Consider the following 57671-nt stretch of genomic DNA (forward strand, 5'->3'; position numbering starts at 1 on the left):
TGCTCGATACTTTCAGTAAGGGTACGTTCGGATACATTGGCATTTTGAGAACGGGTCAGCTCACTCAAAAGCGCTTCACGCCATTGGTAGAACTCAAATTGTATTTTGAGATCTCCAGGATAAAGTTCAATAAGTAAGCTTTCCCACGCTTCAATTTGTTGCATCAGGATTTGTTGTGCCTCATCAATGGCCTGGGTATATATCCTCTCTACGGTAGCTTGTAATTTGATTTTATTTTTTAATTCTTCAACCGATTGTTCATTAATACTTTGACGTGTCCATGGAAAAACGTAATAAAGAAATTTGTTAAGCGTGTCTTCAGGCGCTTTTACTTGATAAATAGGAAGCCATTCGCCAGGTTTACCATTACGTGCGGCACGGCCTGCGATTTGTGTACTCATTCGCTCAGTATCTGGATAACTTTGTATTACAAATAAACCTTTAGGATGATCACCAGGATTGATGTCTATTCCTTTTGCAAGCATTGCTGTCCCTACAGTAATCGTGTTCACTTGACCTGCTTGCTTGATGAGCTTATCCAGTTCGGCAGGGGATTCCTTACCGGTAATAATCTGAATTTTGAACCCTTGCTCTTCATAGGTTTTTAAACTGTTACCAATTGCTTGTGCCTCATCAAAATCTTCGCTCACAATAAGCATTGGTTGCGTTTGGTCACGACTCCATTCTTCAATCGCTTTATTTCTCTGCGCAACTAAATGTTCATGCTCTTCATAGGTTTGAATGTCTTCATCAGGATTAATATCCATTCTCGTTTTTGTAACTGGGCGTCTAATCTTATCAAAGGTCTCATGTATGGCTTTGATTGTTCCTTCCCGATCTAAAGTAAAAATCGGGTCATGATTGATGCGCTTGTCTCCGGCATGTGGTGCTACACTGACTGCCTGGATTCCGATAGACGTATCTAAGCTTTTGAGCTCAAGCTTATCCCCTGGCGTTGCTGAAATTCCAAGTAAGCGTCCTAAGGTCTTTTTGAAAAACTTAATTAATCCTTGCGCCGATTGGCTTGCAAGTACAGAGGGAACGGAGTCAATAAAAATATGCTGGGCTTGATCTTTATTTTCCGCTTTGAGTCGAGCTTGTAACGCCTGTTGTACTTCCTCAGTAAAAATCGAACCGTGCTTTGGTGTACTGCGAATTAACGGAACACAGGCAATTTTTTTAATAATTTCGTGACCGCTCTCATCCTTTTCTTTGACTGGTTGCACTATAAAATGCTTGTTTTCCACTAAAGTGGCGGCGACACCGCTTGCATGGATCCATTGTTTGAGTTGGGTGTTACTTGCTGCCATCAAATAATTTTGTTTTTCAATGTCCCCATTAAATTGTTCGTTAATTTGTTTGTTGAGAAATAATCGAAATTGATCGAGATCCTCATCTTCATCCCAAACTTTACCTTGAGATGCTTTAACATTACGAAATGCTTGCCAATTGATGAATTGATAGGCGAGGGGATAAATCCATTGAGCGGGGTTATTAGCCTGTACTGCCTCAGCTTCTGTAACCAGTTTATAAAGTGCCTGTTGATCTAAAAGCGTATCGTCACATTCATCTAAAACAATATGCACAGGGCCATTAGTTTGGAGTAGCTTTTCTTTTTTAGTTATTTTTGCAGCCAAATGGAAACTTGCCATATCCTCAACTGTGGAACAGTTGATTCCATCAGGTACAAATGCTTCAGTTGGGGTATTACTTTGGATGAGTGCTGATTCAATTCCCAAGAATTTAAAAAATGGTTCGCAGTTGTTCTCATAATCTCGAACCAGAAGTGTTGGGTTAGCAGTCCATTGTAGAACAGTACCCCCTTGCGCCCATTGAAGCGCCGAAAGCATCGGTGTATTAATACTTTTTCCTTCTCCAGTTTTGATACGCATTAATATATCGGAAGATGGATCTTCTAGAGCAAGTAACAATACAAGCATTTGCGTGGTGTTTGGGAATAAGCCTGTAGTTCGGAAATAGATTTCTCTTAAATAGGCTAAAAGCTCCAGATTGATGACTTCTATTTGTTCGGGTGCTACTGATTTCGCGCGCAGATCTAGAAGTATTTGACTGGCACGGTTTTTTAATTCTTCACGTGACTTAGCAGTTAAGTTTCTTAAGCTTGTAAAATCACCAGGATTTAGGGGATCGGTATAGCCTAATGTTTCTATATAGGTTAATTGTCGTGCAAGCTTCATTAGCAATGCGTGAGGAAAATCTTCTTCATGAAGCAAATCTTGTAGGTTAACTAGAGCTTCTTTGATGCGATCTGTTGCAAAATGCTTGGCTAAATCCCTTTTTTCATTGTTTTTAGCAAAAGGATTTGTATCGAAGTTTAAACAATAGGCATGTAATTTACTTTGGTCGGGCGCAAGTAACGCTGCGTTTAGATTTTTTGCATCGGGGTAGGGGGGCGTTGCAAATAATTTTAAAACTTTATCTATATCATCATCAGAATGACATCGCTTTAAGCCGTTGACGACATCCAATAATGCACTTAGATTGACTGTGGTGTCTTTTTTATTACTGGCCAAACGCGTTAAAATTGTAGCAATTTTTATTCTATTATTATCACTAAATCCCTTCATTTCTCGAAGAATTTGAGGATAAGCTTCGAGATCTTGGTTGAGCTTTTTTTGTGAGATTTTTTTGAGTAATGAAATGCAGAGTTCAGCTTGTTCCGGCCTCTCAGTTAAGAATAATTGAGTTTCCTCGATCAATGACTTAATCAGTTTCGAATCTACGCCAGATAGTCCTAAAATTTCAATAATTTTTTTGATAATTAATGGCTTAGTTTCTTCTGGAAGGGCTGATTTTTTGAATTGATTTAATGCGGCAAGAGGGAAAGGACTTGCACTTCTCAAATTATGAGCCATGCTCATTTTGAAGAACATGGTTTGTGTTTCTTGCTCAAGGTCAGCAATATTAAAGAGGTCGACTAAGCCATTGATGGCTCGTTCAATTGCTTCATCATTTGCAGTAGGACACTCCTCTAAAGCTTGAGTGGTAAGCTTTAGATAAAGATCTAATTTTTCCGAGCTGTCTTTAACTAATTTACCCGCTAGAATTTGCTTTTGCTTATAATTTAAGCGCGCTAGAGTTCCTGTACTCAGTTGCTTGTATATCTTATTAAATTGTTCTGGTAGTCGGGTGTTGATATCAATAAGCAAGTTGAGGTAATTTGCAATGGATTCAATTTTGTTTTTATAACTTTGTAGCGCTTGGTCTGAAGGAGCGTTTTCATCGATTAAAGCAGCCTCATCAAGAATACTTTTTTCAAACTCTGGATCTTGAGTCTTGAGCTGCTGTAAGGTTTTTTTCAAAGCGGGCAATACTTTTTTCTGAATCAACTCTTCTTTGAAAAAGAAAGTTAAAGAGTGTGTCTCGTTAAATGTTGCCATCCAACCAAGACACGTATTTAAATCCAAGTCTTTGACAATTTGCTTATTCTGAGGATTTTCAAAGAAAGCTCTCATTTGAGAAAGAAGTAAGGAGTGAACTGGACCTAAAACTCCAGCAAATGCTTTTCCCGTAGTTTGATCGTTTGCCTTTCTTTTCCCTGTGAGCAGGAAACTTAAAATATATTCCCCTTTAGTTTCCCCTATAATGAGACTATAGGTTCCGTTGAGTAATGTAGGTTTTGTTTCTTCGAAAAAGCGAAATTTTGCAAGGACTTCTGAGAATTGAGGATTAGGTTGTTGCAACAAAGTAACTAATTCATCCAGTGCGTCAAAAAGTGGCATCAGTTCTCGATCCAGTTGATCGCGTAATTGTTGAGGAACCATGAAGTTTTGCAAATTCTTTTTTAGTTCTTTCTTTAAGAGGTCAACTTTAAAGACAGCACTTCGTTTTTTTATGGCATCAACTAAAGCATCAACAATTAAATCATCGAGCTTGGAGATATCCCCATTACCTAATACACAATCTTTTAAAAGATTTATGTCAATAATCAGGGTTTTTAGCCATTCTTCTTGTTGTTCTGGGCTTCTACATTCATCGGGAATAACAATGTCTGCTGCATGTAGCAGTGTATTCAGAAGCGTATTCACTTTATCGGCTTTAGGTAATTCTTGCGACTTTGAGATATTGATTTGACTTAATACGCTCAGTACCGCTCTATGAAATTCTATACCTTTCGTATCTCTTATGTTTTGAAGGGCTAATAATATATTAGCAACTTGATCTTGATCTAAATTGGCTTCATTGAGTTTTGCTAATAATTTAATATGCTCTGCTGTTAAATTCTGACGATTTTTTTGTAATACAGAGGTAAACGATGCGATAGCTGATAGAGAAAATTGGCTTACTTCAGGTGCTGGATCTGTTTTTTGAATACGTTCTTGCAGTGTGTTTAATATTTCAATGCCTTCATTTTCCAAACAAGAAACCAGTGGCGTAACGAAATCATCTTTGAGTTTCTTATCAGGAAACGCGACTTTGAACTCAATACATTGCTTCATTAATGTATTGATTTGTGCAAGCGAAAGGTTAGGCTTAAATTTAAATGAGCGAGAAAATGCTTGCAGTAAATCACTACGATCAGTTTGCTCCAATGTCTGTAATGCATGAATACAATTGTTTAAAGTTTCTTTCCATTGAGAAGCGTTTAGAGCGTCTTTATTTGAAAAAGCACAGGTTAAAATAAAGGTTAATTGATTTTTTTGCTCTTGAGTCCAGGAGGCGAGCTTTTCGATTTCCAGAAGCTGCTCTTGGATGTCTGCTAATCTTATTTCTGCTTTCCAATGCTGCCCAAAATATCGAAATAGCCAAGGCTTAAGTTCACGTCCCTCAGTATAAATAAGTTCGGGATCAGTAATAGAATCTTCTGGATTTTCGATTTTCATACATGCAGCAACATGCTTAAATTGTGCAGCAGATGGTTTTTGCGACATGGCGTAATGTACGCCTGTTGGTCCCCAATTGAGTTCTTCTAAAGAAAGACATTGCTCTTGTGGATTTTGAGCATGGTCTATAACATCCAATACCCTATTTAAGGTAATGAGAAAATGGCCTTTATGTTTAATTGGGCAGGGGACAGGTAGTGTAAGATTTTTTTCTGCAATTCGTGGGAGAACGATTTGTGTGTAGGCCTCAAAAAAAGTATTAAAATCAAAACTGTTCTTATCATAGTCTAGATGCGCTGCAACCAGTGTATTCCACCATTCTTTCTGTTCTGCAGGAAGTTGCACTAATTTTTGAAGATTTTTAATTCCTCGTGTGCTCAAAAGATCATTTTGAACTTCGGGGTTTTTGAGAAACTCGAGATTAATTTTTTTATTCAAACACGCACTAAGTAATCTGACTAAAACAATAGCATGAGCTTCACCTCCCAACGCATATTGTTTACAAAGCAACGGAATGATGAATTCGTCATGTTGCAGTAATTGCAGAAAGGCTTTGATTTCATTTTCATAGGCAGGAAGCAAGGCTATGAAGGTATTTTTTTGGTTAGGTGAGTACCTAGAGTCCAAAAGCAAAGAAATAGTTGTTTGCGGAAGGTGAGGTAATAGTGCTGTTGCTTCTTCAATTGTAGGTAAAACTAAAGCTTCTTGTTTTTTAAGTGCGGGTGCTAACGCAGAAGGAAGTTTTCTTGGGTTATTAGTATAACAAAACGCTTTTTTGTCTTTGTTTATATAAAACCCTTTGGGCAAATTCTGTGGAATAATGCCATCTTTAAAGGCAGAACTGTATTCTTTTATGATAGGAATGGCTGACTCTTCTAGATTGTCAATGCCTAATGCCCTGAGTTGTTTGACTAATTCAGGTAGTTCAGGAAGATCAATAGGTACTAGTTGTAAATCCGGACTAGCAATATGTTCACTCTGCTCGAGGCGAGCCTCTTTTTGTACGCTTGGAGGTTTGGGTAAAACAATGCTTTTTTGAATTTGGATACGTGCTCGGACTGCAGGTGACTTAGTGTTTAGCGCATATTTTAATGGATTAATCTTAGGGGTGTTAGACGTAGTTTTAAGAATTGTTTCTGCAGATTTATTTAATACTGAGCGACGTGCAAGAAATGCGAGTTGTTTTGATGCTTGCTCGCTCTCTGGAATTTTAAAAATAAAAAGACGCTTACGTTCATCACTAATAAACTTTGATAGATCTTCAATATCTTTTGCAGAGTAGGGTTGTGCATCAAGTGGAATTTCTAAGGGAGTATAATTGACTTCAGTTTCATAAGAAGCTATCAAATTTTCGAGTAATGATTGAAGGTACTTATTTTCTGAGAATTGAGGCACAGCAAAACTCCTAGAATCAAAAGAAATAGATAATACATCTTTATTATTAACAGGAGATTAAGAGTTAAAAATGAATGTATTCTTATTTCACTCAGGTAAAATTGTAGTATGCAGTATAATGAAAAAAAGAGAAGCGATACAGCTCAATATGTAAATAAGCCACTCATTTAAAGAGTGATTTTTATAGCGAATTACAAAGGCAAAATAAGTGCATCCATTTTCTGTAAGTTGAGCGTTTAAAAGTCGATTACCCCTTTTTTTAATTCCAAAACACGCTTCTTTATCGAAAATGAAAAATTTACTTGACAGATCTTGGGTAGCTCATTAAACTGCGAACCTAATTTTGGGGTTATAGCTCAGCTGGGAGAGCGCTTGCATGGCATGCAAGAGGTCGGCGGTTCGATCCCGCCTAGCTCCACCATCAACATCTTTGATGTTGATGGAAAAATGCCTAAGGTCCCCATCGTCTAGCGGCCTAGGACACTGCCCTTTCACGGCGGTAACAGGGGTTCGAACCCCCTTGGGGACGCCATTTTTTTATGGCAATGTCTTTGAATACCAAAGTTGACACTTTAGTCAAACGCGTAAAAATTACCCTAAGTAGCAATACAACTCGAATAATTTTATCATACCTTAATGCAACGTATTAATGTTTCTACTGGGTTAGGTCGCTTGTGATTTATTTTTTTGTATAAAAGGTAACTTACATTAAGTAAGTTACCTGAATTAGACTGTCTATTTACTACCAGAAACATTACCAACGTTGGACACGAGAATATTAGATGGTACGGTGAGTAAAAGTGGTGAACTCCAGCTACTTCCCCCATCAGTACTAACATATGAGAAGGGAAAGATGTTTGACGGATCAGTTTGCCCAGAGCCAACTGTAGTACAAAAAATTCCATCATTGCTACAGAACACTCCATTTAAGGAGTTGCCATCAAACCCTTGTGGTATATTGGGTAGAATAGGGGCACTCCAAGTATTGCCACTATTATTACTCGTATAAACAAGATTGTTGAACACACCACCAATAGTTACATATCCAGTAGCAGTACAAAGTCCGGAGTTGCTGCAAGACACTGCATATAACTCGCTATCCTCATTAGAAGCTGGAGCGGGTAAAATAGGAGCACTCCAAGTTGCTCCCCCATTAATTGTTGTATAAGTAACGGGGACGGGAATTGCTGTGGTCTCATCAAATGAGGAACCTACCGCGCTGCATGTTAATCCGGAGCTATCGCAGGAGACTGATGATAGAGTATTGGTAAAACCAGGCTGTGTCGTTAGAATGTTTGCTGTACTCCAACTAGCACCTCCAGAAGTACTACTATAGCTTATTGGCGCTCCTGCATGAGTACCGACAGCGACGCACTGGAGACCAGAGCTGCTGCAAGCGACACCAGACAAAGTTGAGTTTCCTGACAGGGGCGTGGGCAATATAGGGCTACTCCAGGTTGCCCCACTATCCATGCTTGTATAAGTCACTGCATAAGTTTTAGGTGGGACTCGCGAATTGCCAACAGCAACACAATTGACTCCGGTATTATCACAAGCAATACCATTGAGGTATGATTGTGTAGCACCCGCCAGTACTGATGGAAATACTGGAGAAGACCATGAATTTCCACCATCCGTACTGTTATAACTTATGAGTTGGAAGAGGCTTGTTCGTCCAACCGCAACGCAATTAAGGCCTGAATCATCGCAAGTAACATCTGCTAATTGGCTTGCAGTCGTGCTTTGTAGTTGAATTAGTGGGCCCCATGATCTGCCACCGTCAGTACTGGTGAATGCTATTGGCGTGTTTTGACCATTAATGGTGGTATAGCCAACAGTGACTCTTCTTATAAGTGAAGCAGGCGATAAAGTAACTTTTAATTTATCTTCTTCACTGGGTTGAGAGCAGAGGAACTGATCTGGGTTATTATTTCCAGGTCCTATAGTTTTACATATTTCAGGTCCGCCATTTATTCCATTGGATGGAATCGAATTACCGTGAATGACTAAGCTTAATTGGCAATCTTGACCTGGTTTCAGGGTAAATGGACTAGAACAAGGTTTAGTAGCTCCAGTTCCTTGGCTGACCCCTTGTATTGCTTTAAAAGTTAAAGTTCGTTCATATTTGGTATTATTAATGATTGTATAACTCAGAGTAATAGTACCCTTGGGATAAACTTGATGTTCCCCTTTTGCTGTTGCAAGAATGGAAAATTTGGGTTGAGGTTTCGGTGCTGCATGTAGGATGACTGGCGTAAAAACAGCGCTACTTAGTAAAAAATAAATCCATTTTTTATTCATTTTCAATCCTTAGATTAGATAACTTAAGCTAAATTGCAATTGATTCGTATACAAATGATTCATACCAGGGCCATTGTTCAGTGTTTGCCCAGGCGCTCGTCCAAGATAGCTTTTTCCCCAATCTGCAAATTCATATCCAATACCGACCTGCCACCTAGAATAGAACTCTTTTTGGATCCCTGCACCTACTGTATAAGTAAATGCAGTATGAGTATGAGAAGTAAATCCCGGCGCAGGAATTTCTTCAACTATTTTAGGGGTAATGGTGAAGTTGTGCGCACGGTTAAAACCCACTCCTAAGCTTCCACTAATATATGGATTTACAGGAGCATTGAAATGACCAATCAACTTTCCTTTGGCAGCGACATGAGTATGATTGATTTTATAGGTGTAGAAAAAAGTATCGAAATCTGGATCAGCATCTTCCCATACATCACCTTTCAATTTTGCATTAGATGTTACCGCGGCAGCTAAACCCAATTGACCGGTAAATGTAGCATTTAATGCGTGTTGCAAACCATAGAAAATCTCTCCATCAAAAAGGGTGCTTGTATTTTCATTTGCAGTGTATGTTTTTTCAACATCTGATTGTAAGAAGAAGGTATTTGTTTCGCCAGTATCAGTCCAGGCTGGGCCTAGGCTTAAGGTGATAACTTGTGTCCAGGGCGAACTAACTGGTCCCATAGTACCTGAAAAGCTATTTTGAGCAAGCGTTGTCGCAATAAGTACCGTAAGAGTCTTTGTTATATCCATTTTATTCTTAGTTCTCCATGAATTAAAAAAAGATGATAATCTATTTTGGGAAGACATCCCAGCTTGGAATAATAAAAATCGAAAACTCAATAAGGTAATGATGTACTCTCAAAGTCTTTCGAAAATTGTTCGTGTATTAAATCCAAACAATCGCTCATGCATTCTATAGGCATACTCATCAGTCATGTTAGCCAGGTAATCACAAACAATTCGGTAGGCAACAGTTTCATCTTCTGCTTGTTTAAATAAAACTCGATTTTTGTTGTCTAATAAACTACCAGGATTTGAGCTGATGGCATCGAAAAGCCTAAGAACTACTGTTTGGCCACCATATTCAAAAGTACGGGCTTCTTGGGAGTCAATGACATTATTGAAGATGCATTGTTTTAAATAATTCAGCAGAGCATCTGCTTCAGGAACAAGTGCTAAATTATATTTAAGTAAATTATTCTCGAATTGTTCATTGGTCGTTATGATTTGAGTCGAGGTAATAAAATAATTGACCATTTCTCCTATGGTCTGCTTTCTTGAATAATGATCCTGAGAAAATAGTGAGTCTATCAACTGGTTTTTTCGATTACCTAAAATGGTATTACTTAATAACTGTCTAAACTCTTGGGTATCCAGATGTGCGGCATTGATAAGACGTAAATGAATGGCGTCTTCAAGATCATGAACTCCATACGCAATATCATCAGCAATGTCCATAATGGAGCAATCAAAGCTATGGTAGGCTGATTTTCCTGCTTTTGTACCATGCGGTGCTTGCGACAACGATTGAAATAACTCTTTGTCCCTATCAGAAAAAGGTGACAACAACCAATCAATCTCTGGCTGCTCACAATCAAAATAAGCTTTAGGTGGTAACCAGTCATTAATTTTGATGGTTTTATGAATGGACTCATGTACTGGAGGGTGTTTGGGGGCGACGACATTAGAGCGCTTCACAGGGTATTTTAAAATACCAAGCAATGCACGTCGGGTTAAATCAAGACCATAGGTTCCATAACTACTTTCAACCTTAGTGAGTAGGCGCAATGTTTGTCCGTTTGCTTCAAACCCACCATAATTTCGCATCATATAATTGAGGGCTACTTCACCGCCATGTCCGAAAGGTGGATGGCCAATGTCATGCAGTAAGCAAATCACAGAGATCAGGTCATCATTAGGTAGTAAACCCGCTAAAACAATTTGTTTTTCTTGGTTCATTAAGAGGTTGTGTACAATACTGCGCCCGATTGAATCGACCTCTAAAGAGTGGGTCAGACGAGTACGGTGAAAATCACCTTCATCTGTTCCTAAAATTTGTGTTTTTCTTTGTAATCTTCTGAAGGCGGGGCAGTGAATTACGCGGGTGCGGTCTCGCTCATAAGGATCTCGATGATCCTGATTTCCCCTTTGATTCGTTTGTCCTGAACGTCGATGTGTCCACATAAGTTTTTATCGTCGAAATAAAAAAATAATTACTGTAAGACATAATTTGTTCTTTAACAATACAAATTTCTAAAGTTTTTTCTAATTATGTAGATATAGTAGGCAGGGAGCTAATAAAAAGAACTATAACTAGGGGAATGACAATGAATAAGAAAATAAACTTAGCGCTCACAGTAATTTGTGCGTTTGCTATGTCTTCCTGTACGAAAGATAGTGATACCATCTCATATCCAGCATTTTCATATGTTGATATCACACAACAACCTTATAATATAAATAGTTACAATATGACGAATTATGATTATAGATATCAACAAAAACGGGAAGTAAGCGTTCCTAATTCATATCATGTTGGAGAGCTGCATTCTCCTGTTTCTTTTAAAGACAGAGATCAGACTTGGGTAAATAGTCAAAATCCTCAAGCTTATACAATTGAATTGACTGAAGGGGATAAAGCATCTCACGTGGCGCAAGTCCTGTATAAAGCACCCAAAAAAAATCGGATGGCCCAGGTGAAATATGATCAAGATGGGAAAACCCGATATAAAGGGGTATATGGAACCTACAGTACCTCCGAAGAAGCACAAAAAGCGTTAAATTCGTTACCTCCTGAACTAAAAGGTGGTGCTTCAGTGGTTAATTGGAGCAGCGTACAACAATAATATGAATAAAAAATTAATCGAGTGAAGACATCAGCATCGGCTTCACTCAGACACCTTCTCGGGGATTGTATATGCTAGCTAATGTCAAAATACCTTAATCTACGTCTGCTAAATTGTAGCCTTCACCCAGGCTACTTTTTGACTACCAGCAAGCATAAAGCCTTTTTGACGTCTGTTGTAAATATGGCCATATTTCTGCAATTTAAGCGGTGACTACGATTTTACCTACTTGTTCATTGGACTCCATATACCTATGTGCGTCGACTATATGTCCCAAAGAGAACATTTGAGCAATTTGAGGATGAAATGATTCATCTTGTAAGCGGTCAAAAATATATTTTTCTGCTTTTTTACGCACATCGGCTTGGGATACAATTTCAAAAAGCGTATAACCTCTCAAGGAAATGCCTTTATTTAACGCAGCGAAAAGTGGAAATGGAGTAATCTCTTCTAAAGACAAGTTACCATAAACAAAAAGTATTCCGCCTGGAGAGAGTGCTTCTGCTAAAGTCTCAACGCCTTTGCCAGCGATTGGATCAAAAACAATTTTTACTCCGGCGCCTTTAGTTATTTCACGTACACGTTCAGGAAGATTTTCTTCATTGGTGACAATGACATGATCTGCACCTAAAGAGAGTAGCTCAGCTTTTTTCTTAGGGGTACGTGTAGTAACAATACTTATTGCACCTTGAGCACGTGTCATTTGAATGGCAGCAAGTCCTACGCTACTACTTGCTGCAGTAATTAAAACAAAATCATTTTTAGCAAGCGCACCATAATGTATCAGGGCTCCATAAGCGGTCATATATTGCATCCAAATGGACGTTCCCTCTGCATAGGACAACTTCTCAGGATATGCTGCGAGTGCATATGCAGGAACTATTGCCACTTCCCCATACACACCATATTTACCAAGATCAAAACAAGGAACCGTGCTGTATGTTTTGCCAATTATTTTTTTATCTACATCTGGACCGACTGCCTCAACCACACCAGAGGCTTCATAGCCAATTTTTGATGGAAAATGGGGTTGTATTAAATAACGTCCGGTACGAAACATAATTTCAGCACGATTTAAACCAATTGCATGAACACGCAAGCGAACTTCGCCTTTCCCTGGTTCTGGCAATGATACTTCTTCGAGCTTTAATACCTCTGGGCCTCCAGTTTCGTGAAAACGAACAATTTTAACTGATGAGTTTGACATAAATTTCCTTATTTTTATGAATTATTTTAATAGCTTATTAAACCCGGGCTCCACTGCGCTGCACCCAGGCTACAATTAATAATCTAGGCTACAATACAGATTAAGTTTTAGAAGCTGAGCTAATCAGAATCGATAAACGTGTTACACCTGGTGTTTTCGAACGGTCTGCTTCAAATTGTTTTACTGTAATCGCATAGCGTTGATTTATTTTATCCAACCAAGTAATGAATAAATTAAAAGCAACTGCATCAAAAGTCAGCTGAATATCTCCTGAGCCAGTTTGTTGTAACTGATAAGGAAATTTTATAGTCGAATCGTTTTTTAGTTGTGTAGCGAGGGCGGTTAATAGTTGGCTGTTATCAACTATTTGTTTTTTTGTTTGCTTTGCATTGTTTTGTTGTCTGATTTTGTTCATCCACTCGAGCGTAGCGGTTTTTTCGACGAGTTGGGTTGATTTTTGGTTTACTTGTTGACTCAACGGGCTATATAAAAATAAATAATATACATAAAGAAAGAGGCACACTGCTGTTCCAATCAACATCCATTTTTCGCGATCATTCAGTGTGCTTAAATAGGCTTTCACATTAACTCCAAAGTGGCGACAACGTGTTGTTCACGTGTTGATGCTTGGGTTTGTTTCACTTTAAGTTGCAGCTTTCTTAATTCATTTTCCAATTCTTCTAAACTGGCAAAGTCAGTGCTGACTAAGGTGACTGATAAAGTCTTATTCTGATAACGTAATTGCTCCAGAGTATTATGTTCATTTTTCATTACCTTGGCAAATTGGTTCAGTAAGAACCAAAAGCGATTTTGTTCTTCGGTATTATTGCTTTTTAACAGTTCTGTGATGCGAAATTTAGGGCTAATAACTTGTTTTGCGTCAGGGAAAAACTCACGATAAACCACAGCAATTTGTCCATCAACTTTCTGAGTTTCTTTATTAAGTAGATGCAATTTAACGCCATTTGTTACAAGGAGAGAGATTAGCCAAACCAAAAAAAGAGCACCGAGAACCTGATATCCTTTTTTTAGTAAATCCGCTTTATTCCCATGCTGCATTTCCCCTTGGCAGAGATTCAGTAACTTCGATTTTAATATTCTTTGTGCAATCCACGTGTAGGATGTTTCTTGACTCTTAGGTAATGATGAATCATTTTGGATTGTACTGTCAGCAAAAAGTAAGGGTTGATGTTGCGGATGGTTTTTTAGATAGATATGAGCTAACTCTCCAGAAAGAGCGCCTTTGAAATCATCTGTATTAATTAGTAGTGTTGTTTCGCAAACACATAATTCTTGTGGTTCTAAAGCAAACCAATCCACGGTAATTCCAGAAAACTCTATTTCTTGCTCATTGAGAAATAGCATAAGATAACGAATGCGCTGTTTGCTTATCACAGCAACCAGATATTGATTATTTTGATATCGTGCTTTATCAAAAGCAAAATGAAGTTCATCTACGGGCTGCGCTAATTTCTCTTCTAAAGCATAAGGAATTGCAATGCGTGCTTTTCTATCTGGAAGCCACGAAAACTCAAGATTAAGAAGGCTGACGTGCTCACATGTTTCAATAACTAAGGTTTTACATTCTGTCTGTAATGACTTAATTTCGACAAAACTACGTTGTGCAGGTGGTGCAACTAATGCTCCATCTGCATCCATTTTGAGGCAGAAGCATCCTGCCTCATCAAGATGTTTTGCAAAGAGAAAAAGAGTATCCATTCTTAAACATAAGCTCTATGTTTTTTTATATTTACGGCAGCCCACTGCTGTTTTAATTGTTGTGATAACAGATAAACCACAAGTGCATACTGTGGACTTGAATTGTACCGGGTTATCACAAAGAAATTGGGATAAGCAATCCAAAATTCGTTTCCTTTTGCAGTGACTAATTCAATCAAAGCGGCGCGTGAAGGATGATTATGTGCTGCAGTCATAGGTTTAACTCCATTTGCAATCAATTGTGTGTAATAGTAATTGGTTTTTCTAGGATTTACTTGAATTCGTTTATAACGAGTACCTACTACCATTGCATGCTGAGCTACTCCATCATTAGGTCTCCAACCATGATGGTAGAAGTAATTAGCAATGCTTCCGATAGAGTCCGCATTGTTAGTTACAAGATCACGTTTGCCAGTATGATTAAAATCAACAGCGAAGTTACGGTAACTGCTCGGCATAAATTGCGGCTGGCCTATGGCACCAGCATACGAACCTTTATATTGCGTTGCAGGAACGCCATGTTCGCGACAAAGGAGCAGGTACTCTTTTAATTCTTTGGTAAAATAAGGCGCGCGTTTTGGATAATTAAACGCCAGTGTTGCTAGTGCATCAAGAACTCGATGTTCCCCTTGCTTTTCCCCGTATAAGGTTTCCACTCCTAAAATTGCAATAATAATTTCTGGAGGAACACCATATTTTTTTTGTGCTCGATCAAGTGCCTTTTTATTAGCTGCCCAATAATCTAATCCACCCTTTAGACGAGCAGGGGTGAGAAATAAATCTCTATAAACATCCCAGTTTTTCTTTTCATAGGGTTTTTCCATTGATTCAATGATATCGGGTTGGATAACGACCTGATTCATTGTTGCTGTAAGCTCTTTGGCATTAAAGTGGTATTCCTTAACCATACTTTTAATAAAAAGCTGCACATCTTTTCTTTGTGTAAATGCGGTATTTGAATAAGTTGAGAAAGAAAGAAGTAGCAGCGTTATTGCCATAAACCCCAAACTTGATATTCTTCGCATAGCGCACCCTAATAATATATAAAACGAAATGCTAAATCTTATTAAAAATGCACTGTATTAGCAAATACTTTAAGGCTGCGCTTATTTAAGCTAGAATGCGCTATTTGCAAAAAAGGTAATTCAGTTGAGTGATTTAAAGCGGATTCGCAATTTTTCGATTATTGCCCATATTGATCATGGTAAATCAACCTTGGCGGATCGATTTATCCAAATTTGTGGTGGTTTAACTGAGCGTGAAATGAGTGCTCAAGTTCTTGACTCTATGGATATAGAGCGAGAAAGAGGTATCACCATTAAAGCTCAATGTGTTTCTTTAAATTATCGTGCGAAAGATGGCAAGACCTATCTTTTGAACTTTATTGATACGCCAGGGCATGTGGATTTCAGCTATGAAGTATCCCGCTCCTTGGCTGCATGTGAAGGTGCTATTCTCGTCGTTGACGCAGCTCAAGGGGTAGAAGCACAAACGGTTGCTGTTTGTTATACGGCCATTGATCAATCATTATCTGTTTTGCCGGTGCTTAATAAAATTGATTTACCGCAAGCTGAACCAGAGCGTGTTATCTCAGAAATTGAGGATATTATTGGGGTAGATGCACACGATGCAATAAGAGCGAGTGCTAAAAGTGGATTGGGTGTAGAGGATGTACTCGAAGCTTTAGTCACTCGTATTCCTCCACCAGAAGGCAATATCGATAAGCCTTTACAAGCTTTAATTATCGACTCTTGGTTTGATAGCTATCTTGGTGTTGTTTCTTTGGTGCGTATTGTAAATGGCTCAATACGTAAAGGAGACAAGATGAGAGTTATGTCTACAGGGCGATCTTATGAGGTTGATCAAGTCGGCATATTTACTCCTAAACGTACTAAGCTGGATATGTTGAATGCAGGTGAAGTAGGTTATGTAGTTGCAGGAATCAAAGAAATTCAAGGCGCTCCAGTGGGAGATACACTCACTCTGGAAAAAAATTCTGCGGAAAAACCACTTCCTGGTTTCCAGCGTGTGAAGCCTCAGGTTTATGCCGGTCTATTTCCTATCAGCGCCGATGATTTTGAGGCGTTCCGTGAAGCCTTAGCTAAATTAAGTCTAAATGATGCTTCATTATTTTATGAGCCAGAATCTTCTGAGGCTCTGGGTTTTGGTTTCCGATGCGGTTTCTTAGGCATGCTGCATATGGAGATTGTACAGGAGCGTTTGGAAAGGGAGTACAATCTTGATCTCATATCTACCGCACCTACGGTGGTCTATCAAATCGTGACGCAAAAGGGCGAGACGATGCTCATTGATAACCCATCCCATCTGCCGCCGCTTCCGCAAATTAAAGAAATGTATGAGCCTATTGTGAGGGCCAATATACTTGTACCACAGGATTATCTCGGTTCAATAATTAATTTGTGTATTGAGCGACGTGGTGTTCAGGTAAATATGACTTACAGTGGCCGTCAAGTTTCTGTAACCTATGATATTCCCATGAGTGAAGTCGTTTCTGACTTTTTTGATCGATTAAAATCGGTGAGTCGTGGTTATGCTTCTTTAGATTATAATTTTTTGCGTTTTCAGGAAGCTGATTTGGTTAAAATGGATATTTTGATTAATAGTGAACGAGTGGATGCACTCTCAGTGATTGTCCATCGCTCTTCATCACATAGTCGTGGAAAATTAATTGCTGAAAAAATGCGAGATTTAATTCCAAGACAAATGTTTGATGTGGCAATTCAAGCGGCTTTAGGAAGCCATATTATTGCCAGACAAACAGTAAAGGCTTTACGAAAGAACGTTACTGCAAAATGTTATGGTGGTGATGTGTCACGAAAACGAAAATTATTGGAAAAACAAAAGGCGGGTAAAAAGCGTATGAAGCAAGTTGGGCATGTAGAAATACCCCAAGAAGCATTCATGGCTGTTTTTCAAACGGATAAAAAGAAATAGTGCTGGGGCTGCATGGTTATTTCACTAGCTTGTTCAAGCGAGCAGAAATATAAATGGGTTAAGTGCCATGTAATGTATCATGAAATTTAAGTTTGCTTAGGATATAAATTTATGAATTTTGCTTTAATATTGGTTGTCCTATCGTTTATCAGTGGATTTATCTATCTATTAGATGTCTTGTTCTGGTCAAAAAAACGTACGCAGGATGAAAAACCCAATCGTATTATTGAATATTCACGATCTTTTTTTCCTGTTTTTTTTATTGTTTTAATTTTACGCTCATTCATTATCGAACCTTTTCGCATTCCGTCGGGTTCATTAGAGCCGACATTGCTTGTTGGTGATTTTGTAGCAGTAAATAAGTTTATTTATGGATTAAGACTCCCTGTTTGGGAAAAGAAAGTTCTTTCAATTTCCGATCCTAAAACAGGGGCGGTTGCTGTATTTCGTTGGCCTCCAGATCCTTCTTATGATTATATTAAAAGGGTAATAGGAGTTCCCGGCGATAAAGTTAGTTATCACAATAAGGTATTAACAATCAATGGAAAGGAAGCAAAGCAAACTTTTGTTGAGTACACCATCGATGAGAGTTCTGGGAAGGCAGTTAGCAAATATAAAGAAGATTTGAATGGGACTGTGCATAATATTTTCATTAGAGCTGATGTTCCCGCAGTAGATTTTGATGTTGTAGTGCCCGCGGGAAATTATTTCATGATGGGCGACAATCGTGATGACAGTGCCGATAGTAGATTCTGGGGATTTGTACCTGAGTCCTATTTGCGAGGTAAAGCATTTTTAGTTTGGATGAGTTGGAATAGTAAGACAGATAGTGTTCGTTGGTCTAAAATAGGAAAATTAATACCATAAGTCTATGGTAGAAATATATTGATTTATTTAGAATAGATAAAAGGAATAACGCATGCGAAAACAAAAGGGAATGACTTTTATAGGGATGTTATTTACTATAGTTGTGCTTGTTATGGCTGCTGTGGTAGTAATGCGTGTTATTCCAGTTTACTTGCAATATTACTCTGTTCTTAAATCAATAAAAGGATTAAATTCGATTCCTCCATCCTCATTAACTGGAGATCCGGTTGCAGATGTCAACGTTTTGAAAAGTACTTTGGATAAACGACTGGATGTGAATGATGTAGACGCTTTCAAGGAAAACCAATTAACTATTGAACCTATTGGCGCTAATAAATTTAGAGTAAAATTGAAATACCAAGTGATTAAGCCTTTAGTATACAATATAAGCTTATTATTTGATTTTGCTCATACTGAAGAGGTTGTAACCGGCAGTGAAAGTTGATTTAGAAAGGTTATGCAGGCGATTAAATTATCAATTTAAAAACGTTGCTTATCTTAAGCAAGCTTTGACGCACTGTAGTGTTGGTAGTGAAAACTATGAGCGTTTTGAGTTTCTAGGAGATTCAATTTTAAGTTTTGTAATTGCTAATGAACTTTTTCATCGATTTCCGATGCAGAGTGAAGGCCAGTTAAGCCGCTTGCGTTCATTTTTGGTCCGGGGCGAGATGTTGGTCGAATTAGCTAAAGAAATTGATATTGGTGATTTTCTTTTTTTAGGCCAGGGTGAGCTAAAAAGTGGTGGTTTTCGCCGTGCTTCAATTCTATCGGATGCTATGGAAGCTGTTTTCGCAGCAATTTTTCTAGATGGCGGCATCGAGTCCTCAAAAGAGGTTATTTTAAGGTTATATCATTCTCGACTTGAAGATCCTAATTTAAACGACTGTTTAAAAGACGCAAAAACGCAACTACAAGAATATTTGCAAGCTGAAAAAATTGCGCTCCCGGAATATACCTTAACCAAGGTAGAAGGTGATGAACACAATCAAATATTTTATATCACCTGTGCGGTTAATGGCGCAAAGCAAAAAACTTTTGGTCAAGGCTCAAATCGACGTAAGGCAGAGCAACTCGCCGCGAAGTTGATGTTAGAGATTCTACGTTCTGGTCATTAGCTGGAAAAAAATAAAAATATTATAGGCTGGCTGCACCACAGTACTACCCAGAGGACGGTCCGGGACGGGCTCCGATGCGTTTTGAACAAATTGATGACTAATAATTGCAGGGGTCCGTCCCCACATTAAACTAAATCTTCTAAGCTACTGCTAATTTCTAACCATTCTTCTTCGACCTGATTTAAAGAGGAATGAGCGAGATGACGTTTTTGTATTAGTTGATTGAGTTTATTTTGTTGTGCACTGTCCTCATAAAGGCTCGAGTCACTTAGCTGAGTATCCAGTTTGGTAATTTCCCCTTGATGCTGTTCAATCAATTGTTCTAATTTTTTTAGACGATTTTGTAAGGTCTTTTTTTCTTTATAATCAACAGCAGTTGAGCTAACAGTATTTTCTTTAATTGAGTCTTTAGTTTGTAGCCAAGAGTAATAATCATCTAAGTCTCCATCAAAAGCCTGTACTTTTTGTTGGTACACTAGATAGAAATTATCAACGCTGGTTTTGAGCATATGACGATCATGAGAAATAAGGATAAGCGCACCTTCATAGCTTTGCAACGCAAGCTCTATGGCGGAACGCATCCCAAGGTCCAAATGGTTAGTTGGCTCATCAAGCAGCAGTAAATTAGGTTTGAGCCAAACAAGTTTGGCCAAAGCCAAACGTGCTTTTTCGCCGCCGGAAAAGTGGGTTATAGGTTGTACTGCCATATCACCGGCAAAATTAAAGCCACCTAAAAAATCACGAATGGTTTGTTCGCGAGCCTCTGGTGATAACACTTGGATTGTTTCCACAGGACTTAAATTGTAATCCAGTTGTTCTAATTGGTGTTGTGCATAATAACCAATTTTTAAATGAGCTGAGCGATGAATAGTACCATGCAAAGGAGTTAATGAGCCGGTTAATGTCTTGATTAGGGTCGATTTTCCTTCGCCGTTAGGTCCTAACAAGGCTATTCTGTCGCCTGGATTGAGTGAGAAATTGATTCTTTTTAATATAGGTTTTTCAGATTGATATCCTGCATCAACCATATTGCATTGTATTAACGGATTTCCTGCCCGGGGGCATGGGAAAAAATCGAAAGAAAAAGGAGAGTCAGCCTGTGCTGCAGCGATAATTTCCATTCTTTCTATAGCCTTAAGCCGTCCTTGTGCTTGTTTTGCTTTAGTCGCTTTAGCTCTAAATCGATTTACAAATGACATCATGTGATTAATTTTGGTTTGCTGCTTCTCATACATCGCTTGTTGTAATGCCAATTGTTGTGCATGTGTTTTTTCAAAACAACTGTAATCACCACTGTAAAGAGTTAGATTTTGCTTCTCAATATGCAAAATATGAGTAACAAATGCATCAAGAAATTCACGATCATGAGAAATAAGAACAATAGTACTCGGACTTTGCTTTAAAAAACGTTCTAACCAAAAAATGGCCTCCATGTCTAAATGGTTGGTAGGTTCATCCAGTAAAAATAAATCAGCTGGTTTCATTAAGCAGCGCGCAAGACTTAAACGCATTCTCCAACCACCGGAAAAGCTATTTACTGAAGCCTGCTGTTGCTCGCCTCTAAAGCCAAGACCAGACATTATCGTTGCTGCTTGGGCAGGTTTACTGTAACCGCCACTGTGGCTTAACTCTTCATGGCATGCCAATACTTCGGCATCATTACCTGCTGCTTCGGAATCTTTTAGACGTTGCAGCAGCTTAATGTAAGCTTCATCACCACTTAATACAAAATCCAGAGCTTTTTCATCACTGTCCGGTAATTGTTGTGATAAATGGCTGATAGTGAGTTGGGGATTAATTAAAAATTCACCCGTATCAGGGGATAGCTTTCCTAATAAAAAATCAAATAATGTTGATTTGCCACATCCATTATGACCAATAAGACCTATTTTTTGCTTTTCATATAGAGTGACATTAACTTTATCTAATAAAACTTTATTGCCACGACTTAGAGTAATTTGACGAAGAGTAAGCATGATAAATCTTTTGCCATAAATAGAGTTGGTTGTATAAAATTATGAAATCGTAGGAACTTAGCCTGGTTGCAGTAAACCGAGGATTTCTATGTTCAATTAACCCCAGGATTCTGCTGTGCTGCACTCAGGCTTCACCTCGAACTTACCTCAATTCTAACATAAATCTGTTTAACTTGGTTCTGGCTCAATCGTTTTTTTCCTCGCCGATTGATAACGTGCTTGTTTTTCAATGTCGATATAACGGTCTGTTGTGGCACTTGAGCTGTGGCCTGCATCGTCTCGTACGTGCTCACGAGGGCGAATTTTAACATCCTCAGAAATACCTGTATGCCTTAACCAGTGGACAGTTGCCGCGGCCAAATTATCGGCTTCTTCACCATGACCTTTCATCCGCAATTGCTCACCTGCCAGATCAAAACATCGTTGAATAATTCTACGTATTGGTGCTGTATCACTCATAGGCCCATTTCCACGGATTTTGGGTATGAGTGGGCTATTATCAGCAGGAGAGGGGAGTGGCGATAATCCTAGGAAGCAACGCCAGCGTATTAAACTCTCCAGCATTGCTTCGCTTACGGCGATTTGTCGTTCTTTATTTCCTTTACCTACGGTTGTAAACCACCAATAGCCGTTACTGTCTTTGGCAAAATCATTCATACTGGGGATCCAGCGATCACTAGCTGCCAATTCGGATATACGAAGATACATACCAAACAATAAACTCAACATAAAGCGCGTGCGCTCATGTTTCAGAGGGGATTCTTCGGCAAGGGATTCGGCCGCCTCTAATACGGCACTCCATTGCAGCAGGCTCAATCTTCGTATGGGGGTATTTTGTTGGCGTTTTCGAATGAATTTACTTTTTTGACGAATTAGTGCAACAGGATTAGATGCGAGATATTCTTCAGCAATCAAGAAATTGAACAGTGTACTTAAAATAGCAAATATTTCTTGAGTGGCTCCTTGAGACAACTTAAATTGATCAATTTGTGGCTTATGTCCATCTTTTATAGCAGATTTACTTAAAGTAACTACAAAGGGTCTCCATTCTTCATTGGGAATTCGTGTCCCATCTTTTTCAATAAAACGAGGTACCTTTTTTAAACTGATCCAGGATTTTGGTGGTTTTTGGCAAAAATGGATGTAATTTTCTATATCATCACGTTTTAACTCATTGAGCGTTACATTTTTAATTAACCAAGACCATTGTAATAAACGTTCGGTCTCTCGGCGGTAACTATTGAACGTGCCTTGACTGCCAGTATAACTTTTCAAAAAACTCAAAGCATAATTAAAATCATTTTGAAAACGAGTATCGGGCAGCACAACATGCTCATGATTTTTATGCAGGTAATTTATGTTGTCGAAGATAGGAATCAGTTTAAATTTCATATATTCAGATTGCAATGAACAATAATTTCCAATGCTAGCTGAAAACTCAAAAAGATTCGAGTAGGGGATGAGTACGTGTATGGGTAATCGGCTAGATGTTTGAAAAAATAACGATTTGTGCAAGCGAAGCAAATCGATACAGCAATAAAGTAAAATTAATTAAAATTAAATGATTTAAGATATTGACCTTGATGAAGGCACCTAGTATCATCTGCGCTCTGTCCTTGGGACGGGTTTTACGGGGTGTAGCGCAGTTTGGTAGCGCGCCTGCTTTGGGAGCAGGATGTCGGGGGTTCGAATCCCTCCACCCCGACCAAGATGCGCCCGTAGCTCATCTGGATAGAGCATCGGCCTTCTAAGCCGAGGGTAGCAGGTTCGAATCCTGCCGGGCGTGCCAGCCCAGATATTGTTCATAAGAACTCTGGTAAAAAAGTTTTTATGGTGAGCGTAGCTCAGTTGGTAGAGCCCCGGGTTGTGATCCCGGTTGTCGTGGGTTCGAGTCCCATCGTTCACCCCATTTAAGAGATACAAAAGGTTTATCGCTAAAGATTTATCTGAGTCTTTACAAGACCGAATTACTGATTGATAATCCAACCTGATTTGCGAAAGTGGCGGAATTGGTAGACGCACTGGATTTAGGTTCCAGCGGGGCGACCCGTGAGAGTTCGAGTCTCTCCTTTCGCACCATTTATCATTATAAATTCCAAGAGGTGATATTAATGCAAGTTTCTGTTGAGACCCTAAAAGGTTTGGAACGTAAGGTAACAGTTTCTGTGCCTTCAGAGAAAGTTGAGGAAGAAGTGAGCTTACGTCTCAAGAATCTTGCTCGCAAAGTTAAGATTGATGGTTTTCGCCCTGGTAAAGTCCCCTTACATGTTGTTGTCAACCGCTATTCTGATAGTGTTCGTGAAGAAGTTGCTCGAGATATGGTGCAATCTACTTTATTTGAAGCATTACAAAAAAATGAATTAGTTCCCGCTGGATATCCAGCAGTTGAGCCTGAGCAACTAGAGAAAGGTAAAGACTTCAAATATTCCGCAACATTTGAAGTAATGCCTGTTTTTGAAGTTGCTGAATTAAATCAAGCATCAGTTGAACTGGCTCGTTCAGAAGTAACGGATAAAGATGTTGAAGAAATGTTGGACAAACTTCGTGAACAAAATAAAGAATGGCAGGATGTCTCCCGAGCTGTCAAAAAAGGTGACAAAGTAGTTATTGATTTTGAAGGGTACTTAAATGATCAACTTTTTGATGGTGGTAGTGCTAAAGGACATGAGTTAGTTATTGGTTCTGGAGCAATGATTCCTGGTTTCGAAGACGGAATTACTGGTAATAAAAAAGAGAAGCCTTTTGATATCAAAGTAACGTTTCCTGCTGACTATGGCCATAAAGAGTTAGCTGCTAAAGAAGCTGTTTTCAAAATTACTATTCATAATGTGATGGAAGGACAGTTGCCTGAGCTCAATGACGCCTTTGCTGAAAAATTTAATATCAAAGAAGGTGGCGTAGACGCGTTGAAAAAAGACATTAAAGACAATATGTCTCGTGAATTAGAGCGTCGCGTTAGTATGATGAATCGGGAAAAACTATTCGATAAATTAATGGAAGTTAATGTTATTGAATTACCAATGGCTTTAATTGACAAAGAAATCGAGCATTTAAAACATGATATGTATCATCGACTTTTTGGTCATGAGCATCATGAGAATGAAACGATTCCTGATTTTCCACGTGAGCTGTTTGAAGAGCAAGCAAAACGTCGTGTTCATCTTGGACTACTCTTTTCTGAGTATGTTAAAAAGCATCAAATCGTTGCAGATAAAGATAAAGTTAATACAGTAATTGAACGATTTGCTAATGCTTACGAAAATCCTGATGAGTTACGTGCCTGGTATCAAAGCAGCAAAGAGCATATGGCTGAAATTGAAGCGCTTGTTATGGAAGAGATGGTTGCAGATAAAATTGCTGAAGATGCAAAAATTAAATATAAGAACAAAGATTACGATTCAGTAATGAATCCTAAGCCTGCAACTGAAGCAACTGATAAAAAAGGAGAGTAATTATATGTCAGGATATTCAGAGAACATAATTCGCAATGCCAGTGGACTAGTCCCAATGGTTATTGAGCAAACCTCACGTGGTGAACGTTCATATGATATTTATTCAAGATTATTAAAAGAGCGCATTATCTTTCTTTTGGGGGAAGTTGAAGACCATATGGCGAATTTAGTAGTTGCTCAATTGTTATTTCTTGAGTCTGAAAACCCTGAAAAAGATATTTCTCTCTATATTAATTCTCCTGGAGGGGTGGTAACTGCAGGCTTAGCAATTTACGATACCATGCAGTTTATTAAACCTGATGTAAGTACTTTGTGTATTGGGCAAGCAGCAAGTGCTGCTGCCTTATTGCTTTGTGCTGGAGCTGATGGTAAGAGATTCTGCTTGCCAAACTCTCGAGTAATGATTCACCAACCTTTGGGTGGTTATCGAGGTCAGGCTACTGATATCGAAATTCATGCTCGCGAAACCTTAGCCGTAAGAGAGCGTTTAAATACTATTATGGCAAAACATACTAAAAAGACATCAGATCAAATTATGCGCGATACAGAGCGTGATAATTTTATGAGTGCTACCCAAGCTGTCGAGTACGGCTTAATTGATCAAGTGCTTTATGATCGAGAGTCTGTGAATAAAACAGAGTAATTCTTTACTTTAAATTCAAAGAACTGAACTATAATGTATCATAGCCCAGCTGCGGCGAAGCGGAACCCGGGGATTGATGTTCAAGTTTATCGGGTTCCGCTTCGCTACACCCAGGCTAGGAATGCGAATAGGGGTCCTTTTGTATTGATTCATTACTACTTTTTCGTATTTTGTTTTTGTATTTAAAAATAGTTACATGAAAAACATGTGGCATATCTTTTTCTGATTGACTAATATTTTACATATATTATCTATTTTTTTCCGATAATCGTTGTAAGAAGGGGTTTGGTTATGAGTAAATCCGGTAACGGAAGTGGAGATAAAGTTTTGTATTGTTCTTTTTGCGGAAAGAGCCAACATGAAGTAAAAAAGTTGATTGCTGGTCCTTCTGTATTTGTCTGTGATGAGTGCGTTGAACTCTGCAATGATATTATTCGTGAAGAAACTCATGAAGCTCATGAAGAAGCAGAAGTACGCTTACCCTCACCCAAAGAAATTTCAACCTTTTTGGATGAGTACGTCATTGGGCAATCACATGCAAAAAAAGTTTTGTCCGTGGCTGTGTATAATCACTACAAGCGATTACAACATAAAAGTGAAGATGGTGTTGAACTTGGAAAAAGTAACATTTTACTTATAGGTCCAACTGGAAGTGGTAAAACACTTTTAGCACAAACATTAGCTCGTATCCTCAACGTTCCATTTGCTATGGCTGATGCAACTACACTTACTGAAGCAGGTTATGTTGGCGAAGACGTAGAAAATATTATCCAGAAGCTTTTACAAAAGTGCGATTATGATGTAGATAAAGCTCAGCATGGTATCGTTTATATTGATGAAATTGATAAAATATCACGTAAGTCTGATAACCCTTCAATTACACGCGATGTTTCTGGTGAGGGTGTGCAACAAGCACTATTGAAACTGATCGAAGGCACTATTGCTTCAGTTCCACCACAAGGCGGTCGCAAACACCCACAACAAGAGTTCTTACAAGTAGACACCTCAAACATTTTATTTATTTGTGGCGGTGCGTTTGCTGGATTGGAAAAAGTAATAAGAGAACGTAGTGATAAGTCTGGCATTGGATTCTCCGCTCAATTAAAAAATAAAAAAGAAAGTGGTCATGAAATCTCTAGGGTATTGAATCAGCTGGAATCAGATGATTTGATTAAATATGGATTAATACCTGAGTTTGTTGGGCGTTTGCCTGTAGTTGCTACTTTACAAGAATTAGATGAGACGGCGCTTATTGATATTTTAACAAATCCTAAAAATGCGTTGACGAAACAGTTCCAATCGTTATTTAGTATGGAAGAGGTAGAACTGGAATTTAGAGAGGAAGCATTAATAGCTATTGCTAAAAAAGCTTTGGAACGCAAAATGGGTGCGCGAGGTTTGCGTGCTATACTTGAAAATATTCTTTTAGACACCATGTATGAATTACCTTCTCTTGAAGGGGTAAATAAAGTTGTGGTTGATGAGAGTGCTGTTAACAGTGCATCAAAACCTATCCTTATTTACGAACAAGAAGGGATGAAGAGTGCAGCAGGTGGTCAAGAGTAGAATTTTTACTTCTCTCCTACACCTAGTGTAGGAGAGTGGCTTTATACAACTTTTCTTAATTATAACGCTTTGATTCCTTGCAATAACTCTCCCTTCCTTTTAAATTATAATTAGTAGTCGCGTGAATTTTAAATAAGCTTTTCGTTTGAATAAGGGTTCATTATGTCCACTGAAATTATTGAGACTTCGAATGAGACAGAAAATCTGTCAAATATACCTGTATTACCATTAAGAGACGTAGTGGTCTACCCTCATATGGTTATTCCTTTGTTTGTTGGGCGAGGAAAATCAATTAAAGCCTTAGAAGCGGCTATGGTTGATAGCAAACAAATCTTTTTAGTGGCGCAGAAAAAGTCGTCGAATGACGATCCGAGTGAGGCGGATATTTTCCAAGTTGGAACGTTATCTAGTGTGCTGCAGCTATTAAAATTACCAGATGGAACCGTAAAGGTTTTAGTCGAAGGTGAAAAACGGGCTAAAGCAAAAGAATACAATCAGACCAAAGGATATCTAGAAGCTGACCTAGAATTATTGGACGATGAAAATGCCGCGGTGCAAGAACCAGATGTTAGCATTTTAATGCGTTCTTTAATGTCTCAGTTTGAACAATACATTAAGCTTAATAAAAAAATTCCACCAGAGGTTTTATCTCCTCTTGCTGGGATAGAAGAACCAGGCCGTTTAGCAGATACCATTGCGGCACATTTAACATTGAAGGTAGATGATAAACAAGAGCTACTGGAAACTTTAGATGTGGGTACTCGTCTTGAGCGTTTAATGTCTGCTATAGAAAACGAAATTGACTTATTACATGTTGAAAAGCGTGTGAGAGGCCGAGTTAAGCGACAAATGGAGAAAAGTCAGCGCGAGTATTATCTCAATGAGCAAATGAAAGCGATCCAAAAAGAGTTAGGCGAGTTAGGCGAAGAAGGAAATGAAATTGAACAATTAGAAAATTCAATTAACAAAGCCGGAATGACCAAAGAAGCAAAAGAAAAATCGCTCGCTGAACTTCATAAATTAAAAATGATGTCACCCATGTCTGCTGAGGCGACAGTTATACGCAACTATCTTGATTGGATGCTTACAGTTCCCTGGAAAAAGAGAACTAAAATTCAATTTGACTTACTCAAAGCAGAAAAATTATTAGATAAAGAACATTATGGTCTTGAGCGGGTTAAAGAGCGCATTATTGAATATCTGGCTGTTCAACAACGTGTAAAACGCTTAAAAGGCCCAATACTTTGTCTGGTTGGACCTCCAGGGGTAGGTAAAACATCATTAGGACAATCGATTGCAAATGCTACAGGCCGTACATTTATTCGTATTGCTTTGGGTGGTGTAAGAGATGAAGCAGAGATTCGTGGTCACAGACGAACTTATATTGGATCTATGCCTGGTAAAATTATTCAAAAATTATGTAAGGCTGGGGTGAAAAATCCACTCATTATGTTGGATGAGGTGGATAAAATGGCTATGGATTTTCGTGGTGATCCTGCTGCCGCATTACTTGAAGTGTTGGATCCAGAGCAAAATCATACGTTTAACGATCATTATCTTGAAGTAGATTATGATTTGAGTGACGTTATGTTTATTGCGACAGCAAATTCTCTGGAAATTCCTGCGCCGCTATTAGATAGAATGGAAGTGATTCGACTTGCAGGGTATACAGAAGACGAGAAAGTAAGTATTGCCGAAAAATATCTTGTTCCAAAACAAGTTGTCTTGAATGGTTTGAGTAATCAAGAAATACACATTAGTGAAGGCGCGATTCGAGAGGTGATTCGTCACTACACTAGAGAGGCTGGCGTTCGTAACTTAGAACGAGATATTGCGAGTGTATGTAGAAAAGTTGTAAAAGAAATTCTATCCAATAAAAAAGTTAAAAAAATGAATGTAACTACAAGTAATATTGAAAAATATTTGGGTGTGAAAAAATTTCGATATGGCTTGGCTGAAGAGTTTGACCAGGTTGGTCAAGTTACAGGTTTGGCGTGGACCAGTGTGGGGGGAGAGTTGCTAACAATAGAAGCATCAATGATGCCAGGCAAAGGCAAGGTCACACATACAGGTCAATTGGGTGAGGTCATGCAGGAATCTATCCATGCAGCGATGACTGTAGTACGTAGTCGAGCTGCAAAGTTTGGCTTGGCTGATGATTTTTATGATAAGAATGATTTCCATGTCCACGTTCCAGAAGGGGCTACACCCAAAGATGGTCCAAGTGCGGGTATTGGTATGTGTACTGTTTTGGTTTCTGTAGTGACGCATATCCCTGTTAAAGCAGATGTAGCGATGACGGGAGAAATTACGTTGAGAGGGCAGGTATTACCAATTGGTGGCCTTAAAGAGAAATTATTGGCGGCTCATCGCGGCGGAATTAAGCATGTCATTATTCCCGAGGAAAATGTAAAAGACCTGGAAGAGATTCCAGATAATGTTTTGCGTAAGCTAACAATTCATCCAGTTAAGACCATAGAACAGGTCTTAGAACTGGCTTTACAACGCAGTCCTTGGCTAGATAAGCCAACAAATGTACAATCTGAAGCTTTAGTGGGTAAACGATCAAAAAAAATTAAAAATAATGATTTACATACCCATTAATTAGAGGTATATTTCGTTTCGTAGCCCGCCACTAGCGGGCGCTGCAAGGAAGTAACTACTTGACCGGTTGATTTGATGAGTTTAATTAAATTAACTTGAAGTATGGAAGATTAACTGTATAGGGGAAGCAATGAATAAGAGCGAATTAGTTGATGCTATAGCAAGTGGTTCGGGTTTAACTAAAGCTGACGCCAGCAGAGTTCTCGAAACTTTTACTAGTACTATTACTGATGCCTTAAAAAGCGGCGATCAAGTAGTAATACCTGGTTTCGGATCTTTTTCAACAGGCAATCGTTCAGCACGTACTGGTAGAAACCCACAAACTGGTAAAATTATTCAGATTAAAGCGTCACGAGTAGCCAAGTTTAAAGCGGGTAAAAACCTGAAAGAAGCGGTGCAAGAAGCATAAGTTTTCAGGGTGCTTAGCTCAGCTGGGAGAGCATCGCCCTTACAAGGCGAGGGTCGTAGGTTCGATCCCTACAGCACCCACCAAGTAATGGAGTGGTAGTTCAGTTGGTCAGAATACCGGCCTGTCACGCCGGGGGTCGCGGGTTCGAGCCCCGTCCACTCCGCCAGATTAACGCGCCGAAAGGCGCGTTTTTTTTATCTGGAAAGAAATTTTTACTTCAAAATTTATCCCCTAATCTTTTTTTTAGTTCAAGTGAAGGTGTGAAAAAGAAGTAATGTATTCATTTCAACTTTTAATTATCTAACTGATTTTAGAAAGAAATTTTTTGTTGAGTAAGTGTTTTATAGTTTTTGTTTTGATTTTTTGCAGTCAGGGTTATAATGCCCTCGCTAAATTGAATAGAGCCTTAATTAAATAATATGGATCTCGCGACATGTTACAAAAGTTAAATGAACGTATACAGGGTGTTGTAGCTTGGTTAGTAGTTATCTTAATCGGTATTACGTTTACACTTTTTGGTGTGGATTATTATCTACAATCGCGTCAAACGACAAACGCTAAGGTAACCGTCAATGGTCAACCTGTAACATTACAGGCATTTGAAACCAATTATAGACGTGCTCGTTCTATGCAAGATGTTGAGCAAATGACTGCTGCTGATGAAAAAAAATTGCAAAACCAAGTGTTAGACCAAATGGTTACTAATGAGGTTTTAGTGCAATCTGCACGTAAAAATGGCTTCGACGTCAGCCCAAATCAAGCAAATGCAGCGATTTTGAGCATTCCTCAGTTTCAAGAAGACGGTCATTTTTCAGCCCAGAAATATCAACAAGCACTTAATGCTGCTTTATTCACGCAATCAAGCTTTCAAAATGAAGTAGAACAAGGCATGTTATTAAACCAGCAACGGTTTGCTTTTATGGGGAGCTCCTTTGCTTTGCCCGATGAAATCGACCGTTTTGTAAGTTTGTATATGCAAAACAGAGACTATGATTATTTAACAATTGCGGCTTCCGCTTTTGACAAAGATGCCCATGTTTCTTCAGAAGAGGTTGCTGATTATTATAAGAAGCATAAAAAAGAATTTATGAGTCCAGAACAAGTCAGCATAGATTATGTTAGTTTGTCTATGCATGATATTAAGGACAAAATTAAAATATCTGATGAAGATGCAAAACGTTATTATGAAGAAAATCAAAGTAACTATTTGATTCCAGCAAGTTGGCAGGTTGCTCATATTTTATTTGCTGCTCCTGAAAATGCCAGCCAAGCTGATTTGAAAAAAGTTCAGAAAAAAGCAAATGATGTATATCAGTTATTACAAAAAAATCCAGAACAATTCGAACATTTTGTTTCAACAATATCAGATGATAAGCTTTCTATTGCTGACAAGGGGGTTCTTCCTTGGATTACAGCGGGTGGACAAAATAACTACAATCAAATTTTATCTAATTTAACAAAACCGGGGCAGATTTCTTCCCCTGAAAAAACGAAACATGGATATGAAATTTTTAAGCTTATTGCTTATAAGCCTGTTTCAACAAAATCTTTTTCCGAAGTAGAAGCATCTATTAAGGAACAATTGGTTGCTGAAGGTGCTCAAACTAAATATACACAGGCTTTAGAACAGTTATCTGATTTAAGTTATCAGTCACCAGATTCGCTTCAACCTGTAGCTGATGCATTAAATCTAAAAATTGAAAAAGCACAGCCTTTTTCACGCGCAGGTGGTACAGATAGCATTACAAAAAACAAACAAGTACTGAATACGGCATTTAGTCATGATGTACTTGATCTAGGAAACAATAGTGAACCGATCCAAATTGATAATGATTCAGTTGTGGTCATACGTGTTGATCAACATTGGGCGGAGAAAGAACAGCCTTTAGAAGCTGTTCAAGAGCAAATCAGCAAAATTTTAGTTAATAAAATGGCTGAAGCTAAAGCGAAAAAAATTGGGATGAATTTATTAAACCCAGTTGAGGATAAGAAACAACAAGAACTGATTAGTAGTAATAAATTATCGTGGAAATCAGTAGTTAAATCTACTCGTGACAATGATAAAGTTGATACTGATATTAATGACATGGCATTCAATTTATTAAGACCAGAAAGCCGCGATGGTCTGGTTATGCCAAATGGTGATTATGTAGTGGTCAGATTAAAACAGATACATGATGGCAAATTAAGTACGTTAGACAGGGAGCAACAAGATAGCTTAATTCAACAAATCGAAGCAAGCTACGGCATGATGGATTATGACTTGTATGTAAAAAGTTTAATTAATCGAGCACAAATTGTTAAGCACTAGGTTTTATAGACAAACGTGTTGGCTTGAGCTTCATGGTTTTTGATTTTTCATTTGAAAATTAATGTCCTAGGATCCAGATAGCAGAGTTTGCCTATATAACCCAATTTATAGGAGATCTCTATGTCTGGTTTAACTACGAAATTTACTGATTATAAATTAAAGATATTATATGGAAACTTACTAAAGCATTATAAAAGTCTAGAAGGGGCAGGCATTTATGAGATGCACAGCCAAATGCTTGCAGAACTACAATCTGCTATGTTTTACCAACCCAATAGCCCGTTTTATCATTTAGATCTTGCGGAGAAAGCTAAAGCATACCAGGCGTTTGATACAATTTTTCGAGCACTACCAATATATCAACAGCATCCTCCTCAACAACCAGCGTTTAATCCTCCTATACCTCAATTTAGACCAACTGTTTATGTTGAGATTCATGAGCATAATTATTACAATAATACTGATTCAACACTTTTAAACTGCATACTCTTAGATTCTATGCTACATAATCACCATGGGCCTGGTTATCATAGAGGTAGTTGTTTGCCTTCAAATAGCCATGGGCACGGCACAAATGACGATTTAACTAAATTGATTGCTTTCCTGCTCATTTTAGCTTTAGCCTTAGTTGCTGTAGTTTTAGCTTTCCTTGCTATGGCTTATATGATAAATGAATTTGCAGACAGTATGGAACGCTTTTGGTATGGTGAAGGTTGGCTGAAGGGCGCATTAATGTTTGCTACTTCTATTGGTTTTGGTGCTGGATCAGCTTTTTTAACAATGAATTTTGGCGCTGCACCATTAATTGCACTTGCAATAGCAGCAGGATGTAATCCAGTTGGTGTAGTGGCTATAGGTGTGGTACTGCTTGGAGTTATTGGTGCCGGTGTAGGCGCTTTTGCAATGAGTCTTCTTTATGATTCTGCCAATAAATCTGCGAATAAAGAGTCTATGGATCCAGCTGACCCAGATCGATTTAGATTAACGGCTAGTGATGAAGCTTTTTTACGTGATAAAAAAAATATGGATCCTATGGCAGTAAAATGCGCTATGATCGCATATCGTGCTGAAATGGCAAAATTATTAGGTAATGAAAAAGCGATACCTTCCTTTTTTAATCGTGATAAGGGCGTTCAGAAATTACTCACCGAATTAAGACAACTTCGTAGAGGAGAAGTGAGTGTTGTGGATGTTGGTGGTTTACACTTTGATTGTAAAATTCCTCCAAGAACTTATGTTCCAGTTCTAGTTCAACAAACTCCGTCATATTATGAGCAGCCTCCTGCGTATCATGCTCCTACATATCAAACGCAAGAATCTCAAGATCCAACGAATCTAACCCCTGTATATCAGCGATATCAACCTCAGATGTATCAGGATGGTAGGCAGCAATCTCCTTCATATGAAGCACCTACGTATCAACCATATCAAGATCCTTCAAGCCATGTTGATGCATATACTCCTTCGGCTCCTTATCAATTTCAATAATAATGTTTCAACCGAGTAAAGATTTTCTTTACTCGGTCACTTGTCTAATATAGCGATTTTTTTCTTTTTATTATGTTGAATTTTATTTATTCGAAGTAAACGGAAGCATACGCTTTAATACCTCATCTTTGCGAATGACATGATGATACAGTGCTGCAAGGAAATGAATGCCAACGAGAATCAGAATGATAAAGGCAATTGTTTCATGGGCTGAGAACATCATATTACCAAGCTGTTCACTCGTCGGAATAAGGCACGGTATAGTGAACCAGCCAAAAAAGTTAATCGGTTTGCCATCAGAGCAAGTTAATAGGTAGCCAACAAGTGGCATCAATATTATAAGAATAAAAAGAACATGATGGACCAATTTAGAAATAAAGTATTGCCATCGCGGTTGATTTTCTGGGGGGAGGGGTTTAATACTAATAATATGCCAAATATAGAATAAAATTCCGAGCACTAAAACAGTTACACCCACTGATTTATGCAGCATCATATAGAGTGGTATCAGCGGAGAGTTCTCACTAAGAGACCAGACGAAATAAAATTGAGCGGCAATTAAAATAAAAATCAACCAATGTAGAAGTTTTGTGATACTGCCAAAACGTTTCAGTGTATTCCTTAACATGCAGTTCCCCATTAACGTAAGATAAAGTTACTATACCAACGGCCTAAATAATTTCAATAGCGTATGAACCATCCTCTCTATACATATGTGCGCATTGGGTCTTTTGTTGGAGCTGAAGACTATGAATATTTTCTTCAAAAGTTAATTTTTTGCTGCAGTATTTAATGAGAAGTTGTTGATTGATTACTGTAAGAAATTTGGCGGAGAGACAGGGATTCGAACCCTGGGAAGGTTGCCCTTCAACGGTTTTCAAGACCGCCGCATTCGACCGCTCTGCCATCTCTCCAGGCGAGAATACTATCTCAATGACCTAGGTTTTGCAAACATTTTTTTACGATTCTAAGCGATAAGAGCGTACTTTTTTTTAATGCTGTTTATATTTTTTTCATTCTTTAAAAAAAGCGTAAGAATGTTCGCAAATTATATAGTCATAGGTATAATGTTCCCAAATTTTGTGCTGTTGTGGATGCAACAGATATATATTTATAAATAGGTTAGGTGTAGTTTATGAAACGAATTCAAATGTTGTTCCTAATAGGTCTTATTGTATCTTTATCTGCATGCAAGACATGGTGGGGGAAAGACGATGAAGATCATAACCCTTATAAAGGAATGACTGCAGAGCAACTCAATACAGCAGCCCAGAAGGACTTACGTAAAAAAGAATATGCAACAGCAATAAAGCATCTAGAGGCGATAGAAACAATGTATCCCTTTAGTGATTATACAGAACACTCGCAAATGCAATTAATTTATGCTTATTATAAAAATGAAGACTATCCCTCAGCGGCGGCTACTGCTGAGCGATTCATTCATCTTTATCCACGTGCTAAAAATGTAGATTACGCCTATTACATGCGTGGTATGGCTAATTTCCAACAAAGCCGTGGCGTTTTTGCAAAGTTCCTGCCGTTGGATGAGTCATGGAGAGATCCTGGAACACAAACTCAAGCTTACTCTGACTTTGGTATTTTGATTCAAAAATTCCCTGATAGTAAATATAAGGCAAATGCCTTGCAGCGCATGATCTACTTACGCAATATGTTTGCACAGCATGAATTGAATGTTGCGACATTCTATTTTAAACGCAAGATGTATGTTGCAGCAATCAACAGGGCGAGCTATGTCGTTAAAAACTATCCCCAAGCGCCAAGTGCGAGACTGGCTTTAGTGGTTATGTATGAAGCGAATATGGCGCTAGGCTTCAAAAAGGCCGCGGATGAAGCGTTTACTGTTTATAGAGCAACTTATCATACAAATAAAATGGATAGAATTGTCTAAGAAGTTGTCTCATTTTTAAATGGTGAGGCTGTAGCCTGCGTGAAGGCGCTAGCCGTAACCCGAGGTATTGGTGCAGAAAATCTCGGGTTTCACTTCGATTCACCCAGTCTACAAGTCACAAACAAAAGTAATGAATGCTAAAGAAACAATTTAATTTATGATTTTATGATGTTTGGGTGGATGTATCATGACAACAGAGGAATTCTTAGAAAAATTTAAAAAAACATATAAGGAATGGGGCAAAGTTAGAGAGGCGCATTATTCAAAGTTAATCAAGTTTATTGACGAAACTAATCCAAATAGTCCAATGATTTATAATTGTATCAATAATGATTGGATTAATTATAAAAATCTCATTAGTGTGCTTGGTGAAACTCTAAGTAAACAATTTAATGTAAATGAGCTTTCTCAAGAAGCAAAAAAGTTTTTATCTGATTTTTATAAAGAATTGGAACGTTCTTTTTATCTAGAGAGAATTCAATTAATACAGCATATATGCAAGAGAGGCGAGGAAAAAAGGGATCCTCTTCCTATTCCAACTATGGCAGAACAAATCGATTCGGAAGAAATTCTTCCAGATAATCCAGCACTTTATCAAGTAAGATGGTAGTATTAGTGGCTGATTGCTGCAGCCTGGAGTACAATATCCATGAACAGGCCTGGCTGCAAACAGCCAGGCTACAAGAGTTATACCATCTCTTCTAATTCAGGTTCTTTTTCTTTTGCTGTGAGTGCGGCTAAAAGATCATTTGTTAACTCACGAAGCTCACCTGATAATAGAGTAAGTGCTGCATCGCGTTGTTGATATTCTTCATCAAGTTGCTTAATTTCACTAAAATCATCGAGCAGAAAGTCGAGGCTTTTGAGTTTTTTAAAGCTAAAATCATGGGTTAATGTTAATTGGATTCTTTCTTTCCAGATTAAAGAAATTTCAGCAGTCCCCATACCTTGCGATAATAATGTTAAAATTTCTTCTGCTGGTAGTTCATATCCCTTGCAATGTACTCGTTTCTTTTCATCATCAAGAGAAACAAGTATGCAATCAGACGCTAATTGAAACTGGCTGGGTAGCGTGCCAGGAGAGTGTATCCATTCTGCAAAACGCACTGCCAGATTTTCTGTATGGGTAATTGGTTCTATTGAGATTCCTGCTACTGATTTACGTAAAAGAGAGGTGAGCTGCGTTGCTTGATTATTACTGGACGCATTAACTATGATTCTTTTACCGACGCTATCAAGAATGGCAAACATTTTTTTCTGAATACAAAATGACTTAGGTAACAATTCAAATTCGATGTCTTCAGCCATTTGTGCTTTCTCTGCGCGCTTTACAGGGCGACCTTGTTGCGTTTCAAGCATTTGCACTTTTTCAGCCAACATTTTGTTGATCACACCGCGTGGCAGTAAACGCTCTTCTTTGCCCATACAAATCAATGAGCTTCCGGCAACTTCTTGTACCATTTCATCTGCAAAAGCGGGAAGCCAGCCATAAATAAAACGAGCATGTGGAGGACAAGGTTTTAGGCTATTTTCAGCTAAAGAAGCTGTTAAATCACAAGCCTCATCCAGTTCATATTGATAAATTAATGCATTGTTAAACCACATAAAAAACTCCTGAGATTACATAATATAATAAGTACCAATTGCCATGGTTCTATTGTATGGCAATTTATAAAAGTCGATATTTAAATTGGCAGAATAATTACGTATTAAAAATGCAAATAACTTTTCTTGCCAATAGAATGTTAATGATTTTTTTGATTTTGATGCGGTAATATTGGGAATTTCCACCATATATGTAGCGCGATCAACATTTAACTTGAAGGGGAACAGATTTTTGTTTGAGGCTCGCTCCAGAGCTCTGGGTATCGAAATAGTTTCCATGAAGCCATAATGTAAAGTGAGGTTAAATATCTTTTCATGCAGGCAGGTGATTTCATAACGTTGACTGTAATGAACATACGGGATGTTGTCTACAACATAATTAACGATAATGACGCGCTCTGGAACTGCGCGACTTAACTTGAGGAAGTGGAGAAAGCTTCCGCCACTTTTATCATAAACATCGGTAATAAAAATTGCTGTCAAATCAGTCAGCTGATTCAAGCTTTTGTACTCTAATTGTCTGATAATTTTAGAAATGTCATCTTTATTCATGTAGTAATGATCGCGCAAGTATTCCAAACCAAATTTCCAGGTATACATTATCATTGCAATCAGTAAAGCGAAGGTGACTGGGACCCAACCACCAGTCAAAAATTTATGTAAATTTGAGCCCAAAAACGCAAAGTCTATAGTAAGGAATAATCCGAATATCATCGTGACTTTAAATTTCGACCACTTCCAAATCGATAAAGCAGCGTAGGCAACCATTGCATCAATCAGGAGCATGTATGCATTTACAGCAATTCCATAGGCATGTGCCAAATTATCTGATGTTTTAAAAGCAACACAGAAAGTGATTGTCCCAATAAACAAAATAAAGTTAATTTGCGGTACATAAATTTGTCCAGAGAACTCTTTGGATGTTTGTACTATGGGTATACGAGGACATAGACCTAATAAAACGGCTTGCTTTGTTAAAGAAAATGTAGCTGAAATAACTGCTTGTGACGCGATTACCGTTGCAATAGTGGCAAGAATAATTAATGGAATATAAAACCATTGTGGGGCAATCATATAAAATGGATTGCCAATCGCTTGTGGGTGTAAAAGTAAGTTGGCGCCTTGGCCAAAATAATTGAGCACCAAGCAGGGAAGAACAACCGCAAACCAACTGGCGCGAATAGGATTTTTTCCAAAGTGTCCTATATCGGCATAAAGTGCCTCTCCACCTGTAACAACAAGAAAAATGCCTCCCAATAATAAATATCCTTTAAATCCGGTTTCTTGGATCAATGCAAACGCATAGTATGGATTGATTGCTGTTAGCACTATTGGTGCTTTAGCTATTTGTATGATTCCGAGTACAGCAATGGTTATAAACCAGATGAGTATAAATGGGCCAAATAGATTGCCTATGCTTCCTGTTCCTCTTGCCTGCAGCATAAAAAGAAAGACTAGAATTACTCCTGCAATGGGGAGAATGTAGGGTGTAAATGAATCAGAAAGTGTGCTAAGGCCTTCGACGGCACTGATTACTGATATGGCAGGCGTAAGCATGCCATCGCCTAAGAGTAAGCCTGCTCCAAAAATTGAAACAATATAAAATAATGGGACAAAGCGAGTACTTTTAAGCTTCATTAGCGCCAAAAGGGCAAGAATTCCTCCTTCTCCATCATTATCTGCCCGAAAAATCATGATTAAGTATTTGAATGAAATAATAATAATCAAACACCAGAAGATCAGTGAGAGCACTCCCATTATGGTAGTTTGGGAAATAGGAAGATTATCCAGAGTGACTTTTAAGGCATACAATGGACTGGTACCTATATCACCAAACACAACTCCTAAAGCTCCTAAAGTGAGTCCATAAGAGAACTTTTGTGTATTTTCCATATCGTTTACCAAAATGTGTTAATTGTAAGATCATTGGTTATAAAAAGGGAGATAAAACATTTTTTTATAGTTTGTGGCATCACTGTCCCTAATTCTTATTTTTTCAGTCAAGTTGAGCGGGAACTGCTTTTGGGGCTTTATAAAATTATGAACTCTTGCAGGTCTATCGTTCTTTGTGTAGATTAGCCGATTTTTGTTCTTGGGGAAATAGAAAAATGAATGCTAAGGTTATTTTGCTTAAGGCGAAACAAAACACTGTATTACGTGGTCATCCGTGGATATTCCCCAAAGCTATTGCAAAAACCCATGGGAAATTAGTAACAGGACATTTGGTTGATATTTACAATGCGGATGAAGAGCTGATTGGCGTTGGGGCTTATAATGAGCATTCTCTTTATAGAGTTAGAGTATTGGCGCTCGCAAATGAATCCATAGATATAAGCAATTTACATTTCTTGATTGCACATCGTTTAAAGCAGGCAAAACAGGTTAGGGAATGTTTGAATTTACCTAATGAAGAAACCACGGCTTATCGCTTGTTTAATAGTGAGGCAGATGGTCTGTCTGGATTAACGATTGATCGATTTAATCAGATTTGTGTTGTTGCTAGTTCTGCTTATTGGGTGGAGCTTAATCGAGAAGTAATTATGCATGCTTTGCAAAATTTATTTCCGACAGATCAAGTTGTTTGGATGCCCCAAAGTAAACCATTGAGTCAGGATGGATGGAAGCAAATCACTACTCAAGAGAAGCAGTACGATACTAAAGTTTTTGAAGCTGGGGTTATTTATGAAGTTGAATTTGCTCAAGCACAAAAAACAGGACTGTTTCTTGATCAACGAGAGAATCATCAGCGTATTGCTCAATTATCCAAAGGAAAAAACGTATTAGATCTTTATTGTTATAGTGGTGGCTTTGCCTTGCATGCTGCGCGAGCAGGAGCTGCAAAAGTAACTGCTATCGATAGCTCTGCCCAAGCAATCGCGCAAGCAAAGAAAAATGCTGCATTAAATGATGTGAACCAGATTGAGTTTATCGAAGCAGATGCCCGTGAGTATTTAACAAAAGCAGGAGATTATGATTTAGTCATTCTGGATCCTCCTAAATTGGTTCCATCAAAACAACATGTTGAACGGGCTAAAAACTATTATCGATTTCTGCATCGCGAAGTATTTAAGTATATGAAGGCAGGTTCCTTGTTAATGACGTGTAATTGCTCCTCAGCATTGTCATCTCAGGAGTTTTGCTCTTTGGTCAGTGCACAAGCTGGAGCGGTAGGGAAGCAAGCTCGCATTCTCGGTGTTTATGGCCCAGCAAGTTGTCATCCTACGTTAACTTCTTTTCCTGAAGGAAATTATCTGACTGCAGTTTTGCTGGCAGTTGTGTAGGCCCCTTAATGCTCTAGGTATCTACGTTTGCTCAGTTAACATTAGAATAAGCTAGTAGGTCGGGCCTTGGCCCGACAGAATAAATGCTCATGTTTTGCTGGGAACCCACCGTAATTTTGTAGGGAATTGAACCGGACAGATAATACCATTAATTAAGATTGATATAAAAAATTGTGGTTAATATTTAATCTATAATGAGTATATAAAGGATAAGCGGGTTATTTGTCTTATAATTATTTAGGGTTCAGGATCGAGATTATTATGGGATTAAAATCGAAAAAAATAAAAACCTCTCAAGAGTTAGAACAGAAAAGAATTGATGCACTAGTCTCATTAAAGATTATGGACACAGTCCCTGAAGAAAGTTATGAACGATTGGTTCGTCTTGCAATTGATTTATTTCATATCCCAATTTGTTTTATCTCATTTCTTAATGAAGAAAGACAATGGTTTAAAGCGCGACAAGGATTAAAATTAAAACAAATACCACGACGTCTTTCTTTTTGTAATGTAACAATACAAAAACATGAGCCATTAATTATTCACGATTTGCTTCTTGATGAACGTTTTGCCAATAATCCTTTCGTACAACAGGATCCTTTTATTCGGTTTTATGCAGGCGTTCCTTTGACTGATCCCCAAGGCTATAATGTCGGCACTTTTTGCCTGGCTGATACCTCTCCAAACGAACTCGACTCAAAACAGTTGGAGCTTCTATTAAATTTAGCCAATATAGCCAAGGATCAATTAACCCTGCGTAAGATGAATCTTTTATTGCAAAAAATAAAAAGCCAACTTGAAGTACGTAATAAGTTAATTCGTAAGGTATTTAGTTTTTATATGTCTGATAAAGTAGTCAATACACTTCTTGAATCCCCTAACCAAAAATTAGGCGGGTATGAAAATAAAATAACAATTATGTTTTGCGACTTAAGAAATTTTACTCCTTTATCTGAATCCATTCCTGGTGAAACTCTTGTTTCTCTTTTAAATACATATTTCGGTAAAATGGTTCCTATTATAGAAAAATATCAAGGAATTGTTGATGCATTTATTGGTGATGCAATTATGGCTATTTTTGGTGCGCCCTATTCTTCAGGGGATGACTCACTCCGTGCAGTAGCCTGTGCTTTAGAAATGCAACGGATGTTAAAGAAACTGAATCAATCCAATAGTAAGATTAATTTACCGCATATAGAGATGGGGATAGGAGTTAATACGGGAATTGCTGTGGTTGGAAATGTAGGTTCTAAGAAACGAATGCAGTATAGTGCGATAGGAGCATCTGTCAATTTATCCTCTCGAATTCAAGATCTAAGTCTTGGAGGACAGATATTGATCTCTGAATCCACCTACATGGAAGTTGCAAAGGATATAGAGATTAATGGACATCTTCGGGTAAAAGTTAAGGGAATTCATTCGCCAATTGCCATTTATGATGTGGCACGATTACGGTATAGGAATTTTTAAACCACCTATTTCCCGTTTTTCAAAAGTATCGCGCTTAAAATGGCCCTTCTTCTTTTAGATCTAAAATTGCTGTAACCAGCTCATCCAACATGTGTAGATACAAGCCCGGTTGCAAGCAACCAGGCTACAAAGGCTAGGTATGGGTGCTTCGATCGCGGTCGCGCAAACATTGCAACACATCGTAAAAACTTAATTCACATGCTTTCAATAAAACAAATAAGTGGAAAATTAAGTCGGCACATTCATTAACCAATTCTTCACGGTTATTACTCACTGCAGCGATTACGGTTTCTACTGCTTCTTCACCTACTTTTTGTGCGCAGCGAGAGAGTCCAGATTCAAATAATTGTACTGTATAACTGTGTTCATTTTTTGAGTCTGCTCGCTCATTGATCAGCTCAATGAGCTCATGTATAAATCCTAAATTCGTATTATGCTCTGGTTGAAAGCAACTCGTATAACCTAAATGACAGGCTGGTCCTTTAGGTAAAACCTGAATTAAAAGGCTATCACTGTCACAATCAACACTAATATGTTGTACGGACATGCTATTACCTGAACTTTCTCCTTTACGCCATAGACGTTTTCGGCTTCGGCTGTACAGATTTAATTGGCCAGTGGTGAGTGTCGCTATCAACGCCTCTTGGTTCATATAACCTAACATTAATACACTGCCATTTTCTGTATTTTGGACAATGGCTGGTAATAAGCCATTCATTTTTTTCCAATCTAAAGAATTAATTTCCATATGAATCATAATCGTACCTCAATTTTTTGTTTTTTTAGTGCTAATTTTATATCGTTTATTGTTAAAATTTTGTCATGAAAAATACTGGCAGCTAAAGCTCCATCTGCACGAGACTCAATGAATACTTTAGTAAAGTCATCCAGTACTCCGGCACCTCCTGATGCAATTAATGGAACCTGGCATAAAGACCGCATCAGTTTTAATTGATTTAAATCATATCCTTTGCGTATACCATCTGCTTGCATACAATTTAATACAATTTCTCCGGCTCCTCGGTCTTGTACTTCCTTTATCCATTCTTTTGTTTTGCGATTGGAATTAAGTGTTTTTTTCTCATCTCCAGTGTATTGGTAGACATAATAATCATCATCTATCCATTGACTATCAATGCCTATTACAACACATTGGCTTCCAAAATTCCGACTTAACTCATTGATTAATTCAGGATTTTCTAATGCTGGGCTATTTATGGATATTTTATCAGCTCCAGAATTTAATATCGATTTTGCCTGATTAAGAGAGCGAATTCCACCTGCTACAGTAAAAGGAATATTAATTGTTCCTGCTACCTGATTTACCCAATCAGAGCAAACTGAGCGTTGCTCCGAGCTCGCAGTAATGTCATAAAAGACAAGCTCATCGGCACCTGCTGCAGAATATTCGGCCGCAAGCTCAAGAATATTTCCCACAACGCGATGATTGCGAAATTTGACTCCCTTGACTACTTGATTATCGCGTACATCAAGACATGGAATAATTCGTTTGGTCAACATAATTTTGTACTCACATTAATAATCCGTGATCCCTTCGCTGCACCTGGGAAGATGGCAAAATATCCTCGGGCTTCGCTTCGCTACACCCAGGCTACAACTGTTACATCTGCAGTAACATTGATTTTAGGTCTAAGTGTCCTTGGTAGAGGGTTAATCCCAAAATAGCCGCACTTACACCTAATGTATTCAATTGATTTATATCATCTGTATTGCGGATGCCTCCTGAAGCTTGCCATGCAATTTGTGGAAAGCGTTCTATCGCCTCTTTATAAAGTTCAAAATTGGGTCCTTGCATCATTCCATCGCAAGCAATGTCAGTACAGAGTATTTGCTTAATTCCTAATTGTTGGTAATAAGAAACAACATCCCATAAACTCCTATCAGTTGTTGTTTGCCAGCCATGAATGGCGGGGATGGGGGTTCTCTCTTGCATGCGCACATCTAAAGCCAAAATAATGTGTTGCGGATTGATTACGTTAATAATCTGTGCAGTGAGTTCGGGATTGCTAATGGCAATACTGCCTATAACCAGATTCGATATTCCGGATGAAAAACATAGCATTGCTTGTTCTAAAGAGCGAACTCCACCGCCAGCTTGTACAGGAATTCCTGTGTTTTGCATGGCACAGATTAAAGGTAATTGTTGCATTGTTCCTGTTTGTGCACCGTCCAAATCAACGATATGTAAACGCTTCGCCCCTAATTGCGCGAAGTAGGCAGCGCGTTCTATGGGTAGTGTATCGAACTGAGTGACTTGGTCAAATTGTCCTTGGCGTAAACGCACACAACGACCTGCTTGAATGTCGATTGCAGGGATAAGGATCATACAGCCTCCATAGTCTAATTGTTACAAAAATTTTTTAGTAAGGTCATTCCAACTTCCGCCGATTTTTCCGGATGAAATTGCATACCCCAAATATTATTTTTTTGAATAATGGCCGTGAATGGTTCACTGTATTCACAATAAGCCAAAGCATACTGACTCTCCCCAAGGGCGTAACTATGAACAAAATAAACATAGTCTTGTTCAGCTAATCCTTGTTTTAAAAATGTCTCAGTGCGCCATTGCAATTGGTTCCAACCCATGTGAGGAACTGGATAACCATCTTGCTGGTGCAACCGTTGTATTTTTCCTGGAAGCATTCCTAGGCAACGAACATCATATTCTTCACTGCTTTCGAACAATAATTGCATGCCAAGACAAATACCAAGCAGTGGTTGTTCCAGCGAGGTTATCACATCGACCAAATCATATTGGCGCAAAGCATTCATGCCATAAGCTGCAGTACCCACTCCGGGGAGTATCACATGGCTTGCTTTACTTATTTCTTTTGCGTCGTGTGTTAACTGATAATTCAACCCTAATCTCGTTAAGGCATTACCCAAAGAGGTTAGGTTGGTTCCACTGACATCAATAACAGCAATCATAATATCCCCTTGGTTGATGGCAGGACCTTATTTGTTTTCATGCAAGCTTGACCTAGTGCTCTTCCCAATGATTTGAAACATGCCTCAATCATGTGGTGGTGATTTTGGCCTTTCACTTCAACATGAATCGTTGCAGCAAGGGCAGTCGCTAATGAGTTAAAGAAATGAGGGACCATCTCAGTTGCCATACCGCCAACAAATTCTCGAGTAAATTGACCTTGAAAATCACAAAAACTTCTGCCACTAATATCGATAGCTATAGACGCTAAAGCTTCATCCATAGGTAAAGTAAAGCCATAACGGTTAATGCCCCATTTATCACCAAGTGCTTTTTTTAGACCCTCACCTAAAGCAATGGCTGTATCTTCTATTAAATGGTGATCATCAACTTCGACATCGCCTCTGGCATATAGTTCGAGGTTAAAACCACCATGTTTGGCGACTTGCTCGAGCATATGATTAAAAAATGGCAATGGGGTATCGATTGCGCTGCTTTGATCTGTATCCAATGTCAGGCTTAACTTAATTTCAGTTTCTTTGGTCTTTCTGTGTATCACCGCAGTACGTTTGTGATTAAGAATAGTTTGGGTAATTTGATTCCATCCATGCTCTTTAGATACGGGTAAGAATTGGATGCCCAGATTGTCAGCCAATTGCCGGTCTGTGTCCCTGTCACCAATAACCCAGGAATATGACTTATCAATTGTTCTTTCTTTTAGGAACTGATCAACCAATCCTGTTTTAGGTTTTCTACAGGAACAGTTGTCTTCAGGCATGTGTGGGCAAATAAAAATTTCATCAAAGAATATCCCCTGTGAAGAAAAAAGATCCAGAGTAAACTCATGACAAATCATAAAATCATCTTCAGGAAAAGCAGGGGTACCCACACCATTTTGGTTGCTTACCATAACAAAACGAAACCCTTCATTTTGTAATTGCAGTAATGCAGGAATAACTGCTGTAGTAAGTTTAATTTTATCCAACGAGTCTACTTGAAAATCAAAAGGTTCTTCAATTAAGGTGCCATCACGGTCAATAAATAATATTTTTTGCATTTTAATATCCTAAATCATTATTTTGAAAAGAAGAGAGCGCATCCAGCAAAAGCTGATTTTGTGAATCATCACCTACAGTGATTCGTATATGATCATGCAACAATGAATTAGGCGGAAAACTTTTGAGTAGCATGCCTTGCTTGGTAAGCAAAGAGAGTAATCTCGTCGCATATTTTGTTTTAACAAGAATAAAGTTTGTTTCTGTTGGATAGACTTTCTCAATTACCGAGCTGAGTTGCAATTCGACCATTAATTTTTCTCGAGACTCTTTAATCCTCTTCATTGCGTGTAGAAACCACTCGGATTGCTTCAGTGCACGTAGGGCTAAATCAATCACGACACTGGAAAGAGGGAAGGGAGGCATAATTTTATTAAAAGCTTGGATTATCTGTTTTTGAGCCAAGATAATTCCCAAGCGCAGGTTAGCAAGACCATAGGCTTTTGACAGAGTACGTAAAACAATTAAATTATCGAACTCAGAAATGAAACGACTTGTACTTTGTGCCTGAGTAAACTCGATATAGGCTTCATCAACAACGATGATGGAACGATTTTTATATTCATGGCACAGTTGAGCGATAAAGTTCAGATCGATTAAGTTGGCAGTTGGATTATTCGGATTGCACAGAAAAATAAGCTTACAATTTTTTTGCCACTTACTTCGAATGTCTTCTACTGAGATTTGAAACTGACGATTAGGGTCTAAAGGACACTCAATCAGCTGGGCATCTTGTAATGATGCATAAAAAGAATACATGGAAAAGGTCGGTGGAAATTGCATACATGCGTCTTGACCTGCACTTAAAAATAAACGGGTGATTAAGTCAATACCATCATCAGAGCCTCGCGTGAGTACCATTTGATTGGCCTCAACTTGATAGCGATTCGCCAATTGTTCTTGCAACTGGTCCGTTAGACTTTTTTCTGGATAAAAATTTAAGTCAATATCTGTGCATAATGCAGACCAAGGAAGTTCATTGGCGTGTAATCTGTGTTTGATTGATGCACTACCTAGCACATAGGATTCGTTTTTTAATAATTCAGAGCGTATTAAGTTAAGTGCTGACATTTAAACCTCCAGTGCGTCTAGTCTAATTTGCACCGCTTGTGCATGAGCATCCAATCCTTCTATCTGTGCCAGAGTCATTGCGGAAGCCCCTATGGTTCTAATGCCTTCTTTGTTAATCGATTGCACATTAAAACAGGTTAAAAAATCGAGTGTACTGAGTCCATTATGATTTCTGGCAAAACCATGGGTTGGCAGTACATGATTCGATCCGGTTACATAATCCCCCAGCGTTTCGGCGGCCCAAGCTCCAAGAAATATGGTTCCAACGGAATTGATTTCGTCGACCCATGATTCAGCATTTTCTCGATTGATAATTAAATGTTCCGGAGCATAGGAATTAACTATGTTTAATTGCACAGTTTTTTCAGTACATACAATAATCATACTGTTTGCCAATGATTGTTTGATTATTTGTGTTCTTGCTAATGTATTAAATTGAATGTGTAGTTGTTGATTTACTTGCTCTGCAAATTGAAGCGTGTCACAAATCAAAATGACTTGAGAATCGGTGCCGTGTTCTGCTTGCGCGAGCAAATCAGCAGCTACAAATGCAGGATTCGCTTGATTATCTGCAATGATCATGACCTCGGAAGGGCCTGCAGGCATATCTATAGCCGCACCGCATGGATCTGAGGCAACTAATGTTTTGGCTTCTGTAACATAACTGTTGCCTGGGCCAAAAATTTTATCTACCTTTGCAACTGTTTCTGTGCCATAAGCCATAGCAGCGATTGCTTGTGCACCTCCAAGCGAATAAATGGTGTCTATGCCACATAATCGTGCTGCTACAAGCAGATGCTCATTGATTGAACCTAATGCATCAGGTGGTGTACATAATATTTTTATAGGACATCCTGCCACGAGTGCAGGTACAGCTTGCATTAATAATGAAGAAACTAACGGGGTTTTGTTACCACCTGGTATATACAACCCCACTCGTTGAATTGGTCTATAAGTAGTGAGAATATTGACGCCTTTAGTAGTACAAATGTTTTTATTTTCAGGTAAAAGAGCCTGGTGATAGAGCGTGATCGTTTTGATGGCCTCAGTGATGGCCGTAAGTGATTTTTTACTAATACTGGCATTCTCAATTTTTCGTTGGGGAATTTGCAGGCTTTCCAAACGAGCACCATCAAACTGCTCTGTTAGGGCAAATAATGCATGATCTCCAAATGCTCGCACCTGTTTAATAATCTCTTGCACTTTACTTTTTGATGATGTTTGCAAAGGGCGAGTAAGGCATTGTTTTTTTTCAGATTGAGATAGGGATTGCCAATTTTTAATCGATAACATCATATTACTCCAACATCTTTTCTATAGGTAAAACCAATATAGAACTGGCTCCAAGGGTTTGAATGGTTTCTAAAGTGTTCCAAAATACACGTTCACTGGATACAACATGCACCGCCACTTTATTTATATTTCCTGGTAAAGGCAGAATGGTTGGTGACTCAGCACCAGGTAGCTTTTCAGCAATTGCTTCTAAGGCTGATTTAGGGGCATGAAAAACAATGTATTTTCTTTCTTGTGCTTGTTGTACCGATTGAATTCTTCGAGAAAGCATGTCAAATAAATCTTGAAATATAGCGGGGGCTTTTTGATCACTTTGGATCAATACTGCTTGGCTTGAGAGTACGGTATCGACTTCATAGAGCTTATTGTCTTCCAAGGTTTGACCACTTGAAACCAGATCACAAATGGCATCGGCCATGCCCATTCGTGGGGCAACTTCAATTGAACCTGATAATACAAGACTTTCTGCACATATTTTTTTATCACGCAAATATTGATTCAGTAAATTAGGATAACTGGTTGCAATGCGTTTTCCATCTAGGCTGCCTGGGCCACGATAATCGGTGGATTCAGGAACTGCTATGGATAGGCGACAAGTACAAGTACCTAATGCTGCTGAAATTTTGTATGATTTTCTTGGATTGGCAAGAGATGCTTCTAATAAGACGTTTTCACCAACAATTCCACCATCACATAAACCATCGAATACCAAAGTAGGTATGTCATCATCACGTACAAAAAGTAGATCAATAGGGAAGTTATCAACATGAGTGAGTAGGCTATTTGGTTTAATGCGAAATTTTAAACCGCATCGTTGTAAAAGACTTAATGATTCTTCAGATAGACGCCCCTTTTTCTGTAAGGCTAAACGTAAGCGATCTTTCACGGTAACTCCAATCGTTTCGCGATTAATTCATAACCGCCTGTACCAAAACTCAAACAGCGTGCCACACGGGTTATTGTGGTTACACTGACCCCCGTTTGTTCATGAATGGTGCGATAGGGGATGCCTTGTCGCAATAAAGGAACAACTTGCCAACGATCTGCCATGGCCTCCAACTCTGCCGGAGTGCATAGATCAGTAAAAAATTGTAATGCCTCTTCTTTGTTTTCAAGCATGCTAATGGCATGCATTAAATCAGGGAGTGCAGAATGTTTTATTGTCGTATGTGTTTTCATATTAATGTATTAGCGTGATAGAACATTAACTCAATAATACTGTTTGTTTTAAATACTGTCAATAAAAGGATGAGAGCAACATTTATAGTGTTGAAAAAAATATGGTTGTAGCCTGAGCGCAGTGGAACCCGGGGTTTCTTAACATGAGTGATTTTTGAACCCGGGTTTCGCTATGCTATACCCAGGCTAGGAAGGGAAATATTGTTGGAGGAGTTATTAAATTTTATATATTAGCACCCATAAACAGCTTGATATGCTTCAAGCTGTTTGACTTGCTCGTTTTGATTGGTACTTTTTAAATAGTCAATTAAATCGAATAAGGTAATAATTGAGTAAACGGCAATACCTTGAGCTTTAATTTCAGTCAATGTTGATTCTTTAGATAATCCACGTTCGCAGCGATCAAGTGCAATAATAACTCCAGTTAATTGCCCGCCATTTTCTTTAATTAAAGTCTGTGATTCTCTAAAAGCAGTTCCTGCAGTGATGACATCATCAACAATGATGGTTTTCCCAGTTAATGGGGCACCAATTAATTGACCTCCTTCACCATGATCTTTTACTTCTTTACGATTAAACGTAACCGTAGTTTCTTGACCTAATTCGGCTAAAGCCACAGCTGTAGCAGTGGCAAGCGGTAAACCTTTATAGGCTGGACCAAATAAATGTTCAAACTGAGCTTGCTCATTCATTAAGGTTTTTGCATAAAAATGCCCCAATTGTTGTAACGCGCTGCCTTGATAAAATAACCCTGCATTAAAAAAATAAGGGCTGATTCGGCCAGACTTTAAAGTAAACTCACCAAATTTTAATACTTGGCAATCAAGTGCTAATTTTATAAAAGCTGATTTCATCTGATTCATTGTGTATTTCCAGTAGAAAAAAAAGTGTAAATATCATGATTTTTTTTTCAAAAAATCCTTAACAATCAATAAAAAACTGCTATGCTAATCTATATGTAGGAATTATTTCTTACATAAGTAAATGTTTATTATAACTCAGTGTTTTAATCATGAATATTTTTTACACTGAAAATAAACATCTGTAATAGTTGGATAGTAAAAGCTTAAGACAAAGGGGATAGCTAATGTCGCAAAGAGAAACGGGCCATGTGAAATGGTTCAATGAGAAAAAAGGATTTGGATTTATCATTAATGAAAATGGTGATGATATTTTTGTTCATTATAAAGATATCCAAGGTGTTGGATTTAAAACCCTTCATGAAAATGATCCAGTTTCTTTTGTGCTTGATAAAGGACCAAAAGGACTAAAAGCACAAGACGTTACAATTATTACTGAATAAGTAAAGTAACGAGTCAAACATTCTCAGCTATCGCTGCGTGTTAAGTTTAACCTGGGCTAAAGATTTATCTGCAACCCGGGTTTGCTTCTCATGCAATCGAAATTTTGGTTATAGCTGCAATCTGAGAATTATTTTTCTGGCACAGTGTTATTGCTAAGCCTGAATTTATAATCATAAGGATGTGGTGCTAATCAGTAGGTTTTTTCGTCTAAAAATTCATCCCAAAAGAACTGAATAAAAACTCTTGAATTCTCTAAAAATGTCTTCATATATACCTTTCGTGTGATTTAATCATTGCTTTAAGAGGTGTGTATATGAAAAGTGTACCTATGTATCAAGTGGATGCATTTGCTTCGGCTCTTTTTGAAGGTAATCCAGCAGCAGTTTGTCCTTTAGACAGCTGGCTCACTGAAAAAGAAATGCAACAAATTGCTTTAGAAAACAATTTATCTGAGACTGCCTTTTTTGTTCCTGAAGGTAATGGATTTTATATAAGATGGTTCACACCGAATGAAGAGGTTGCATTATGTGGTCATGCAACGCTTGCTAGTGCATATGTTATTTTTGAACACTTAGGGTTTAAGGATGACGAAATAAAATTTAATTCCAAAAGCGGTATGCTTATTGTACGCAGGCATGGAAGTGGATTAATGATGGACTTTCCAGAGTTACCTTATCATCCAATTGAATTTTCAGCGGAGCTGCAACAATTAAATTTAAAAAAACCTCACAAAGTCTTTAAAAGTCAATTTGATTTAATGTTTGTTTATGAGAATGAACGCGATGTGCAAGAAGCTGAACCAGATTTGGATGCGGTAGCTTGCTTGGATTATCGAGGTTTAATCTTAACTGCCCCAGGTAAAAATACGGATGTTTATTCGCGATGTTTTTATCCCGGATGTAATGTCCCTGAAGATCCTGTGACTGGCTCTGCACATTGCGTTATTGCACCTTATTGGTGTGGACAATTGAATAAATCACATATCAATGCGATGCAAGGTGGTAAACGTCAGGGGCAATTGCAGTGTGAAGTAAAAGAAGGACGTGTTTTTCTTTATGGAACGAGCCATCTTTATTTACAAGGTACAATTTATTTGCCATGAAAACTATAGAGACCAAGAGGCTCTTATTAAGAGCATGGAGCGATGAGGATATCGCTCCATTTTTTTCTATGAATCAAGACTCTCAGGTAATGGAGTTTATCCCTAATCTATGGACTATGGATATGGTTACATCATTTATAGAACGAATGAATACTCAACTTGCTGCGGAAAATTATACTTTATGGGCTGTAGAAGAAAAAAACTCACAGCAATTCATGGGTTTTATTGGTTTAAACCGTCCTGTTTGGGAGGCACATTTCACACCTTGTGTGGAAATCGGTTGGCGTTTGGCATTTTCTTTTTGGGGCAGGGGATATGCAACTGAGGGAGCACAAGCGGTTTTGAATTACGCTTTTGACACTTTAAAATTAAAAGAAATAGTTGCATTTACAGTACCTGATAATTTACGTTCCCAACGTGTTATGGAAAAACTTGGTATGATTCGAGATATACAGGGGGATTTTCTTCATCCTAAAATTGATCCTGTCAATTCTTTGGCGAAACATTATTTATTTAGAATAAACAAACAATCGAGATGAATCATTTCCATGATTTAAAAGCATTATTTATTAAGTCAATTTATTTAATGACTTTATATTGGGTTCTATTTATCATGAGTGGTGTTTGGAATATTCATGTTAGAAAAGGAGATCTATGACTATCTATATGTTTCCTGGGCAAGGCTCTCAGGCAAAAGGAATGGGAATTGAGTTATTTTCACATTTTCCAGATCAAATAAAACAAGCTGATGAGGTTCTAGGATATTCCATTAAAGAATTATGCTTAGACGATTCAAAACAGCAATTGAGCAATACAGAGTACACTCAACCTGCATTATATGTTATTGAAGCCCTTTCTTTTCTAGCCAGAGCTGCGGAAGAACCCACACCACAATACCTTATAGGACATAGTCTCGGAGAATACGCTGCTTTATTTGCTGCAGGGGTTTTCGATTTTGTTACGGGGTTAAAACTGGTGCAAAAGCGTGGTGAGTTGATGGCACAAGCCAGTGGTGGTGGAATGCTCGCCGTAATTAATTTGACTGAAGAGCGAATTAAATTTTTATTGAAAGCCAATGGCTTAGATTCCGTAGATTTTGCCAATTTTAACTCACCGAAACAAATTGTTCTTTCAGGACTTGCTACAGATATTGCTAAGGCTAATGAGCTACTTGCCAGTGAAGCGTTGATGTGTGTGCCTTTAAAAGTCAGTGGGGCTTTTCATTCACGTTATATGCAATCAGCAGCTGATGAGTTCGCAAAATTTATTACTCCATTTCAGTTTTCACCACTTCAATCAAAAGTAATCGCTAATGTTACAGCCGAACTTTATAGTGACACTTTAATTAAAGATAATTTAGTGAAGCAAATTACTCATCCTGTTCGCTGGACTGAAACAATCCGTTATTTGAAAAATAAAGGGGAAACAGTGTTCATCGAAGTGGGACCAGGAAATGTACTGACTCGCTTGGTTGCGCAAATTTGATAAATATCCTCATCCGCTCTGGTGGGCACCTTCTCTCTACACGGGAGAAGGCTTTTTTCACTAAATTAAAGAAATTTCTTTTTCCTAGCATGGGATAAGACACCGTTCACTTTGAAAGAAAAAGAGAAATTCTTTCTCCAAGTTATTACATCCAAAAGGAAAATATCATCTACACTTAAATAACGATTCAATTTACAAAGGATGTAATATGACGATTAGACTGAAACATGATCATGGAACGTTAGAGGCGATAGAGCTTTTTCAATTACAACACCATTTGGCGATTCCTCACCTTCAGAAGTACCTACAGTCAAAAGGCTCAAAACAATGCAAATCAATCAAAAAGATTAGTGTGGATCACTCTCACTTGAATGATAAAGATTATATTGCATTGCATGATATCTTAAAATTATCATCAAAAGTGAATGAGATTTCTTTTTATGCCAATCATATTGATACAGATTGCATTAGCTATTTGTTTGACTCTTTGTCTAGTGATGAGCTCAATACAATTAAGTTGATTGATAATTGGATTGGAGACAAAATTTCTCCTGATTTTTTCTCGTTTCTAAACAATAAAAAACTGGCTGTTTTGGATCTATCTTTAAATTGGTTACGAGATATTGGTATACAACGTTTATTAAATGCTCTAGATACAAATATGGAATTGAATGAGTTGGTATTAAGTTGTAATGATTTTGGTTTGGAAGGAATGAAAGCATTACGTCATTTTGTGTCACGACATTCTTCATTAAATATTTTGGATATCTCATATAACAACTTGAATGAGCAATGCGCTGAAGAAATCGCCGTGATGATTACCGAATCACCATCTTTGACACATTTGAATGTCAGAAGTAACAAAATTGGTGATGCAGGAGCTGAGCTTATTGCACAATCATTGAAATCAAATAATAATTTAAAATATGTTGATTTATCAGATAATAATATCTCAGCAACGGGCCTGTCGCAGCTTGTACGTGAAGCCGAGGCTCATGATAATCTTGAAGACTTAATATTAAAGCATAATCATCTACTCCCCTCTACATTAAGAACGAACCGTTCGAGCTTGCAAGTTGTTTATTGATACCATAGATGCAGAATTAAATAACCGTTCAGTGTAGTATTCACCTTTTGGTGGATATAATGAACGGTTATTGCTTAACCTATGGAGTTGATGCTGATGGGCGCTGGTGTTTTTTACCTTTTGAAAAAACGAATTTTTTTGCCTTTTTTTCTTACCCAATTTTTTGGTGCTTTTAACGATAATGCATTCAAATTAGCGATGCTCACTTTAATTAGCTACCATTTAACACATGACCAAGCCCAATCTGAGTTTTATCAAGCAATAGCAGGTGCTTTATTCATAACACCTTTTTTTCTTCTATCAGCTACTGCCGGGCAACTGGCAGATAAATACGATAAAGCGTTAATGACGCGCGTGATTAAAGCATTAGAAGTATTTTTAATGATTATTGGTAGCTTTTCTCTGTATCTAGGCAACATTTTTCTAATGATGATGACATTGACTGGTCTAGGGGTTCACTCAACATTTTTTGGACCAATAAAATATGCCATTCTACCCGATCATTTACAAAAGAAAGATTTGTTAGGTGCTACGGGTTTAATTGATGCAAGTACATTTATTGCTATTTTATTAGGAACCACTATGGGCAGCTTGTCCATTGGTGCAAACAATCACAGGCCTTATATAGCAGTATTTTTAACTGTGATTATTGCCCTTGTTGGATTTACTTCAAGCCTGTTTATACCAAGGGCTCCTTCTGCATCCAAAGATCTTAAGATTGACCTGCAGATTTGGCGTGTTACTTATAAAATGTTAAAACTGGTTACAGATCATTTCGGTATTTTATTATCTATTTTAATTTTATCTTGGTTTTGGTTGTTGGGGACAGTAATTCTGACCAAGCTGCCTGACTATACGAATTATGTTTTAGGCGCTAACAATACGGTTTTTGCACTATTTCTGGCATTGTTTTCAATTGGTATTGCATTCGGTTCTGTGACTGTGAATTTTATTTTTCAAGGACGGATTAATCTTCCAATGGTTCCTTGGGCCATGTTTGCTTTTACTTGCTTTTCAATGGATTTGTATTGGGCTACGCCAGAGGTAACAGAACAAGATACCTTATTTTCTTTAATTACTTTTTTCACTCGTTTTAGCCATTGGCGCATTGCTTTTGATTTATTTATGTTGGCGTTTAGCTCTGGCCTATTTCTTGTTCCTTTATATACTTATTTACAGATTATGAGCCCACCTCATTCTAGAGCACAAGTTATTGCAGCCAATAATATTTATAATGCTTTATTTATGGTTGTAGGTACGTTTATGGTCATTGGCTTATTACACTTTAGTGCGGCAATTCCACAAATATTTTTAATTTTAAGTATATTAAATGCGATTGCAGCAATACTTGCTCGAATTTACTTAAAGAAAGTGGCCTTACCAGAAAAATAATGAGTCGTTAGTCTATTGTAGCCTAAGTGCAGCGCAGCGGAACCCGGAAAATGAGGTATTATCGACCCTGGGTGCCGCTGCGCTGCACCCAGGCTACAATGTTAGACAATATCGATATCAACCCAATCACGTGCTGGCAGAAAATCAGTATAAAGTTTCGCCTCCGCGCTCTGTGCGTCAGGCTGCCAATTGTATGCCCAGGTGACTTCAGGGGGGAGGGACATTAAAATAGATTCAGTTCTGCCGTTTGATTGTAAGCCGAATAAGGTGCCACGATCATAGACGAGATTGAATTCTACATAGCGTCCTCTGCGGTAATTTTGAAAGGCTTTTTCTCTTTCTCCAAATGGATGGGATTTACGACGGGACACTATTGGTGCATAAGCCTCTATAAAGTGATTGCCTATGCTTTGCATCAAAGCAAAACTATGATCAAAACTTATTTCATTATAATCGTCAAAAAATAAGCCACCAATTCCACGCGCTTCATTTCGATGTTTAATAAAAAAGTAATCATCACACCATCGTTTGAATTTAGGGTAAATCGCAAGGCCAAAAGGTTGACAGGCGTGTAGTGCAGTTTGATGCCAATGCGTACAATCTTCTTCAAATCCATAATAAGGTGTTAGATCAAATCCACCGCCAAACCACCAAACTGGGTCAGCCCCTTCTTTTTCTGCAAGGAAAAACCGGACATTTGCATGCGAGGTCGGTACATAGGGATTCTCTGGGTGAATGACTAAGGAAACACCAAGTGCAGTAAAATTTCTACCTGCTAATTCAGGGCGGTGTGCGCTGGCCGAAGCAGGAAGCTGGGCTCCAGATACATGAGAAAAATTGACACCTGCTTTTGCAAAAACAGAGCCTTGTGTCAAAACGCGTGTAATTCCGCCACCACCAGCAGGGCGCTCCCAAATATCTTCGATAAATTGAGCGTGGCCATCTAAATTTTCAAGTCTGGAGCAAATTGTATTTTGCAGTTGTACCAGATAGGTTTTTACTTGTTGTACCGCATTTTTAGGAAGGGTTTTGTTCTGTGTCATGGCTCAAGTTCCCCTGTTTGTAAGCTACTTATTTTCTCATTTATTTGAAATTGGCACAATGTTTGCTTTTCTAGTTGTACTTATTATGAAAGGGGCAAATATGGCGTTAGATCTTGATACATATTTCGGAATACATGCTAAAGCACTCGTAGCGCGTGATCACAGAGCGTCGCAGTTAGCAAATAATTTGGCCAATGCCAACACCCCCAATTATAAAGCCCAAGATATCGATTTTAATGAATTTTTAGCAGCCAGCATGGCTGGTGGTGCGCAAAAGATGGAGGTTACCTCTCCTAATCATATTAATACAAATGCTGATTTTTCAGCGAATTTGAAATATCGAGTGACGTCGCAAATGGCTTTAGATGGAAACACCGTGGATAAAGATTTAGAAACCACAGAATTTGCACATAACTCACTAAACTACCAGGCTAGTCTGAGTTTTCTTGATAATAAAATAAAGACCATGATGCTTGCGATGAAAGGAGAATAATCATGTCATTAAGCGCCATTTTTAATATTGCAGGTTCAGCATTAACTGCTGAAACAGCGCGTTTAACGAATAGCGCTGAGAATATGAGTAATGCTAATGTAGAGTCAGGTAATGCTAATGAGGTATATAAAGCAAAGTATCCTGTTTTTAAAGCAGTTCAGGAACACGCGAATCAATGGATGGGTGAGCAACTATCAGGAGGTGTTCAGCTTCAAGGTACTTATGAGACTACTTCAGATCCTATAAAGCGTTAT

General features: G+C 38.2%; 48 protein-coding genes and 9 tRNA genes (2 of these 57 cut by a window edge). 32 read left to right on the forward strand and 25 right to left on the reverse strand.

Annotation, left to right across the window (positions count from 1 at the left end; translation table 11 throughout):
• Positions 1–6239, reverse strand: the 5' portion of a protein-coding gene (locus tag Lste_RS05335; protein ID WP_058510038.1) for a hypothetical protein. The gene continues 2518 nt to the left of window position 1, outside the view; the window shows 6239 of its 8757 coding nt (coding positions 1–6239); its start codon is at positions 6237–6239; the stop codon falls past the left edge of the window.
• Positions 6240–6584: 345 nt separating this feature from the next.
• On the opposite strand from Lste_RS05335, the gene Lste_RS05340 reads away from it, so the two are divergent.
• Together Lste_RS05340 and Lste_RS05345 are read left to right on the forward strand one after the other, a co-directional pair.
• Positions 6585–6660: transfer RNA gene (locus Lste_RS05340), tRNA-Ala, on the forward strand.
• Between the two features lie 35 nt (positions 6661–6695).
• A tRNA-Glu gene (locus Lste_RS05345) sits at positions 6696–6771 on the forward strand.
• Between the two features lie 203 nt (positions 6772–6974).
• On the opposite strand, the gene Lste_RS05350 is transcribed toward Lste_RS05345, so the two are convergent.
• The 3 genes from Lste_RS05350 to Lste_RS05360 all read right to left on the reverse strand — a co-directional run bounded on the left by Lste_RS05350 (position 6975) and on the right by Lste_RS05360 (position 10727).
• Positions 6975–8540, reverse strand: a complete 1566-nt coding sequence (locus Lste_RS05350) for a WD40/YVTN/BNR-like repeat-containing protein (RefSeq protein WP_058510039.1) — start codon at positions 8538–8540, stop codon at positions 6975–6977.
• A gap of 9 nt (positions 8541–8549) precedes the next feature.
• Positions 8550–9293 carry an outer membrane protein gene (locus Lste_RS05355; protein WP_058510040.1) on the reverse strand — a complete coding sequence of 248 codons (744 nt, stop codon included), beginning with the start codon at positions 9291–9293 and terminating at the stop codon, positions 8550–8552.
• A 108-nt stretch (positions 9294–9401) separates the two neighbouring features.
• Positions 9402–10727: an anti-phage deoxyguanosine triphosphatase gene (locus Lste_RS05360; RefSeq protein ID WP_058510041.1), complete on the reverse strand. Its 1326-nt coding sequence runs from the start codon at positions 10725–10727 to the stop codon at positions 9402–9404.
• 143 nt (positions 10728–10870) lie between these two features.
• Here Lste_RS05360 and Lste_RS05365 point away from each other — a divergent pair, with 143 nt between their 5' ends.
• Positions 10871–11389 (forward strand): hypothetical protein, encoded by a 519-nt coding sequence (locus Lste_RS05365; protein ID WP_058510042.1) that lies wholly within the window; start codon positions 10871–10873, stop codon positions 11387–11389.
• A gap of 202 nt (positions 11390–11591) precedes the next feature.
• On the opposite strand, the gene Lste_RS05370 is transcribed toward Lste_RS05365, so the two are convergent.
• The 4 genes from Lste_RS05370 to mltB form a co-directional block, all read right to left on the reverse strand.
• The gene (locus Lste_RS05370; protein ID WP_058510043.1) at positions 11592–12596 is read right to left on the reverse strand and encodes a zinc-dependent alcohol dehydrogenase family protein; all 1005 of its coding nucleotides are present in this window, start codon (positions 12594–12596) and stop codon (positions 11592–11594) included.
• 100 nt (positions 12597–12696) lie between these two features.
• Complete coding sequence (gene lspM, locus Lste_RS05375) at positions 12697–13179, reverse strand: GspM family type II secretion system protein LspM (RefSeq protein ID WP_058510044.1); 483 nt, start codon at positions 13177–13179, stop codon at positions 12697–12699.
• Positions 13176–14315 (reverse strand): type II secretion system protein GspL, encoded by a 1140-nt coding sequence (gene gspL, locus Lste_RS05380; RefSeq protein ID WP_058510045.1) that lies wholly within the window; start codon positions 14313–14315, stop codon positions 13176–13178. Before gspL ends, lspM begins: the two co-directional genes overlap by 4 nt.
• Before the next feature lie 2 nt (positions 14316–14317).
• The gene (gene mltB, locus Lste_RS05385) at positions 14318–15340 is read right to left on the reverse strand and encodes a lytic murein transglycosylase B (protein ID WP_058510046.1); all 1023 of its coding nucleotides are present in this window, start codon (positions 15338–15340) and stop codon (positions 14318–14320) included.
• Between the two features lie 124 nt (positions 15341–15464).
• Between mltB and lepA the strand changes: the two genes are divergently transcribed.
• The 4 genes from lepA to rnc all read left to right on the forward strand — a co-directional run bounded on the left by lepA (position 15465) and on the right by rnc (position 19252).
• Positions 15465–17270: a translation elongation factor 4 gene (gene lepA, locus Lste_RS05390; protein WP_058510047.1), complete on the forward strand. Its 1806-nt coding sequence runs from the start codon at positions 15465–15467 to the stop codon at positions 17268–17270.
• A 111-nt stretch (positions 17271–17381) separates the two neighbouring features.
• Positions 17382–18137 (forward strand): signal peptidase I, encoded by a 756-nt coding sequence (gene lepB / locus Lste_RS05395; protein ID WP_058510048.1) that lies wholly within the window; start codon positions 17382–17384, stop codon positions 18135–18137.
• 52 nt (positions 18138–18189) lie between these two features.
• A complete protein-coding gene (locus tag Lste_RS05400) occupies positions 18190–18582 on the forward strand; it encodes a DUF4845 domain-containing protein (RefSeq protein WP_058510049.1) in 393 nt (130 codons plus the stop codon).
• Positions 18572–19252, forward strand: coding sequence for a ribonuclease III (gene rnc, locus Lste_RS05405; protein ID WP_058510050.1), 681 nt, complete (start codon positions 18572–18574; stop codon positions 19250–19252). Before Lste_RS05400 ends, rnc begins: the two co-directional genes overlap by 11 nt.
• A gap of 125 nt (positions 19253–19377) precedes the next feature.
• On the opposite strand, the gene Lste_RS05410 is transcribed toward rnc, so the two are convergent.
• Complete coding sequence (locus Lste_RS05410) at positions 19378–21228, reverse strand: ABC-F family ATP-binding cassette domain-containing protein (protein ID WP_058510051.1); 1851 nt, start codon at positions 21226–21228, stop codon at positions 19378–19380.
• A 168-nt stretch (positions 21229–21396) separates the two neighbouring features.
• Positions 21397–22620 carry a tyrosine-type recombinase/integrase gene (locus Lste_RS05415; RefSeq protein WP_058510052.1) on the reverse strand — a complete coding sequence of 408 codons (1224 nt, stop codon included), beginning with the start codon at positions 22618–22620 and terminating at the stop codon, positions 21397–21399.
• Positions 22621–22859: 239 nt separating this feature from the next.
• On the opposite strand from Lste_RS05415, the gene Lste_RS05420 reads away from it, so the two are divergent.
• From Lste_RS05420 to Lste_RS05480, 13 genes are all read left to right on the forward strand, one after another.
• Positions 22860–22936, forward strand: a tRNA-Pro gene (locus Lste_RS05420).
• Positions 22937–22940: 4 nt separating this feature from the next.
• Positions 22941–23017: transfer RNA gene (locus Lste_RS05425), tRNA-Arg, on the forward strand.
• Positions 23018–23061: 44 nt separating this feature from the next.
• Positions 23062–23137 (forward strand) — tRNA-His (locus Lste_RS05430).
• Between the two features lie 85 nt (positions 23138–23222).
• Positions 23223–23307 (forward strand) — tRNA-Leu (locus tag Lste_RS05435).
• 32 nt (positions 23308–23339) lie between these two features.
• Complete coding sequence (tig, locus tag Lste_RS05440) at positions 23340–24680, forward strand: trigger factor (RefSeq protein ID WP_058510053.1); 1341 nt, start codon at positions 23340–23342, stop codon at positions 24678–24680.
• A gap of 4 nt (positions 24681–24684) precedes the next feature.
• On the forward strand, positions 24685–25323 hold the full coding sequence (gene clpP / locus Lste_RS05445; protein ID WP_058510054.1) for an ATP-dependent Clp endopeptidase proteolytic subunit ClpP: 639 nt from the start codon (positions 24685–24687) through the stop codon (positions 25321–25323).
• 291 nt (positions 25324–25614) lie between these two features.
• On the forward strand, positions 25615–26889 hold the full coding sequence (clpX, locus tag Lste_RS05450; protein ID WP_058510055.1) for an ATP-dependent Clp protease ATP-binding subunit ClpX: 1275 nt from the start codon (positions 25615–25617) through the stop codon (positions 26887–26889).
• Between the two features lie 162 nt (positions 26890–27051).
• Positions 27052–29493, forward strand: a complete 2442-nt coding sequence (gene lon / locus Lste_RS05455; RefSeq protein ID WP_058510056.1) for an endopeptidase La — start codon at positions 27052–27054, stop codon at positions 29491–29493.
• Positions 29494–29623: 130 nt separating this feature from the next.
• Positions 29624–29902 (forward strand): HU family DNA-binding protein, encoded by a 279-nt coding sequence (locus tag Lste_RS05460; RefSeq protein WP_058510057.1) that lies wholly within the window; start codon positions 29624–29626, stop codon positions 29900–29902.
• A 7-nt stretch (positions 29903–29909) separates the two neighbouring features.
• Positions 29910–29985, forward strand: a tRNA-Val gene (locus Lste_RS05465).
• Positions 29986–29991: 6 nt separating this feature from the next.
• A tRNA-Asp gene (locus Lste_RS05470) sits at positions 29992–30068 on the forward strand.
• 267 nt (positions 30069–30335) lie between these two features.
• The gene (locus Lste_RS05475) at positions 30336–32213 is read left to right on the forward strand and encodes a SurA N-terminal domain-containing protein (RefSeq protein WP_058510058.1); all 1878 of its coding nucleotides are present in this window, start codon (positions 30336–30338) and stop codon (positions 32211–32213) included.
• Positions 32214–32333: 120 nt separating this feature from the next.
• Positions 32334–33701 carry a hypothetical protein gene (locus tag Lste_RS05480; RefSeq protein WP_058510059.1) on the forward strand — a complete coding sequence of 456 codons (1368 nt, stop codon included), beginning with the start codon at positions 32334–32336 and terminating at the stop codon, positions 33699–33701.
• 82 nt (positions 33702–33783) lie between these two features.
• Here Lste_RS05480 and Lste_RS05485 read toward each other — a convergent pair whose 3' ends face one another.
• Entirely contained in the window at positions 33784–34329 is a 546-nt protein-coding gene (locus Lste_RS05485; RefSeq protein ID WP_193393387.1) for a cytochrome b, read from the reverse strand.
• Positions 34330–34527: 198 nt separating this feature from the next.
• A tRNA-Ser gene (locus tag Lste_RS05490) sits at positions 34528–34615 on the reverse strand.
• Positions 34616–34836: 221 nt separating this feature from the next.
• Between Lste_RS05490 and Lste_RS05495 the strand changes: the two genes are divergently transcribed.
• Both Lste_RS05495 and Lste_RS05500 read left to right on the forward strand, forming a co-directional pair.
• The gene (locus Lste_RS05495; RefSeq protein WP_058510060.1) at positions 34837–35610 is read left to right on the forward strand and encodes an outer membrane protein assembly factor BamD; all 774 of its coding nucleotides are present in this window, start codon (positions 34837–34839) and stop codon (positions 35608–35610) included.
• 187 nt (positions 35611–35797) lie between these two features.
• A complete protein-coding gene (locus Lste_RS05500; protein ID WP_058510061.1) occupies positions 35798–36220 on the forward strand; it encodes a hypothetical protein in 423 nt (140 codons plus the stop codon).
• 77 nt (positions 36221–36297) lie between these two features.
• Here Lste_RS05500 and Lste_RS05505 read toward each other — a convergent pair whose 3' ends face one another.
• Positions 36298–37215, reverse strand: coding sequence for a recombination-associated protein RdgC (locus Lste_RS05505; protein ID WP_058510062.1), 918 nt, complete (start codon positions 37213–37215; stop codon positions 36298–36300).
• 15 nt (positions 37216–37230) lie between these two features.
• Positions 37231–39108 carry a potassium transporter Kup gene (locus Lste_RS05510; protein ID WP_058510063.1) on the reverse strand — a complete coding sequence of 626 codons (1878 nt, stop codon included), beginning with the start codon at positions 39106–39108 and terminating at the stop codon, positions 37231–37233.
• 215 nt (positions 39109–39323) lie between these two features.
• On the opposite strand from Lste_RS05510, the gene Lste_RS05515 reads away from it, so the two are divergent.
• Together Lste_RS05515 and Lste_RS05520 are read left to right on the forward strand one after the other, a co-directional pair.
• The gene (locus tag Lste_RS05515; protein ID WP_058510064.1) at positions 39324–40496 is read left to right on the forward strand and encodes a class I SAM-dependent rRNA methyltransferase; all 1173 of its coding nucleotides are present in this window, start codon (positions 39324–39326) and stop codon (positions 40494–40496) included.
• Positions 40497–40757: 261 nt separating this feature from the next.
• Positions 40758–41966: an adenylate/guanylate cyclase domain-containing protein gene (locus Lste_RS05520; protein WP_058510065.1), complete on the forward strand. Its 1209-nt coding sequence runs from the start codon at positions 40758–40760 to the stop codon at positions 41964–41966.
• Positions 41967–42099: 133 nt separating this feature from the next.
• Here Lste_RS05520 and hisIE read toward each other — a convergent pair whose 3' ends face one another.
• From hisIE to pyrE, 10 genes are all read right to left on the reverse strand, one after another.
• On the reverse strand, positions 42100–42723 hold the full coding sequence (gene hisIE, locus Lste_RS05525) for a bifunctional phosphoribosyl-AMP cyclohydrolase/phosphoribosyl-ATP diphosphatase HisIE (RefSeq protein ID WP_058510066.1): 624 nt from the start codon (positions 42721–42723) through the stop codon (positions 42100–42102).
• Positions 42720–43487, reverse strand: a complete 768-nt coding sequence (gene hisF, locus Lste_RS05530) for an imidazole glycerol phosphate synthase subunit HisF (protein WP_058510067.1) — start codon at positions 43485–43487, stop codon at positions 42720–42722. The genes hisIE and hisF overlap by 4 nt, the downstream gene beginning before the upstream one ends.
• Positions 43488–43587: 100 nt before the next feature.
• Entirely contained in the window at positions 43588–44313 is a 726-nt protein-coding gene (locus tag Lste_RS05535; RefSeq protein WP_058510068.1) for a 1-(5-phosphoribosyl)-5-[(5-phosphoribosylamino)methylideneamino]imidazole-4-carboxamide isomerase, read from the reverse strand.
• Between the two features lie 14 nt (positions 44314–44327).
• On the reverse strand, positions 44328–44915 hold the full coding sequence (gene hisH / locus Lste_RS05540) for an imidazole glycerol phosphate synthase subunit HisH (RefSeq protein ID WP_058510069.1): 588 nt from the start codon (positions 44913–44915) through the stop codon (positions 44328–44330).
• Complete coding sequence (gene hisB, locus Lste_RS05545; protein ID WP_058510070.1) at positions 44912–45970, reverse strand: bifunctional histidinol-phosphatase/imidazoleglycerol-phosphate dehydratase HisB; 1059 nt, start codon at positions 45968–45970, stop codon at positions 44912–44914. Before hisB ends, hisH begins: the two co-directional genes overlap by 4 nt.
• Position 45971: 1 nt before the next feature.
• A complete protein-coding gene (hisC, locus tag Lste_RS05550) occupies positions 45972–47039 on the reverse strand; it encodes a histidinol-phosphate transaminase (protein ID WP_058510071.1) in 1068 nt (355 codons plus the stop codon).
• A complete protein-coding gene (hisD, locus tag Lste_RS05555) occupies positions 47040–48332 on the reverse strand; it encodes a histidinol dehydrogenase (protein WP_058511656.1) in 1293 nt (430 codons plus the stop codon).
• A gap of 4 nt (positions 48333–48336) precedes the next feature.
• The gene (hisG, locus tag Lste_RS05560; RefSeq protein WP_058510072.1) at positions 48337–49218 is read right to left on the reverse strand and encodes an ATP phosphoribosyltransferase; all 882 of its coding nucleotides are present in this window, start codon (positions 49216–49218) and stop codon (positions 48337–48339) included.
• Positions 49215–49511: a YerC/YecD family TrpR-related protein gene (locus Lste_RS05565; RefSeq protein ID WP_058510073.1), complete on the reverse strand. Its 297-nt coding sequence runs from the start codon at positions 49509–49511 to the stop codon at positions 49215–49217. Before Lste_RS05565 ends, hisG begins: the two co-directional genes overlap by 4 nt.
• 230 nt (positions 49512–49741) lie before the next feature.
• Entirely contained in the window at positions 49742–50374 is a 633-nt protein-coding gene (gene pyrE, locus Lste_RS05570) for an orotate phosphoribosyltransferase (RefSeq protein WP_058510074.1), read from the reverse strand.
• 224 nt (positions 50375–50598) lie between these two features.
• Between pyrE and Lste_RS05575 the strand changes: the two genes are divergently transcribed.
• From Lste_RS05575 to Lste_RS05600, 6 genes are all read left to right on the forward strand, one after another.
• A complete protein-coding gene (locus Lste_RS05575) occupies positions 50599–50814 on the forward strand; it encodes a cold-shock protein (protein ID WP_003631957.1) in 216 nt (71 codons plus the stop codon).
• A 314-nt stretch (positions 50815–51128) separates the two neighbouring features.
• Positions 51129–51917 (forward strand): PhzF family phenazine biosynthesis protein, encoded by a 789-nt coding sequence (locus Lste_RS05580; RefSeq protein ID WP_058510075.1) that lies wholly within the window; start codon positions 51129–51131, stop codon positions 51915–51917.
• Entirely contained in the window at positions 51914–52456 is a 543-nt protein-coding gene (locus Lste_RS05585) for a GNAT family N-acetyltransferase (protein WP_083503916.1), read from the forward strand. The genes Lste_RS05580 and Lste_RS05585 overlap by 4 nt, the downstream gene beginning before the upstream one ends.
• 115 nt (positions 52457–52571) lie before the next feature.
• A complete protein-coding gene (gene fabD / locus Lste_RS05590) occupies positions 52572–53402 on the forward strand; it encodes an ACP S-malonyltransferase (protein WP_058510076.1) in 831 nt (276 codons plus the stop codon).
• Between the two features lie 208 nt (positions 53403–53610).
• Positions 53611–54489: a leucine-rich repeat domain-containing protein gene (locus Lste_RS05595; RefSeq protein WP_058510077.1), complete on the forward strand. Its 879-nt coding sequence runs from the start codon at positions 53611–53613 to the stop codon at positions 54487–54489.
• A gap of 96 nt (positions 54490–54585) precedes the next feature.
• Positions 54586–55881 (forward strand): MFS transporter, encoded by a 1296-nt coding sequence (locus tag Lste_RS05600; RefSeq protein WP_058510078.1) that lies wholly within the window; start codon positions 54586–54588, stop codon positions 55879–55881.
• A gap of 101 nt (positions 55882–55982) precedes the next feature.
• Here the strand turns inward: Lste_RS05600 and hemF are convergent, their stop codons facing one another.
• Positions 55983–56924: an oxygen-dependent coproporphyrinogen oxidase gene (gene hemF, locus Lste_RS05605; RefSeq protein WP_058510079.1), complete on the reverse strand. Its 942-nt coding sequence runs from the start codon at positions 56922–56924 to the stop codon at positions 55983–55985.
• Between the two features lie 100 nt (positions 56925–57024).
• Between hemF and flgB the strand changes: the two genes are divergently transcribed.
• Together flgB and flgC are read left to right on the forward strand one after the other, a co-directional pair.
• A complete protein-coding gene (flgB, locus tag Lste_RS05610) occupies positions 57025–57417 on the forward strand; it encodes a flagellar basal body rod protein FlgB (RefSeq protein WP_058511658.1) in 393 nt (130 codons plus the stop codon).
• A gap of 2 nt (positions 57418–57419) precedes the next feature.
• Positions 57420–57671, forward strand: partial view of a flagellar basal body rod protein FlgC gene (gene flgC, locus Lste_RS05615; protein WP_058510080.1) — the 5' portion only. The gene runs 171 nt beyond the window's last position; the window shows 252 of its 423 coding nt (coding positions 1–252); the start codon lies at positions 57420–57422; its stop codon lies off the right edge, out of view.

It is taken from the genome of Legionella steelei (assembly GCF_001468005.1).
GTDB classification, from domain to species: domain Bacteria; phylum Pseudomonadota; class Gammaproteobacteria; order Legionellales; family Legionellaceae; genus Legionella; species Legionella steelei.

Bases quoted from the DNA above. Each gene is read 5' to 3' on its own strand.
- Lste_RS05475 (WP_058510058.1), top strand. From the start codon at position 30,336: ATGTTACAAAAGTTAAATGAACGTATACAGGGTGTTGTAGCTTGGTTA.
- Lste_RS05480 (WP_058510059.1), top strand. From the start codon at position 32,334: ATGTCTGGTTTAACTACGAAATTTACTGATTATAAATTAAAGATATTA.
- Lste_RS05410 (WP_058510051.1), bottom strand. From the start codon at position 21,228: ATGCTTACTCTTCGTCAAATTACTCTAAGTCGTGGCAATAAAGTTTTA.
- hisF (WP_058510067.1), bottom strand. From the start codon at position 43,487: ATGTTGACCAAACGAATTATTCCATGTCTTGATGTACGCGATAATCAA.
- hisIE (WP_058510066.1), bottom strand. From the start codon at position 42,723: ATGATTCATATGGAAATTAATTCTTTAGATTGGAAAAAAATGAATGGC.
- hemF (WP_058510079.1), bottom strand. From the start codon at position 56,924: ATGACACAGAACAAAACCCTTCCTAAAAATGCGGTACAACAAGTAAAA.
- Lste_RS05400 (WP_058510049.1), top strand. From the start codon at position 18,190: ATGCGAAAACAAAAGGGAATGACTTTTATAGGGATGTTATTTACTATA.
- Lste_RS05460 (WP_058510057.1), top strand. From the start codon at position 29,624: ATGAATAAGAGCGAATTAGTTGATGCTATAGCAAGTGGTTCGGGTTTA.
- Lste_RS05535 (WP_058510068.1), bottom strand. From the start codon at position 44,313: ATGATCCTTATCCCTGCAATCGACATTCAAGCAGGTCGTTGTGTGCGT.
- Lste_RS05565 (WP_058510073.1), bottom strand. From the start codon at position 49,511: ATGAAAACACATACGACAATAAAACATTCTGCACTCCCTGATTTAATG.
- Lste_RS05360 (WP_058510041.1), bottom strand. From the start codon at position 10,727: ATGTGGACACATCGACGTTCAGGACAAACGAATCAAAGGGGAAATCAG.
- clpX (WP_058510055.1), top strand. From the start codon at position 25,615: ATGAGTAAATCCGGTAACGGAAGTGGAGATAAAGTTTTGTATTGTTCT.
- tig (WP_058510053.1), top strand. From the start codon at position 23,340: ATGCAAGTTTCTGTTGAGACCCTAAAAGGTTTGGAACGTAAGGTAACA.
- Lste_RS05355 (WP_058510040.1), bottom strand. From the start codon at position 9,293: ATGGATATAACAAAGACTCTTACGGTACTTATTGCGACAACGCTTGCT.
- Lste_RS05600 (WP_058510078.1), top strand. From the start codon at position 54,586: ATGGGCGCTGGTGTTTTTTACCTTTTGAAAAAACGAATTTTTTTGCCT.
- flgB (WP_058511658.1), top strand. From the start codon at position 57,025: ATGGCGTTAGATCTTGATACATATTTCGGAATACATGCTAAAGCACTC.
- Lste_RS05575 (WP_003631957.1), top strand. From the start codon at position 50,599: ATGTCGCAAAGAGAAACGGGCCATGTGAAATGGTTCAATGAGAAAAAA.
- Lste_RS05495 (WP_058510060.1), top strand. From the start codon at position 34,837: ATGAAACGAATTCAAATGTTGTTCCTAATAGGTCTTATTGTATCTTTA.
- hisC (WP_058510071.1), bottom strand. From the start codon at position 47,039: ATGTCAGCACTTAACTTAATACGCTCTGAATTATTAAAAAACGAATCC.
- hisD (WP_058511656.1), bottom strand. From the start codon at position 48,332: ATGTTATCGATTAAAAATTGGCAATCCCTATCTCAATCTGAAAAAAAA.
- Lste_RS05595 (WP_058510077.1), top strand. From the start codon at position 53,611: ATGACGATTAGACTGAAACATGATCATGGAACGTTAGAGGCGATAGAG.
- Lste_RS05485 (WP_193393387.1), bottom strand. From the start codon at position 34,329: ATGTTAAGGAATACACTGAAACGTTTTGGCAGTATCACAAAACTTCTA.
- pyrE (WP_058510074.1), bottom strand. From the start codon at position 50,374: ATGAATCAGATGAAATCAGCTTTTATAAAATTAGCACTTGATTGCCAA.
- Lste_RS05370 (WP_058510043.1), bottom strand. From the start codon at position 12,596: ATGTCAAACTCATCAGTTAAAATTGTTCGTTTTCACGAAACTGGAGGC.
- fabD (WP_058510076.1), top strand. From the start codon at position 52,572: ATGACTATCTATATGTTTCCTGGGCAAGGCTCTCAGGCAAAAGGAATG.
- Lste_RS05515 (WP_058510064.1), top strand. From the start codon at position 39,324: ATGAATGCTAAGGTTATTTTGCTTAAGGCGAAACAAAACACTGTATTA.
- Lste_RS05505 (WP_058510062.1), bottom strand. From the start codon at position 37,215: ATGTGGTTTAACAATGCATTAATTTATCAATATGAACTGGATGAGGCT.
- hisB (WP_058510070.1), bottom strand. From the start codon at position 45,970: ATGCAAAAAATATTATTTATTGACCGTGATGGCACCTTAATTGAAGAA.
- Lste_RS05415 (WP_058510052.1), bottom strand. From the start codon at position 22,620: ATGAAATTTAAACTGATTCCTATCTTCGACAACATAAATTACCTGCAT.
- hisH (WP_058510069.1), bottom strand. From the start codon at position 44,915: ATGATTGCTGTTATTGATGTCAGTGGAACCAACCTAACCTCTTTGGGT.
- Lste_RS05365 (WP_058510042.1), top strand. From the start codon at position 10,871: ATGAATAAGAAAATAAACTTAGCGCTCACAGTAATTTGTGCGTTTGCT.
- gspL (WP_058510045.1), bottom strand. From the start codon at position 14,315: ATGGATACTCTTTTTCTCTTTGCAAAACATCTTGATGAGGCAGGATGC.
- Lste_RS05585 (WP_083503916.1), top strand. From the start codon at position 51,914: ATGAAAACTATAGAGACCAAGAGGCTCTTATTAAGAGCATGGAGCGAT.
- lepB (WP_058510048.1), top strand. From the start codon at position 17,382: ATGAATTTTGCTTTAATATTGGTTGTCCTATCGTTTATCAGTGGATTT.
- Lste_RS05580 (WP_058510075.1), top strand. From the start codon at position 51,129: ATGAAAAGTGTACCTATGTATCAAGTGGATGCATTTGCTTCGGCTCTT.
- Lste_RS05520 (WP_058510065.1), top strand. From the start codon at position 40,758: ATGGGATTAAAATCGAAAAAAATAAAAACCTCTCAAGAGTTAGAACAG.
- mltB (WP_058510046.1), bottom strand. From the start codon at position 15,340: ATGCGAAGAATATCAAGTTTGGGGTTTATGGCAATAACGCTGCTACTT.
- Lste_RS05350 (WP_058510039.1), bottom strand. From the start codon at position 8,540: ATGAATAAAAAATGGATTTATTTTTTACTAAGTAGCGCTGTTTTTACG.
- clpP (WP_058510054.1), top strand. From the start codon at position 24,685: ATGTCAGGATATTCAGAGAACATAATTCGCAATGCCAGTGGACTAGTC.
- Lste_RS05500 (WP_058510061.1), top strand. From the start codon at position 35,798: ATGACAACAGAGGAATTCTTAGAAAAATTTAAAAAAACATATAAGGAA.
- Lste_RS05510 (WP_058510063.1), bottom strand. From the start codon at position 39,108: ATGGAAAATACACAAAAGTTCTCTTATGGACTCACTTTAGGAGCTTTA.
- lon (WP_058510056.1), top strand. From the start codon at position 27,052: ATGTCCACTGAAATTATTGAGACTTCGAATGAGACAGAAAATCTGTCA.